This window comes from Streptomyces altiplanensis (assembly GCF_053591575.1).
On sequence record NZ_JBSFUB010000009.1, the window covers coordinates 1 to 57,052 of the forward strand.

Annotated in this window: 50 protein-coding genes and 2 tRNA genes; 22 read left to right on the forward strand and 30 right to left on the reverse strand. The window is 68.6% G+C overall.

Features of this window, described 5'->3' with window-relative positions; translation table 11 throughout:
- Positions 1 to 101 precede the first annotated feature (101 nt).
- A tRNA-Ala gene (locus tag ACWD0Y_RS06285) sits at positions 102 to 174 on the reverse strand.
- A 161-nt stretch (positions 175 to 335) separates the two neighbouring features.
- Between ACWD0Y_RS06285 and ACWD0Y_RS06290 the strand changes: the two genes are divergently transcribed.
- Both ACWD0Y_RS06290 and ACWD0Y_RS06295 read left to right on the forward strand, forming a co-directional pair.
- Positions 336 to 884, forward strand: coding sequence for a helix-turn-helix domain-containing protein (locus ACWD0Y_RS06290; protein WP_093800034.1), 549 nt, complete (start codon positions 336 to 338; stop codon positions 882 to 884).
- Positions 885 to 915: 31 nt separating this feature from the next.
- Entirely contained in the window at positions 916 to 2,289 is a 1,374-nt protein-coding gene (locus tag ACWD0Y_RS06295) for a serine/threonine-protein kinase (protein ID WP_450259282.1), read from the forward strand.
- A gap of 20 nt (positions 2,290 to 2,309) precedes the next feature.
- On the opposite strand, the gene ACWD0Y_RS06300 is transcribed toward ACWD0Y_RS06295, so the two are convergent.
- The 11 genes from ACWD0Y_RS06300 to dnaA all read right to left on the reverse strand — a co-directional run bounded on the left by ACWD0Y_RS06300 (position 2,310) and on the right by dnaA (position 16,575).
- Positions 2,310 to 3,689 (reverse strand): hypothetical protein, encoded by a 1,380-nt coding sequence (locus ACWD0Y_RS06300; protein WP_450259283.1) that lies wholly within the window; start codon positions 3,687 to 3,689, stop codon positions 2,310 to 2,312.
- Positions 3,690 to 3,946: 257 nt separating this feature from the next.
- A complete protein-coding gene (locus ACWD0Y_RS06305; protein ID WP_003958712.1) occupies positions 3,947 to 4,081 on the reverse strand; it encodes a DLW-39 family protein in 135 nt (44 codons plus the stop codon).
- Positions 4,082 to 4,312: 231 nt separating this feature from the next.
- A tRNA-Ile gene (locus tag ACWD0Y_RS06310) sits at positions 4,313 to 4,386 on the reverse strand.
- 61 nt (positions 4,387 to 4,447) lie between these two features.
- Positions 4,448 to 5,053: a DUF3566 domain-containing protein gene (locus ACWD0Y_RS06315; protein ID WP_450259284.1), complete on the reverse strand. Its 606-nt coding sequence runs from the start codon at positions 5,051 to 5,053 to the stop codon at positions 4,448 to 4,450.
- 93 nt (positions 5,054 to 5,146) lie between these two features.
- Positions 5,147 to 7,816 carry a DNA gyrase subunit A gene (gene gyrA, locus ACWD0Y_RS06320; RefSeq protein WP_450259285.1) on the reverse strand — a complete coding sequence of 890 codons (2,670 nt, stop codon included), beginning with the start codon at positions 7,814 to 7,816 and terminating at the stop codon, positions 5,147 to 5,149.
- Between the two features lie 49 nt (positions 7,817 to 7,865).
- Positions 7,866 to 9,947: a DNA topoisomerase (ATP-hydrolyzing) subunit B gene (gene gyrB, locus ACWD0Y_RS06325; protein ID WP_450259286.1), complete on the reverse strand. Its 2,082-nt coding sequence runs from the start codon at positions 9,945 to 9,947 to the stop codon at positions 7,866 to 7,868.
- Between the two features lie 270 nt (positions 9,948 to 10,217).
- Positions 10,218 to 10,763 (reverse strand): DUF721 domain-containing protein, encoded by a 546-nt coding sequence (locus tag ACWD0Y_RS06330; RefSeq protein WP_450259287.1) that lies wholly within the window; start codon positions 10,761 to 10,763, stop codon positions 10,218 to 10,220.
- The gene (recF, locus tag ACWD0Y_RS06335) at positions 10,760 to 11,890 is read right to left on the reverse strand and encodes a DNA replication/repair protein RecF (RefSeq protein ID WP_450259288.1); all 1,131 of its coding nucleotides are present in this window, start codon (positions 11,888 to 11,890) and stop codon (positions 10,760 to 10,762) included. The genes ACWD0Y_RS06330 and recF overlap by 4 nt, the downstream gene beginning before the upstream one ends.
- Positions 11,891 to 11,920: 30 nt before the next feature.
- On the reverse strand, positions 11,921 to 12,799 hold the full coding sequence (gnd, locus tag ACWD0Y_RS06340; RefSeq protein WP_450259289.1) for a phosphogluconate dehydrogenase (NAD(+)-dependent, decarboxylating): 879 nt from the start codon (positions 12,797 to 12,799) through the stop codon (positions 11,921 to 11,923).
- A 67-nt stretch (positions 12,800 to 12,866) separates the two neighbouring features.
- The gene (gene dnaN / locus ACWD0Y_RS06345; RefSeq protein WP_093800044.1) at positions 12,867 to 13,997 is read right to left on the reverse strand and encodes a DNA polymerase III subunit beta; all 1,131 of its coding nucleotides are present in this window, start codon (positions 13,995 to 13,997) and stop codon (positions 12,867 to 12,869) included.
- 829 nt (positions 13,998 to 14,826) lie between these two features.
- Positions 14,827 to 16,575 carry a chromosomal replication initiator protein DnaA gene (dnaA, locus tag ACWD0Y_RS06350; RefSeq protein ID WP_450259290.1) on the reverse strand — a complete coding sequence of 583 codons (1,749 nt, stop codon included), beginning with the start codon at positions 16,573 to 16,575 and terminating at the stop codon, positions 14,827 to 14,829.
- A 356-nt stretch (positions 16,576 to 16,931) separates the two neighbouring features.
- On the opposite strand from dnaA, the gene rpmH reads away from it, so the two are divergent.
- The 9 genes from rpmH (at position 16,932) to ACWD0Y_RS06395 (ending at position 23,737) form a co-directional block, all read left to right on the forward strand.
- Positions 16,932 to 17,069: a 50S ribosomal protein L34 gene (gene rpmH / locus ACWD0Y_RS06355; protein WP_078606731.1), complete on the forward strand. Its 138-nt coding sequence runs from the start codon at positions 16,932 to 16,934 to the stop codon at positions 17,067 to 17,069.
- A gap of 18 nt (positions 17,070 to 17,087) precedes the next feature.
- Complete coding sequence (rnpA, locus tag ACWD0Y_RS06360; protein WP_093800046.1) at positions 17,088 to 17,462, forward strand: ribonuclease P protein component; 375 nt, start codon at positions 17,088 to 17,090, stop codon at positions 17,460 to 17,462.
- A complete protein-coding gene (gene yidD, locus ACWD0Y_RS06365) occupies positions 17,459 to 17,800 on the forward strand; it encodes a membrane protein insertion efficiency factor YidD (protein WP_344495928.1) in 342 nt (113 codons plus the stop codon). The genes rnpA and yidD overlap by 4 nt, the downstream gene beginning before the upstream one ends.
- Before the next feature lie 3 nt (positions 17,801 to 17,803).
- On the forward strand, positions 17,804 to 19,048 hold the full coding sequence (gene yidC / locus ACWD0Y_RS06370; RefSeq protein ID WP_450259291.1) for a membrane protein insertase YidC: 1,245 nt from the start codon (positions 17,804 to 17,806) through the stop codon (positions 19,046 to 19,048).
- Positions 19,049 to 19,063: 15 nt separating this feature from the next.
- Positions 19,064 to 19,576 (forward strand): Jag family protein, encoded by a 513-nt coding sequence (locus tag ACWD0Y_RS06375; protein WP_093800049.1) that lies wholly within the window; start codon positions 19,064 to 19,066, stop codon positions 19,574 to 19,576.
- Positions 19,577 to 19,681: 105 nt separating this feature from the next.
- Positions 19,682 to 20,398, forward strand: coding sequence for a 16S rRNA (guanine(527)-N(7))-methyltransferase RsmG (rsmG, locus tag ACWD0Y_RS06380; protein WP_450259292.1), 717 nt, complete (start codon positions 19,682 to 19,684; stop codon positions 20,396 to 20,398).
- Positions 20,399 to 20,651: 253 nt separating this feature from the next.
- On the forward strand, positions 20,652 to 21,728 hold the full coding sequence (locus tag ACWD0Y_RS06385) for a ParA family protein (protein ID WP_093803429.1): 1,077 nt from the start codon (positions 20,652 to 20,654) through the stop codon (positions 21,726 to 21,728).
- Positions 21,725 to 22,822 (forward strand): ParB/RepB/Spo0J family partition protein, encoded by a 1,098-nt coding sequence (locus tag ACWD0Y_RS06390; RefSeq protein ID WP_450259293.1) that lies wholly within the window; start codon positions 21,725 to 21,727, stop codon positions 22,820 to 22,822. The genes ACWD0Y_RS06385 and ACWD0Y_RS06390 overlap by 4 nt, the downstream gene beginning before the upstream one ends.
- Before the next feature lie 297 nt (positions 22,823 to 23,119).
- Positions 23,120 to 23,737: a GNAT family N-acetyltransferase gene (locus ACWD0Y_RS06395; protein WP_450259294.1), complete on the forward strand. Its 618-nt coding sequence runs from the start codon at positions 23,120 to 23,122 to the stop codon at positions 23,735 to 23,737.
- Between the two features lie 74 nt (positions 23,738 to 23,811).
- Here the strand turns inward: ACWD0Y_RS06395 and trxA are convergent, their stop codons facing one another.
- The 7 genes from trxA to ACWD0Y_RS06430 all read right to left on the reverse strand — a co-directional run bounded on the left by trxA (position 23,812) and on the right by ACWD0Y_RS06430 (position 33,441).
- Entirely contained in the window at positions 23,812 to 24,159 is a 348-nt protein-coding gene (gene trxA, locus ACWD0Y_RS06400; RefSeq protein WP_450259295.1) for a thioredoxin, read from the reverse strand.
- Positions 24,160 to 24,205: 46 nt separating this feature from the next.
- Entirely contained in the window at positions 24,206 to 25,180 is a 975-nt protein-coding gene (gene trxB, locus ACWD0Y_RS06405) for a thioredoxin-disulfide reductase (RefSeq protein WP_093800053.1), read from the reverse strand.
- A gap of 124 nt (positions 25,181 to 25,304) precedes the next feature.
- Positions 25,305 to 26,195, reverse strand: coding sequence for an anti-sigma factor family protein (locus tag ACWD0Y_RS06410; protein WP_450259296.1), 891 nt, complete (start codon positions 26,193 to 26,195; stop codon positions 25,305 to 25,307).
- A complete protein-coding gene (gene sigM, locus ACWD0Y_RS06415) occupies positions 26,192 to 26,896 on the reverse strand; it encodes an RNA polymerase sigma factor SigM (RefSeq protein WP_450259297.1) in 705 nt (234 codons plus the stop codon). The genes ACWD0Y_RS06410 and sigM overlap by 4 nt, the downstream gene beginning before the upstream one ends.
- 28 nt (positions 26,897 to 26,924) lie before the next feature.
- Positions 26,925 to 28,643, reverse strand: coding sequence for a serine/threonine protein kinase (locus ACWD0Y_RS06420; protein ID WP_450259298.1), 1,719 nt, complete (start codon positions 28,641 to 28,643; stop codon positions 26,925 to 26,927).
- Between the two features lie 120 nt (positions 28,644 to 28,763).
- Complete coding sequence (gene murJ / locus ACWD0Y_RS06425; protein ID WP_450259299.1) at positions 28,764 to 30,980, reverse strand: murein biosynthesis integral membrane protein MurJ; 2,217 nt, start codon at positions 30,978 to 30,980, stop codon at positions 28,764 to 28,766.
- A gap of 157 nt (positions 30,981 to 31,137) precedes the next feature.
- Positions 31,138 to 33,441 carry a DUF6049 family protein gene (locus ACWD0Y_RS06430; protein ID WP_450259300.1) on the reverse strand — a complete coding sequence of 768 codons (2,304 nt, stop codon included), beginning with the start codon at positions 33,439 to 33,441 and terminating at the stop codon, positions 31,138 to 31,140.
- A gap of 182 nt (positions 33,442 to 33,623) precedes the next feature.
- Here ACWD0Y_RS06430 and ACWD0Y_RS06435 point away from each other — a divergent pair, with 182 nt between their 5' ends.
- Entirely contained in the window at positions 33,624 to 35,066 is a 1,443-nt protein-coding gene (locus ACWD0Y_RS06435; RefSeq protein ID WP_450259301.1) for a CCA tRNA nucleotidyltransferase, read from the forward strand.
- Positions 35,067 to 35,159: 93 nt separating this feature from the next.
- On the opposite strand, the gene ACWD0Y_RS06440 is transcribed toward ACWD0Y_RS06435, so the two are convergent.
- The 3 genes from ACWD0Y_RS06440 to ACWD0Y_RS06450 all read right to left on the reverse strand — a co-directional run bounded on the left by ACWD0Y_RS06440 (position 35,160) and on the right by ACWD0Y_RS06450 (position 38,366).
- A complete protein-coding gene (locus ACWD0Y_RS06440; RefSeq protein ID WP_450259302.1) occupies positions 35,160 to 36,437 on the reverse strand; it encodes an MFS transporter in 1,278 nt (425 codons plus the stop codon).
- Between the two features lie 109 nt (positions 36,438 to 36,546).
- On the reverse strand, positions 36,547 to 37,629 hold the full coding sequence (locus ACWD0Y_RS06445) for an inositol-3-phosphate synthase (protein WP_450259303.1): 1,083 nt from the start codon (positions 37,627 to 37,629) through the stop codon (positions 36,547 to 36,549).
- A 50-nt stretch (positions 37,630 to 37,679) separates the two neighbouring features.
- Entirely contained in the window at positions 37,680 to 38,366 is a 687-nt protein-coding gene (locus ACWD0Y_RS06450) for a helix-turn-helix transcriptional regulator (protein ID WP_450259304.1), read from the reverse strand.
- A gap of 366 nt (positions 38,367 to 38,732) precedes the next feature.
- Here ACWD0Y_RS06450 and ACWD0Y_RS06455 point away from each other — a divergent pair, with 366 nt between their 5' ends.
- Together ACWD0Y_RS06455 and ACWD0Y_RS06460 are read left to right on the forward strand one after the other, a co-directional pair.
- A complete protein-coding gene (locus tag ACWD0Y_RS06455; protein WP_450259305.1) occupies positions 38,733 to 41,462 on the forward strand; it encodes a transglycosylase domain-containing protein in 2,730 nt (909 codons plus the stop codon).
- A gap of 87 nt (positions 41,463 to 41,549) precedes the next feature.
- A complete protein-coding gene (locus ACWD0Y_RS06460) occupies positions 41,550 to 43,037 on the forward strand; it encodes a glycosyltransferase family 87 protein (protein WP_450259306.1) in 1,488 nt (495 codons plus the stop codon).
- 12 nt (positions 43,038 to 43,049) lie between these two features.
- On the opposite strand, the gene ACWD0Y_RS06465 is transcribed toward ACWD0Y_RS06460, so the two are convergent.
- The 3 genes from ACWD0Y_RS06465 to ACWD0Y_RS06475 form a co-directional block, all read right to left on the reverse strand.
- A complete protein-coding gene (locus tag ACWD0Y_RS06465) occupies positions 43,050 to 44,081 on the reverse strand; it encodes an alanine racemase (protein WP_450259307.1) in 1,032 nt (343 codons plus the stop codon).
- Between the two features lie 70 nt (positions 44,082 to 44,151).
- Entirely contained in the window at positions 44,152 to 45,270 is a 1,119-nt protein-coding gene (locus tag ACWD0Y_RS06470; protein WP_450259308.1) for a lipid II:glycine glycyltransferase FemX, read from the reverse strand.
- Between the two features lie 111 nt (positions 45,271 to 45,381).
- The gene (locus tag ACWD0Y_RS06475) at positions 45,382 to 45,696 is read right to left on the reverse strand and encodes a hypothetical protein (RefSeq protein WP_450259309.1); all 315 of its coding nucleotides are present in this window, start codon (positions 45,694 to 45,696) and stop codon (positions 45,382 to 45,384) included.
- Between the two features lie 268 nt (positions 45,697 to 45,964).
- On the opposite strand from ACWD0Y_RS06475, the gene rpsF reads away from it, so the two are divergent.
- From rpsF to rplI, 4 genes are all read left to right on the forward strand, one after another.
- Complete coding sequence (gene rpsF, locus ACWD0Y_RS06480; RefSeq protein ID WP_006604399.1) at positions 45,965 to 46,255, forward strand: 30S ribosomal protein S6; 291 nt, start codon at positions 45,965 to 45,967, stop codon at positions 46,253 to 46,255.
- Positions 46,256 to 46,330: 75 nt separating this feature from the next.
- Positions 46,331 to 46,912 (forward strand): single-stranded DNA-binding protein, encoded by a 582-nt coding sequence (locus tag ACWD0Y_RS06485; RefSeq protein ID WP_450259310.1) that lies wholly within the window; start codon positions 46,331 to 46,333, stop codon positions 46,910 to 46,912.
- Positions 46,913 to 46,955: 43 nt separating this feature from the next.
- Entirely contained in the window at positions 46,956 to 47,192 is a 237-nt protein-coding gene (gene rpsR / locus ACWD0Y_RS06490) for a 30S ribosomal protein S18 (RefSeq protein ID WP_003949403.1), read from the forward strand.
- A gap of 18 nt (positions 47,193 to 47,210) precedes the next feature.
- Positions 47,211 to 47,657, forward strand: coding sequence for a 50S ribosomal protein L9 (gene rplI, locus ACWD0Y_RS06495; protein ID WP_093800068.1), 447 nt, complete (start codon positions 47,211 to 47,213; stop codon positions 47,655 to 47,657).
- An 80-nt stretch (positions 47,658 to 47,737) separates the two neighbouring features.
- Here rplI and ACWD0Y_RS06500 read toward each other — a convergent pair whose 3' ends face one another.
- Positions 47,738 to 49,075 (reverse strand): MATE family efflux transporter, encoded by a 1,338-nt coding sequence (locus ACWD0Y_RS06500; RefSeq protein ID WP_450259311.1) that lies wholly within the window; start codon positions 49,073 to 49,075, stop codon positions 47,738 to 47,740.
- A 476-nt stretch (positions 49,076 to 49,551) separates the two neighbouring features.
- Between ACWD0Y_RS06500 and dnaB the strand changes: the two genes are divergently transcribed.
- Positions 49,552 to 51,009: a replicative DNA helicase gene (dnaB, locus tag ACWD0Y_RS06505; protein ID WP_176710278.1), complete on the forward strand. Its 1,458-nt coding sequence runs from the start codon at positions 49,552 to 49,554 to the stop codon at positions 51,007 to 51,009.
- Between the two features lie 235 nt (positions 51,010 to 51,244).
- A complete protein-coding gene (locus tag ACWD0Y_RS06510; RefSeq protein WP_450259312.1) occupies positions 51,245 to 52,621 on the forward strand; it encodes a serine hydrolase domain-containing protein in 1,377 nt (458 codons plus the stop codon).
- A gap of 134 nt (positions 52,622 to 52,755) precedes the next feature.
- Here ACWD0Y_RS06510 and ACWD0Y_RS06515 read toward each other — a convergent pair whose 3' ends face one another.
- Together ACWD0Y_RS06515 and ACWD0Y_RS06520 are read right to left on the reverse strand one after the other, a co-directional pair.
- Positions 52,756 to 53,208 carry an N-acetyltransferase family protein gene (locus ACWD0Y_RS06515; protein ID WP_450259313.1) on the reverse strand — a complete coding sequence of 151 codons (453 nt, stop codon included), beginning with the start codon at positions 53,206 to 53,208 and terminating at the stop codon, positions 52,756 to 52,758.
- Positions 53,209 to 53,218: 10 nt separating this feature from the next.
- A complete protein-coding gene (locus ACWD0Y_RS06520; protein WP_450259314.1) occupies positions 53,219 to 53,686 on the reverse strand; it encodes a MarR family winged helix-turn-helix transcriptional regulator in 468 nt (155 codons plus the stop codon).
- 144 nt (positions 53,687 to 53,830) lie between these two features.
- Between ACWD0Y_RS06520 and ACWD0Y_RS06525 the strand changes: the two genes are divergently transcribed.
- The gene (locus ACWD0Y_RS06525; protein ID WP_450259315.1) at positions 53,831 to 55,054 is read left to right on the forward strand and encodes an MFS transporter; all 1,224 of its coding nucleotides are present in this window, start codon (positions 53,831 to 53,833) and stop codon (positions 55,052 to 55,054) included.
- 83 nt (positions 55,055 to 55,137) lie between these two features.
- Positions 55,138 to 55,578 (forward strand): GlcG/HbpS family heme-binding protein, encoded by a 441-nt coding sequence (locus ACWD0Y_RS06530; RefSeq protein WP_450259316.1) that lies wholly within the window; start codon positions 55,138 to 55,140, stop codon positions 55,576 to 55,578.
- A 60-nt stretch (positions 55,579 to 55,638) separates the two neighbouring features.
- On the opposite strand, the gene ACWD0Y_RS06535 is transcribed toward ACWD0Y_RS06530, so the two are convergent.
- Both ACWD0Y_RS06535 and ACWD0Y_RS06540 read right to left on the reverse strand, forming a co-directional pair.
- Positions 55,639 to 56,493 (reverse strand): GNAT family N-acetyltransferase, encoded by an 855-nt coding sequence (locus ACWD0Y_RS06535; protein ID WP_450259317.1) that lies wholly within the window; start codon positions 56,491 to 56,493, stop codon positions 55,639 to 55,641.
- A gap of 4 nt (positions 56,494 to 56,497) precedes the next feature.
- Entirely contained in the window at positions 56,498 to 57,028 is a 531-nt protein-coding gene (locus tag ACWD0Y_RS06540; protein WP_450259318.1) for a DUF2269 domain-containing protein, read from the reverse strand.
- Positions 57,029 to 57,052: the final 24 nt, after the last annotated feature.

The window sequence follows — 57,052 nt, forward strand, 5'->3', positions numbered from 1 at the left end:
GACTCGCTGACACGGGCTGGCGTAGTACGCGTCCGTACCGAAGGCGACGGTCTTCGTCCAGCCGACGGCGTTGTCGAGGACGCTGAAGACGGGCTGCGACGTGGAGCCTAGGAGATTCGAACTCCTGACATCTGCCTTGCAAAGGCAGCGCTCTACCAACTGAGCTAAGGCCCCGGGACGGGTGGACGTGACCGGCTGAACCGCACCGTGACCACCGCCGCAGAACAGAGTACCGGGTCTCCCCCCGGATCCTGCAAAAAGATATGGGACTCCCGGTCCGCGACCACGCTCCGTAAGATGCTCGGCGAGGTTCGCAGCAGCGAAGGGGAGACGCAATGGACACAGCGCAGCAAGAGGCGACGGCCAGAGCCAGAGAGCTTCAACGCAGTTGGTACGGGGAGCCGTTGGGGGCGCTCTTCCGTCGGCTGATCGACGATCTGGGCCTGAACCAGGCCAGGCTCGCCGCGGTGCTCGGGCTGTCCGCGCCCATGCTGTCCCAGCTGATGAGCGGCCAGCGCGCCAAGATCGGGAATCCGGCCGTGGTGCAGCGTGTCCAGGCTCTGCAGGACCTGGCCGGCCAGGTCGCCGACGGCAGCGTCAGCGCCGCCGAGGCCACCGGCCGGATGGAAGAGATCAAGAAGTCCCAGGGCGGCTCCGTGCTCAACAACACCAGCCAGACCACCGCGAGTTCCGGAGCGCCGACCGTGCGCCGCGTGGTGCGCGAGATCCAGTCGCTGCTGCGCTCGGTGGCGGCGGCCGGCGACATCATAGATGCGGCGGACACCCTCGCCCCGACCCACCCGGAACTGGCAGAGTTCCTCCGGGTGTACGGCGCCGGACGCACCGCTGACGCGGTCGCCCACTACGAGGCGCACCAGAGCTGATCCGAGCGGACCGGGGAGCGGGCACAGCGCAATGGGTGAGGTCTTCGCCGGTCGGTACGAGCTGATCGACCCGATCGGACGCGGTGGAGCAGGAGCCGTCTGGCGGTCGTGGGACCACAGACGCCGCCGGTACGTGGCGGCCAAGGTTCTTCAGCAGAGCGACGCGCACGCCTTGCTGCGCTTCGTGCGCGAGCAGGCACTGCGGATCGACCACCCCCATGTCCTCGCCCCGGCCAGCTGGGCCGCGGACGACGACAAGGTGCTGTTCACCATGGACCTGGTGAGCGGCGGCTCGCTGGCCCATCTGATCGGGGACTACGGCCCGCTGCCGCCCCGCTTCGTCTGCACCCTCCTCGATCAGCTCCTCTCCGGTCTCGCCGCGGTGCACGCGGAAGGCGTCGTGCACCGCGACATCAAGCCGGCCAACATCCTGCTGGAGGCCACCGGCACCGGGCGGCCGCACCTGCGGCTGTCCGACTTCGGCATCTCGATGCGCAAGGGCGAGCCCCGCCTCACCGATACCAACTACGTGGTGGGGACGCCCGGCTACTTCGCGCCCGAGCAGATGACGGGCGCGGAGCCGGACTTCCCGGCCGACCTGTTCGCGGTCGGCCTGGTCGCCCTCTACCTGGTGCAGGGCCGGAAACCCGACTCCCGGGCCCTGGTGGAGCACTTCGCCACGTACGGCACACCGGGCGCCCCGCAGGGCGTCCCGGAGCCGCTGTGGCAGGTCGTCGCCGGGATGCTGCAGCCCGATCCGCAGGCCAGGTTCCGTACGGCGACGGGCGCGCGCAAGGCGCTGACCGCCGCCGTCGAGATGCTCCCCGAACCGGCCCCCGACGAGGAGCCGGTGGAAGTCTTCGACCAGATCGGCCCGCTCCCGCCCGGCTTCGGCCCCCAAGGGCCTTCTGCGCCCGCTCCCGGCTCCCAGGACTCCGTACAGGACGGCCACCAGGGCCACCAGCAGGCGCAGCCCGTACAGCGGCCGTCCTCCATGTCGGAGACGGGCAGCTTCCACCTGGCGCCTCCGCCGCGGCGGCAGCCCGCACCGCCGTCCCCGGCGGCGCAGCCGCCGGCTCCCCCCGCGCCGGCACCCGTGCCGGCGTCCCCGTCCGCCCCCGCGTCCGCGCATGCGGCCTCCCCCCTCCCCGGCGCGGCGCAGGTCCCCTCTCAGGTCCCCGTGGGCGCGGCGCAGCACGACCAGGCCCTTACTCGTCCCTACACCGCTCGCGGCCCGGAGGTTCCCGCTCCGGCTCCACCTGCCCCGTCGGCCCCGCACGGCACCCACGCCTTTGTCCAGGCCCCGCACAGGCGGCCGGGACCGCCCCCGAAGGTGACGGTCCCGGTGCTGCTGCTGGCACTGGTCTGTTTCGCGGTGGGCATCTGGGCCCTGACGCAGAGCTGACCGGCTCAGGGCCGGGCGGCCTACCAGGGGGCAGGCGGTCCGTACCCCGCAGGCGTCTGGCTGTCCTGGCCCGGCCCGCCGCCCGGCCCCGCACCAAGGCCCCCACCGGGCCCCGCAGGCTGCGGCCCTGCCGCCGCGCGCCGCCTGGCGACGAGCGTCCACACCCCGAGCCCGAGCACCAGCACGGTGCCCGTACCGATCCCGGACACCCCGACGAGCCGCATCGTGGCGCTCCTCTTCGCCGCGGGGGTGCTCTGTCCGCTCTCCGCCGCGCTCAGGTCCTCGTCGGTGACCTGGAAGTCACCGGCAGGCCCCTCGTAGGCGGGGGCGCCCTTCCCCTTGCCGCCCTCGACGTTCAGCCGCAGGGAGAGCCCGAGGGCTTGTGGCCCGAACTCCTTCCCGACCTCCGGACTCAGACTGACCCTCAGGTAGTACCAGCCCGCGAACCGCATCCCGTTGACGGAATCCGACGAGTCGAAGCGGTTCTCGTACGCCACGGGCGGCAGCGGATCCAGTACGGACGACTTCTGCCTGCCGTCGTACGACACGTCGGTCGCACTGTCGACGAGCCCCCGCGCCGGGTTGTACAGCGCCATGGTGAGCGCGTTGGACACATACCCCTCGCCGGCCGCGCTGCCGAGGTCCGCACTGGCGAAGAGCTGCTGTCCCCAGTCGACCGGCACCCTGTAGAACAGCGTCTCGCCGGGCTTGATCCTGTCCTGCCATTCGCCCTGTTCGAGCCCGGGCGCGCTGAAGAAACTCGTCCCGCCCCTGCGCTCCCGGGGCCCGCCGCCGGGCGGCGCCGGCGAGCCGCTGGGCCAGTTCTCGGGCGCCGCCGTCGCTCCGCCCGCCTTCACCCGGGGCTCCGTCAGGTGGCGGATCTCCAGCTCCCACGGCTCACTCGACGAGGTGTCCGCGCCGGTCCGCTCGACGAGCGCGTAGTACGTGTCGGCCTCCTGACAGGAGGCGTCCTCCTCGAGGGTCCGGTGGGCGTACGTCCCGATCGGCCGCGCGAACTCCGCGGAGCCGAACCGCGCGGTGTCGGAGCTGCACGAGTTGCCGTCGCGGTCCTGCAGCGTCACCTTGAGCTCGTCGGCGTACGCGACCTTCGTCCCCGGCACCGGCACGGCCGTCGCCGACACATAGGCGTTGGACTTCGCGTCGAGCTCCAGCCGGTAGAAGAGCTTGCCGCCCGGCCCGATCGAGTCCCGGTACGTCCCGCCCGGCTTCAGCCGCTCGGCCTCGGTGCTGATCGCCGCGCCCTCGACCGGCTTCGCCGACGGTTCGTAGGCGTACGGGCCGGGCCCCTCCGCGGCCCCGGCCTGCGCCGGCAGTGTCACCACCGCGCACAGCGCCGCCACCGCGCCGAGCCCCGCCCTGCCCATGCTGCGCCGCCTCATCACGCGCCACCCCTCGTCGTCCGCAATGCCCGACCATCCTGCCCCGCCGGCCCCGGTGCTGTCTGCGTGAGCCACCGGCCGCACCGCGCACACCCCCGGGCCGCTTGCTTTCGCACACGGGGGATTCGCTCAGGCGAACTCAGGAGAAAGCGCGTCACGGCTCCGCGGCGCCCCGCCGTGACCCGTTCGGCCGTCCCCCGGACAGCACGAAGCCCCGGCCGCTCAGCGACCGGGGCCCGTGCTGGGACTACTGGGTCTCACACACCCGAACCTGCGGGCACGGAGTCAGTCGCCTCCGTCCACAGATCCTGCTCGGCGCGATCCGCCTGGATCTGGCGGTACACGAGGAGCCCGCCGATGGCGGCCAGTGCGACCAGGAGAAGCTTCTTCACCGCGCGACCTCGTCTTTCCTTGACGTAGGGGACTTCTGGCGCCCGACTATACACACCGACCGATATCGATCGGTGACCTAGTTCCCACCCAACTGAGGCGTGGCACACAGCAGTCAGTCCGCCCCCGCATCACCCCGACGCGTACACATCACCACGGCACGGGAGGGCGGAACGCAGAAGGCCCGGCAGATCTTTCGATCTGCCGGGCCTTCGACCTTTTCAGGTCCGCGGTGGGGCTAACAGGATTTGAACCTGTGGCCTCATCCTTATCAGGGATGCGCTCTAACCAACTGAGCTATAGCCCCGCGCTGCCCCTGAAGATTAGCGCACCTCGGGGGCAGTACCAAAATCGGCTCCGCCGGCCGTCTACTCGTCCTCGGCCAGCGTCAGCTCGACGCCGCCCACGAAGCCCGCCGACAGGTTGTAGATGAACGCACCCAGCGTCGCGAGCGCCGTGGCGAGCACCACGTCGATCATCGCGATGACCGACGTGAAGATCAGCACGCGCGGCAGCGAAAGGAAGGACTGCAGGTCGAAGCCGTTGCTCTCGTTGGAGCCCGTCGCCTCGCTGATCGTCCCGCCCACCGTGGAGAAGACGCCCATCGCGTCCATGACCATCCACAGCACCGCGGCGGCCACCACCGTGCAGATGCCCAGCGCGATGGAGAGCAGGAAGCTCACCTTCATCACCGACCACGGGTCGGCCCTGGCCACCCGCAGCCTCGCCTTGCGCGTACGCGGCGTCGTACGCGCCCCGGTCCGCGGCAGGCGCACCGCGGCGGCGCCCGGCTGCTGTCCGCCCTGCGTACCGCCGCCGCCCTGCGCGGCGCCGCCCTGGGGCGACGGGTACGCCTGCGGCGGGTGATACGGCTGCGCCGTCTGACCCTTCCCCTGCGGCTCGCGCTCACCGGGCAACGGCCCGCTCGCGTACCCGTCATAACCCTGAGGCTGAGGCCCTCGTGTATCGGTCACAGTCCCCCCCTGGGAGTCCGTGGCAGAGCCACGGGCACCGGGTGCTCCAGATTCGGAAGCGGCCGCTCCGGCGCCCGTGGCTCCACTCACGCTTTACTCCTCGTGCTGCCCGGCCGAAGGCGCTGCGCCCTCGGCGGATGAGGGCACTGTGCCCTCGACGGATTCGGCAACCTCGACCGCGACACCTTCGGACCCGTCGACATCGGCCGCATCGACATCGGCCCCTTCGGAGCCCTCGACCTCTTCAGCCTCACGACCGGCCTCGGCGTTGCGCGCGATACCGACGACGGCATCGCGCTTGCCCAGGTTGATCAGTTGGACGCCCATGGTGTCACGGCCCGTCTCCCTGACTTCGTTGACTCGCGTACGAATCACACCACCGCCGAGCGTGATGGCGAGGATCTCGTCCGTCTCCTCGACCACCAGCGCGCCGACCAGCGAGCCCCGGTCCTCCACGATCTTGGCGGCCTTGATACCCAGGCCGCCACGGCCCTGAACGCGGTACTCGTCGACGGGAGTCCGCTTCGCGTACCCACCATCGGTGGCAGTGAAGACGAACGTACCGGCCCGCACGACATTCATCGAGAGCAGTTCGTCCCCTTCGCGGAAACTCATGCCCTTCACACCGGAAGTCGCACGCCCCATCGGCCGCAGCGCCTCGTCGGTCGCCGTGAACCGGATCGACTGCGCCTTCTTGCTGACCAGCAGGAGATCGTCCTCGGCCGACACCAGCTCCGCGCCGATCAGCTCGTCGTCGGCGCCGTCCGCGGTCTCCCGCAGATTGATCGCGATGACACCGCCCGAACGCGGCGAGTCGTAGTCCTTCAGCGGCGTCTTCTTCACCAGGCCGCCCTTGGTGGCCAGGATCAGGTACGGCGCCGCGTCGTAGTCACGGATCGCGAGGATCTCCGCGATCTGCTCGTCCGGCTGGAAAGCGAGCAGGTTCGCGACATGCTGCCCGCGCGCGTCCCGGCCGGCGTCGGGAAGCTCGTACGCCTTCGCCCGGTAGACCCGGCCCTTGTTCGTGAAGAACAGCAGCCAGTGGTGCGTCGTCGACACGAAGAAGTGGTCGACGATGTCGTCTTCCTTCAGCTTCGTCCCGCGCACGCCCTTGCCGCCGCGCTTCTGCGACCGGTAGTCGTCCGTCTTCGTGCGCTTCACATAGCCGCCACGCGTGATCGTGACGACGATGTCCTCCTCGGCGATCAGGTCCTCGATGGACATGTCACCGTCGAAGGGCACCAGCTTGGACCGCCGGTCGTCACCGAACTTGTCGACGATCGCGGCCAGTTCCTCGCTGATGATCTGCCGCTGACGCTCCGGCGAGGCGAGGATCGCGTTGTACTCGTTGATCTTCGCCTGGAGCTCGTCGTGCTCCGCGACGATCTTCTGGCGCTCCAGAGCCGCCAGCCGGCGCAGCTGCATCTCCAGGATCGCGTTCGCCTGGATGTCGTCGATCGACAGCAGGCCCCTCAGGCCCTCGCGCGCCACTTCCACGGTCTGGCTGCGCCGGATCAGCGCGATGACCTCGTCGATCGCGTCCAGCGCCTTGAGCAGGCCGCGCAGGATGTGCGCCCGCTCCTCCGCCTTGCGCAGGCGGAACCGCGTACGCCGGACGACGACCTCGATCTGGTGCGTCACCCAGTGCCGGATGAAGGCGTCCAGCGACAGCGTGCGCGGCACACCGTCCACCAGCGCCAGCATGTTCGCGCCGAAGTTCGTCTGCAGGTCGGTGTGCTTGTAGAGGTTGTTCAGGACGACCTTCGCGACCGCGTCCCGCTTCAGCACGATGACCAGGCGCTGTCCCGTACGCGAAGACGTCTCGTCACGGACGTCCGCGATGCCGCCGATCTTGCCGTCCTTCACCAGGTCGGCGATCTTCTGCGCGAGATTGTCCGGGTTGGTCTGGTACGGGAGCTCCGTGACCACCAGGCACTGGCGGTTCTGGATCTCCTCGACCGCCACCACCGCGCGCATCGTGATCGAGCCGCGGCCCGTCCGGTACGCGTCCTCGATGCCCTTGCGGCCCACCACCAGCGCACCGGTCGGGAAGTCGGGGCCCTTGATGCGCTCCATCAGCGCGTCGAGCAGCTCCTCGTGCCCCGCGTCCGGGTTCTCCAGGAACCACTGCGCACCGGCCGCCACCTCCCGCAGGTTGTGCGGCGGGATGTTGGTGGCCATACCGACCGCGATACCCGCCGAACCGTTGATCAGCAGGTTCGGGAAGCGCGCCGGCAGGACCGTCGGCTCCTGGTTGCGGCCGTCGTAGTTGTCCTGGAAGTCGACGGTCTCCTCGTCGATGTCCCGGACCATCTCCATGGCCAGCGGCATCATCTTGCACTCGGTGTACCGCATCGCCGCGGCCGGGTCGTTGCCCGGAGAGCCGAAGTTGCCGTTGGAGTCCACCAGCGGCATCCGCATCGACCAGTGCTGCGCCAGGCGCACCAGGGCGTCGTAGATCGAGGAGTCGCCGTGCGGGTGGTACGTACCCATGACGTCGCCGACGACACGGGCGCACTTGTAGAAGCCCTTCTCGGGCCGGTAGCCGCCGTCGTACATCGCGTACAGCACACGGCGGTGCACGGGCTTGAGACCGTCCCGCACGTCGGGCAGCGCACGCGACACGATGACGGACATCGCGTAGTCGAGATACGAGCGCTGCATCTCCGTCTCGAGCCCCACGGGCTCGACACGCATGCCCACGCCCTCGACGGGGGGCACCTCTTCGGGCGTCACGGGGGCAGGGGTGTTCTCATCGGCCATTACTGGTCAAAGTCCTTTCGAGCTGCGGCTGGTGGCGTACACGGCCGACTCAGATGTCGAGGAAGCGGACGTCCTTGGCGTTGCGCTGGATGAACGAGCGCCGCGCCTCGACGTCCTCACCCATCAGCACCGAGAACAGGTCGTCGGCCTGCGCCGCGTCGTCCAGGGTCACCTGGCCGAGAACCCGGTGGTCCACGTCCATCGTGGTGATGCGCAGCTCCTCGGCGTTCATCTCGCCGAGACCCTTGAAGCGCTGGATCGAGTCGTCCCGCACCCGCTTGCCGTTCTGCTTGCCGAGCTCGACGAGCGCGTCGCGCTCACGGTCCGAGTACGCGTACTCGAAGTCGTCCCGGCCCCACTTGATCTTGAACAGCGGCGGACGCGACAGGTACACGTGCCCCGCCTCGACCAGCGGTCGCATGAAGCGGAACAGGAACGTCAGCAGCAGCGTGTTGATGTGCTGACCGTCGACGTCGGCGTCCGCCATCAGAATGATCTTGTGATAGCGGAGCTTCTCGATGTCGAAGTCCTCGTGCACACCGGTACCGAACGCCGAGATCAGCGCCTGCACCTCGGTGTTCTGCAGGATCTTGTCGATCCGCGCCTTCTCGACGTTCAGGATCTTGCCGCGGATCGGCAGGATGGCCTGGTACATCGGGTTGCGCCCGGACTTCGCCGAACCACCGGCCGAGTCACCCTCGACGATGAAGATCTCGCACTTCGTCGGGTCGTTCGACTGGCAGTCACTGAGCTTGCCCGGCAGCGACGCCGACTCCAGCAGGCCCTTGCGACGCGTCAGGTCGCGCGCCTTGCGGGCCGCGACACGCGCCGTGGCCGCCTGGATCGCCTTGCGGATGATGTCCGCGGCCTCGTTCGGGTTGCGGTCGAACCAGTCGTTGAGGTGCTCGTGCACGACCTTCTGCACGAAGGTCTTCGCCTCCGTGTTGCCCAGCTTGGTCTTCGTCTGGCCCTCGAACTGCGGCTCGCCCAGCTTCACCGAGATGATCGCCGTCAGACCCTCGCGGATGTCCTCACCGGCGAGGTTGTCGTCCTTCTCGCGCAGGAACTTCTTCTCGCGCGCGTAACGGTTCACCAGACCCGTCATCGCCGCGCGGAAGCCCTCCTCGTGCGTACCGCCCTCGTGCGTGTGGATCGTGTTCGCGAAGGAGTACACACCCTCCGTGTACTGCGAATTCCACTGCATCGCGATCTCGACCGAGAGCATCCGCTCCTTGTCCTCGGCCTCGACGTCGATGACGGTCGGGTGGATCAGCTCACCCTTGCGCGAGTTCAGGTACTTCACGAAGTCGACGATGCCGCCCTCGTAGTGGTACTCCACCGTCCGCGCCGGCTGCTCCTCCGCCGCCTCGGTGTCGGGGTCGTCGGCACCGACCGTGGCCTTCGCGGACTCGCGCTCGTCGGTGAGCGTGATCGTCAGGCCCTTGTTGAGGAAGGCCATCTCCTGGAAGCGGCGCGAGAGCGTCTCAAAGGAGTAGTCGGTCGTCTCGAAGATGTCCGGGTCGGCCCAGAACGTGACCGAGGTGCCGGTCTCTTCGGTCTCCTCGTGTTGCGCGAGGGGCGCGGTGGGGACGCCCATCTTGTAGTCCTGCGTCCAGCGGTGGCCGTCGGTCCTGACCTCCACCGAGACCCTGGTGGAGAGGGCGTTGACGACGGAGACGCCGACGCCGTGCAGACCGCCGGAGACCGCATAGCCGCCGCCGCCGAACTTGCCGCCCGCGTGGAGGACCGTCAGCACGACCTCGACGGCCGGCTTGCCCTCGGACGGGACGATGCCGACGGGGATGCCGCGGCCGTTGTCGACGACGCGGACGCCGCCGTCGGCCAGGATCGTCACGTGGATGGTGTCCGCGTGGCCGGCCAGGGCTTCGTCGACCGAGTTGTCGACGACCTCCTGCACCATGTGGTGCAGACCGCGCTCACCGGTCGAGCCGATGTACATGCCGGGGCGCTTGCGGACTGCGTCCAGACCCTCGAGCACGGTGATCGCGCTGGCGTCGTACGACGAGGAGCCCTGCGGTGCGGCCTCGCCGTTCCCACCGGCATCAGTGGACGGAATGTTCTCGTTGGGGTCGCCGGAATCGGCCACGAAGCGCCCTTTCTGGCACAGCACGAGCCGAAACCCCGACAAACGGGACCGGCCGCGTCGTTCTGTATAAGTCGACGTGTCCCGCAAGCGAGCGGGATTCCGTACCAGTCTACCGGTAGCACTGACACTCATGGGGGTTTGCCGGTACCTGAGTACCCATGTGCCGTCCTGAACCGGCGCCGTCCGACTCCCCATATCCGGGAAGGGGCTCCAAGAGGCTCACACGGGCACCCAGCGCTTCCGGCTGTCAAGGACCCATCACCGTGAGGGACACCTCACGCGCGCACCGGCTACTCAGCCGTAGGTGTCCCCTGGGCCCGTACTCCCCGGCGCCCTCAGCGCACCGAAACGACGCGGCGGACCGCCCGGTCCCCAGATCTTGATCGTCCGCACCGTGTCCCGGCCCAGATCCTTGTTCAGCCGCGTCAGCAACTCCCGCTGCATGAGCCGCAATTGCGTCGCCCACGCCGTCGAATCGCACTGCACCGTGAGGACCCGCTCGTCCTCGTCATAACGCTGCGGCACACAGTGATTCGCCAGATCCCCGCCCACGATCTCCGGCCACCGGCCCATCACCCCGCCGACCGCCATCGGCATCTCCCAGCCGCGCTCCGTCTTCAGCCGGTCCAGCGCCGCACCCAGCGCCAACGGATCACGGCCGTCCGCCCCCGCCCCCGACCGCAGCCCACCGCCACGCCTGGCCTGCGTCCTCTGCTGCGCCGCCGCGCCCCGGGCCCGCGCCTGCTCCTTCGCCGCCCGCAACGCCACCCGCGCCAGGTCCACCCCGGACGGCTCGGGCACCTTCGGCTGCCGCGGAAACTCCCCGCTCGCACCCGTCATACCCGCGCCACCTCGCCACCGGCCACCACACACCGCGCGCCCGCCAGCACCCCCGGCACATCGTCGTCCACCGCAGCCGTCACCAGCACCTGCTCCCCCGGCGCCACCAGCTCCGCCAGCCGCTCCCGGCGCCGCGCGTCCAGCTCCGCGAAAACATCGTCGAGCACCAGCACCGGCTCATTGCCCTCGGACCGCAGCAAGTCGTACGAAGCGAGCCGCAACGACAGCGCGTACGACCAGGACTCGCCATGACTGGCATAGCCCTTCGCCGGCAGCTGCCCCAGCTTCAGCACCAGATCGTCCCGGTGCGGGCCCACCAGCGTCACACCCCGCTCGATCTCCTGCTTCCGCGCACCCGCCAGCGCCTCGATCAGCTGCCCGTACAGCTCCTCGCGCGTCCGCGCCGGCCCGACGCCCTCGCCGACCGAACTCCGGTACTCCAACGACACCGGCCCCCCGCCCGGCGCCAGCTGCTCGTACGCCTTGTCCGCCATCGGCTGCAGCGTCGCGATCAGATCCAGCCGCTGCGCCAGCAGCTCCGCACCGACCTGCCCCAGATGCTGGTCCCACACGTCCAGCGTCGACATGTCCATCGAACGCCCGCCGTGCCTGCGCGCCATCGCCGCCGACTTCAAGAGCGTGTTCCGCTGCTTCAGCACCCGCTCGTAGTCCGACCGCACCCCCGCCATCCGCGGCGAGCGCGCCGTGATCAGCTCGTCGAGGAACCGCCGCCGCTCACCCGGGTCACCCTTCACCAGGGCCAGATCCTCCGGCGCGAACAGCACCGTCCGTACGATCCCCAGCACATCACGCGGCCTGACCTGCGAAGACCTGTTGATACGCGCACGATTCGCCCGGCCCGGATTCAGCTCGAGCTCCACCAGCTGCTGCCGCTCGCCCTGCGTCACAGCGGCCCGTATGACAGCCCGCTCCGCACCCATCCGCACCAGCGGCGCATCCGAGGACACCCGGTGGCTGCCGAGCGTCGCGAGATAACCGACCGCCTCGACCAGGTTCGTCTTGCCCTGACCGTTCGACCCCACAAAAGCAGTGACGCCCGGGTCGAGAGGAACTTCGACCCGGGCGTACGAGCGGAAGTCGGCCAGCGACAGATGCGTGACATGCATGGTGTACGCCGACCTTCTTCCAGCTCTGAACTACTTCTTCGCCTCGACCGCGTGACCACCGAACTGGTTGCGCAGGGCAGCGATCATCTTCATCTGCGGGGAGTCGTCCTGACGCGACGCGAACCGCGCGAACAGCGACGCGGTGATCGCCGGCAGCGGCACGGCGTTGTCGATCGCGGCCTCGACCGTCCAACGGCCCTCGCCCGAGTCGGCGGCGAACCCGCGGAGCTTCTCCAGGTGCTCGTCGTCGTCCAGCGCGTTGACCGCCAGGTCCAGCAGCCAGGAACGGATGACCGTGCCCTCCTGCCAGGACCGGAAGACCTCGCGCACGTCCGTGACGGAGTCGACCTTCTCCAGCAGCTCCCAGCCCTCGGCGTACGCCTGCATCATGGCGTACTCGATGCCGTTGTGAACCATCTTCGCGAAGTGGCCGGCGCCGACCTTGCCCGCGTGCACCGAACCGAAGTCGCCCTCGGGCTTCAGCGCGTCGAAGACCGGCTGGACCTTCGCCACGTTCTCGGCGTCGCCGCCGTACATCAGCGCGTAGCCGTTCTCCAGGCCCCAGACACCGCCGGAGACGCCGCAGTCGACGAACCCGATGCCCTTGCGGCCCAGCTCCTCCGCGTGCTTCTCGTCGTCCGTCCAGCGCGAGTTCCCGCCGTCCACGACGACGTCGCCCGGCTCGAGCAGCTCGGCCAGCTCGTCCACGGTGGACTGGGTCGCGGCACCGGCCGGAACCATCACCCACACGACCCGCGGGCCCTTGAGCTTGGCCACAAGCTCCTCAAGGCTGTGGACATCGGCGACGTCCGGGTTGCGGTCGTAACCGATGACCGTGTGGCCTGCGCGGCGGATGCGCTCCCGCATGTTGCCGCCCATTTTGCCGAGGCCGACGAGACCGAGCTCCATCAGAGATTCCTTAAGCGTCGTGGCGATTCTTACCCGGGAACGAGCCTACGCCCGGCCCGCGAAGACCTCAGCCCGAGAGCCGCACCGGCATGATCAGGTACTTGTACGCCTCGTCCGCCTCGGCATCCACCGCGGGCCTGCCACTGAGCAGCGCCGGCTTGGTGGAGGTCGTGAAGGAGAGCTGGGCGACCGGTGAGTCGATCGCGCTCAGGCCGTCCAGCAGGAAGGTCGGGTTGAAGGCGATCGAGATGTCGTCGCCGTCGAGGTTCGCGTCGACCCTCTCCACAGCCTGTGCGTCGTCGCTCGATCCCGCTTCGAGGATCAGTACGCCCTGCTCGAAGCTGAGCCGCACCGGGGTGTTGCGCTCGGCGACCAGCGCCACACGCTTGACGGCCTCGACGAACGGGGCGGTCTCGATGACGGCGATCGAGTTGAACTCGGTCGGGAAGAGCGTCCGGTACTTCGGCAGGTCGCCTTCGAGCAGCCGCGTCGTCGTCCGACGGCCCGCCCCCTCGAAACCGATCAGGCCCTCACCGGCACCCGAGCTGGAGAGCGCGATGGTCACCGTGTCACCACTGGTCAGCGACTTGGCGGTGTCCAGCAGAGTCTTGGCGGGCACCAGGGCGACGGCGGAGGCCTCGGGGTCCTCCGGCTTCCACAGGAACTCGCGGACCGCGAAGCGGTAGCGGTCGGTGGAGGCCAGCGTGACGGTGTCGCCCTCGATCTCGATGCGCACGCCGGTGAGGACGGGCAGCGTGTCGTCGCGGCCGGCGGCGATGGCCACCTGGGCGGCGGCGGAGGCGAAGACCTCACCGGGAACGGTGCCGGTCGCGGTCGGCATCTGCGGCAGTGCCGGGTACTCCTCCACAGGCAGTGTGTGGAGTGTGAACCGCGAGGAGCCGCAGACCACGGTCGCCCGTACACCGTCTGTGGAAATCTCCACCGGCCTGTTCGGCAGGGCGCGGCAGATGTCGGCGAGGAGCCGGCCGGAGACGAGAACGGTGCCGTCCTCCTCCACGTCCGCCTCGACCGAGACCCGCGCCGAGACCTCGTAGTCGAAGCCGGAGAGGCTCAGCGCGCCCTCCTCCGCCTTCAGAAGAAGGCCCGCGAGAACGGGCACCGGCGGACGGGCCGGGAGGCTGCGCGCCGTCCAGGCCACCGCCTCCGCGAGTACATCGCGCTCAACCCGGATCTTCACCGGAACCGCCTCCTGCTTGTTGCTGGCTCGCCCTGCTGGCCGTCGTCGTCTGGGGTCGTCTGGCTGTGTTGCCGGGGACCAGTCTGACGCACCGCACCGGCAGTCGGTGCGGCTCGGGGTCAAGTCGTGGCGAGAGGCGTCGCCGGCTCCGGACCCGAGTTGTACACAGGCCCTTCTTCCAAGCGATTTCCGAGCTATCTCTAAGTGGGAGTAGTAGTAGGGCCTGTGGAAACGGTGGATAACCCTGTTTCCACAGGTCAAGCCCACTTTTTTGTCCACCGGCCCTGTGGGCGGGCCCCGTGGAAAACCAAGGGCTTCTGTGGACACGCGAAAGTTCTGCACACCCCATGCACAGGCAGGGGTCACTTCTCCCCAGTGCTGTCCCCAGCTTTACCCACGTTCCCCACAGCCCAACCCAGCCTCTTGGTGTGACCGCTTTCACTCGAGGCGGTGAGCGGGCGCGTTTCGTTGCCGAACAGTGGACAGGGGTGTGGATTAGCTGTGCACAACGTGGTCCTGCCTGTGGGTTACCGGTGGACAACCAAGAGTGGACCCTGTGGACAGTCTCACTGTCCACAGGCTGTGGATGAAGGTTGGACACAAATCCACAACCACCTGACCTGGGGTGATGAGCCTCCAGGATCCGCACCTGTGGACCCGATCTGGACAACCCGATAGTCCCCAGGGTGTGGACAAGGCATCCCGCCCTCTTCTGTGGAGAAGAGAGCCGTGTGGCCGGGCATTCGAACACCGCGGAGTCGCGGAGCCGCGAAGGGCGCCCCGGGAGTACGTCCCTGGGCGCCCTCCGGGCGGTGTTTCCGGTGCCGGATCAGCCGTTCTTGATGCGGTTCGTGAGCTCGGTGACCTGGTTGTAGATGGAGCGCCGCTCCGCCATCAGCGCGCGGATCTTGCGGTCGGCGTGCATGACGGTCGTATGGTCGCGGCCGCCGAACTGTGCGCCGATCTTGGGCAGGGAGAGATCCGTCAGCTCACGGCACAGGTACATCGCGATCTGCCGGGCCGTCACCAGCACGCGACTGCGGGACGATCCGCAGAGATCCTCCACCGTCAGCCCGAAGTAGTCCGCGGTGGACGCCATGATGGCGCCCGCCGTGATCTCGGGAGACGCGTCCTCACCACCGGGGATCAGGTCCTTGAGCACGATCTCGGTGAGGCCGAGGTCCACGGGCTGCCGGTTGAGTGACGCGAAGGCCGTCACACGGATCAGCGCGCCCTCCAGCTCACGGATGTTGCGCGAGATGCGGGACGCGATGAACTCCAGCACCTCGGGCGGCGCGTTGAGCTGCTCCTGCACCGCCTTCTTGCGAAGGATCGCGATGCGCGTCTCCAGCTCGGGCGGCTGTACGTCGGTGGTCAGGCCCCATTCGAAGCGGTTGCGCAGCCGGTCCTCCAGGGTCACCAGCTGCTTGGGCGGCCGGTCCGAGGACAGCACGATCTGCTTGTTGGCGTTGTGGAGCGTGTTGAAGGTGTGGAAGAACTCCTCCTGCGTCGACTCCTTGCTCGCGAGGAACTGGATGTCGTCGACGAGCAGGATGTCCACGTCGCGGTAGCGCTTGCGGAAGGCGTCGCCCTTGCCGTCGCGGATGGAGTTGATGAACTCGTTGGTGAACTCCTCGGAGCTCACGTAGCGCACGCGCGTGCCGGGGTAGAGGCTTCGCGCGTAGTGCCCGATCGCGTGCAGCAGGTGCGTCTTGCCGAGCCCTGACTCCCCGTAGATGAAGAGCGGGTTGTACGCCTTCGCCGGCGCCTCGGCGACGGCCACGGCGGCCGCGTGCGCGAAGCGGTTGGACGAGCCGATGACGAAGGTGTCGAAGAGGTACTTCGGGTTGAGACGGGCGTGCGGTTCGCCGGGGCCCGGTGTCGAGGGCTGTGCGGCCAGCGGCCCGGGGGCGCCGCCGGCGGACATCATCGAGGAGCCGGGGCCGCCGCCGCGGTGCGGGGCGGGCTGGTCCTGGTGGTCGCGGCGCTCGGGACGCTCGGGACGCTCGTGACGCGGGGACTGGTCGTAGTGCGGCTGCTCGTACTGCTGGTGCTCGGGCGGCTGCTGCCGGTAGTCGTGCTGCGGGGGGCGCGAGGCGTACGGGTCGCGTTCCTGGAACCCGCCGAGCCGGGGCTGCTGCCAGCCGTGGTCGTCCTGCGGGCGGGGCCAGGAGCCCTGCTCGTGGCGGGGCTGCCGGTAGTCGGGGTAGGCGGGCCTGGCGGTCGGCAGGTCGTCGCCCTGGGGCCGGTGTCCGTAACTGTCGTACGACTCGTGCTGGGGCTGCTGCTGCGGGGCGGGCTCTCCCGCGGAGTCGTCGACGGTGATCGCGATCCGGATCGGACGGCCGCACTCGCGGCTCAGGGTCTCGCTGATGAGGGGGGCGAGCCGGCCTTCGAGGACGCGCTTGCCCCATTCATTGGGGACGGCGAGCAGCGCGGTGTCGGCGACCAGCGCGAGCGGCTGGCAGCGTTCGATCCACTGCTTGTCCTTGGGTTCGATGCCCTGCTGGCCCTCTTTGAGAAGGTGCTCCAGCACTCGCGGCCACACTGCGGCAAGATCGGCAGGTACGTCAGCCACAGGGCACGCTCTCTCACAGGTCCCACGAATGTGTGGTTCTAGGGACGGGATGGAAGGACAGGCAGGAAAGGAATCCAAGTTCAGTCACGGTAGTCGTGGCGCCTCACACGGTTCAAGTTGTTGTCCACAGGCTGTGCACAGTCGCCCGGCAACAAGGTGTCGGTTTGACCGGATGGCGTAGCCGCGCGTACCGTGACCAGGTCGAGTTGTCGATGGCTGCTGCCGCCTGCCTCCGATGGGCAAAGATCACGGTCTGTGATCGTGAAGCGGTGCACACGGGCGTTGCGAGCTTCCTCGTGGGCGCACGGTGACAGCCAGGCGATGCCCCGCCACCACACCACTTCTGGAGCCCCCGAGTGAGCAAGCGCACCTTCCAGCCGAACAACCGTCGTCGCGCCAAGACCCACGGTTTCCGTCTCCGCATGCGGACGCGTGCCGGTCGCGCCATCCTGGCGACTCGCCGTGGCAAGGGCCGCACGCGCCTTTCCGCCTGATCACCTACAGGTCATGACGTGCTGCCTACCGAGAATCGGCTGAGGCGGCGCGAGGACTTCGCGACCGCGGTACGCCGAGGACGCCGGGCCGGACGCCCGCTCCTCGTCGTCCACCTACGCAGTAGCGGTGCAACGGACCCGCACGCGCCTGGGGAGAGCGTTCCCCAGCCGCGTGCGGGTTTCGTCGTCAGCAAAGCCGTTGGCAATGCTGTGGTGCGCAACGTGGTGAAGCGGAGGCTTCGCCACCTTGTCCGGGACCGTCTGCCGGAGCTGCCCCCCGGTAGCCTGGTTGTCGTACGGGCATTGCCCGGAGCAGGCGATGCCGACCATGCACAGCTGGCCCGAGACCTGGATGCCGCGCTTCAGCGGCTGCTGGGAGGGGGCGCGCGATGAAGTACCCGCTGCTGGCTCTGATCAAGCTGTACCAGTGGACGATCAGTCCGTTGCTCGGGCCTGTCTGCCGGTACTACCCGTCGTGCTCCCACTACGGGTTTACGGCCATCGACCGGCACGGTGCGGTCAAGGGCACGGCCCTGACCGCCTGGCGCATTCTGCGGTGCAACCCGTGGTCGCCGGGCGGTGTGGACCATGTCCCGCCGCGCAGACGTCCGCGTTGGCACGAAGCGCTGCGCAATGCGTGGAGCGGCAACCGCGGCAGCAAGGGCGGGCAGCACTCCGCCGCTGAGATCAACCCGGCCGCAGAGACCTCGCCCAATGCTCAAGGAGCCTGATTAGTGGACACGATTGCCAGTCTCTTCAGCTTTATCACCACCCCGGTTTCCTGGATCATCGTCCAGTTCCACACGATGTACGGCGCGCTCTTCGGGCCTGACACGGGCTGGGCCTGGGGTCTGTCCATCGTGTCCCTGGTGGTGCTGATCCGGATCTGTCTGATCCCGCTGTTCGTCAAGCAGATCAAGTCGACGCGTGGCATGCAGGCGCTCCAGCCTGAGATGAAGAAGATCCAGGAGCGCTACAAGAACGACAAGCAGCGTCAGTCCGAAGAGATGATGAAGCTGTACAAGGAGACGGGTACCAACCCGTTGTCCTCGTGCCTTCCCATCCTGGCGCAGTCGCCGTTCTTCTTCGCGCTGTACCACGTGCTGAGCAAGATCTCCTCGGGTGACGAGATCGGTGTTCTCAACCAGAACCTGGTGGACAGTGCCCGTGAGGCCCACATCTTCGGCGCCCCGATCGCGGCGAAGTTCATGGACAGCACGGAGAAGGTCGCTGCCCTGCAGGCTTCGCTGACCGATGTCCGCATCGTCACCGCGGTCATGATCGTCCTGATGTCGGCGTCGCAGTTCTACACGCAGCGCCAGCTGATGACGAAGAACGTCGACCTGACGGTCAAGACGCCGTTCATGCAGCAGCAGAAGATGCTGATGTACATCTTCCCGGTCATGTTCGCCGTCATGGGCATCAACTTCCCGGTCGGTGTCCTCGTCTACTGGCTGACCACCAACGTGTGGACCATGGGCCAGCAGATGTACGTGATCCACGGCAACCCGACCCCGGGCAGCAAGGCGCAGGCTCAGCTGCTGGAGCGGATGCAGAAGTCGATCGTCAAGCACGGCAAGGTGCGCAGCCGGCGCGAGCGCAACGTGATCAAGCAGATCGCCGCCAAGGGCCGTGAGCGCAATGAGGCCGAGCGCAAGTTCGTCAAGGGTCTCGGTATGGCGCGCCTGGCCGTGCAGCCTGACGGCACCGTGGTGAAGGGCGAACCCGAGGTCGTCGAGACCGAGGGCGGCGCTACGGCCGACTCCGGCCCGAAGCGGCAGCAGCCCAAGCGGCTGACCAAGGCGCAGCGTCAGTCCGGCGCCGAGCCTGTGGCGGCGAAGACCTCGCTGCAGAAGGAAGAGCCGCAGCAGGCCGACAAGCCCAAGACGGCCGGCAAGCCTGCTTCCGGTTCCGCACGCCAAGCCAAGTCCGGGCAGCGCAAGGGCCAGCAGCGGCCCAAGCACCCGTCCAAGAAGTAATAAGGAGTCCATCCCGTGACGGAAGGCACCACCTCCGTGGCCGCTGAGGGTGTCGACACCCTGACCCGCCTCGAGCAGGAAGGGGAGATCGCGGCCGACTACCTTGAGGGTCTGCTCGACATCACCGACCTCGACGGTGACATCGACATGGATGTCGAGGCCGATCGGGCTTCGGTCTCGATCATCAGTGACACGGGTAGCCGTGATCTTCAGAAGCTCGTGGGTCGCGACGGTGAGGTGCTGGAGGCGCTTCAGGAGCTGACGCGTCTCGCCGTGCACCGTGAGACCGGGGACCGCAGCCGGCTGATGCTGGACATCGCGGGCTTCCGGGCCAAGAAGCGCGAAGAGCTCGCAGAGCTCGGCGCCAAGGCCGCGAATGATGTGAAGAGCACGGGCGAGCCGGTGAAACTCGACCCGATGACGCCCTTCGAGCGCAAGGTCGTGCACGACGCGATCGCGGCGGCGGGACTGCGCAGCGAGTCCGAGGGCGAGGAGCCGCAGCGCTTCGTCGTCGTGCTCCCGGCCTGACCGGTCCATCGCCTGTCGGCCCCGTCTGTTCGCAGGCGGGGCCGATCTTTGTCAGCCTGATAGTCAGCCACCAGTGCGGTAGTGCGGTACGGAAGGACGGTCCCCGTGACGGAGGAAGCAGAGCTTCCCCAGGCGCCTGAAGAGGCACGGGCGGTATTCGGCGAGTGCTTTCCAAAGGCCGTCCGGTACGCGGAACTGCTCGCGGATGCCGGAGTCGAGCGAGGTCTGATCGGTCCGCGTGAGGTACCGCGGTTGTGGGAGCGGCACTTGCTGAACTGCGCGGTGCTCTCCGAGGTCGTTCCCGAAGGGGTCACGGTCTGCGACGTGGGGTCGGGGGCCGGGCTCCCGGGTATCCCGCTGGCGCTGGTACGCCCGGACCTGAAGATCACTCTGTTGGAGCCTCTTCTGCGGCGTACGAACTTCCTTCAGGAAGTGGTCGAGCTGCTGGGCCTGGAGCACGTGACGGTGGTGCGCGGCCGTGCGGAGGAAGTCCTCGGGAAGCTGCCGCCCGTTCATGTGGTGACGGCGCGGGCCGTGGCACCGCTGGACCGGCTGGCCGGCTGGGGGGTTCCCCTGTTGCGTCCGTACGGGGAGATGCTGGCGCTCAAGGGTGACACCGCCGAGGAAGAGCTCAAGAGCACCCGTTCCGCGCTGAGCAAACTCGGTGTGGTGGAGACGGAGGTGCTGCACGTCGGTGAGGGTGTGGTGGACCCGTTGTCCACGGTGGTGCGCGTGGAGGTCGGGGAGAGCCCCGGCGGAGTGCGGTTCGCGGCCAAGCGGGCCAAGGCGGCGCGGACGGGGCGTGCGCGTCGGCGCCGGTGATCCGCGCTGTCTGTCAATGATGCTGCGCACGATCTGCCATATGTACGTATTTCGGAGTGTCGTGAGGGCGTAGCCGTGGAGCCGGTGCATCGTGTTTCACGTGAAACACCGCTCTCTGCTGCATGGAATCATCAGTCGCACCCGTGCGACTGCCGCGCCGCGCGACCGCAGGCCCGCCAGGGTTACGGAGTTGTTCACAGAGGTGGATTCCTCCACAGAAGAACGGGCCTCGCTGGTTCATGACCCCGAAAGCATGGCAGGCTCTGTGCATTGCGAGCCTGAAGTCGAGGAGAGTGAATCCTTGCGGTCCGACGCCAACATCGCGGGACCGATGACCGACCCGGTCCCCGGTCCCCGAACCGAATCGGCGGGGGAGGACGTTTCACGTGAAACGCCGCCCCCGATGGACGACACCCCCATTGGTCGTGCTGCTCAACTGGCGGTAGAGGCTTTTGGCCGCGCCGGTGAGGGGATGCCCCGACCTGAGCAGACCCGCATCATGGTGGTGGCCAACCAGAAGGGCGGCGTCGGGAAGACCACGTCGACGGTCAACCTTGCTGCTTCGCTCGCGCTGCACGGCGCGCGTGTCCTGGTGATCGACCTCGACCCGCAGGGCAACGCTTCCACAGCGCTGGGGATCGATCATCACGCCGAAGTACCTTCGATCTATGACGTCCTGGTGGACAGCAGGCCGCTCTCCGAAGTGGTTCAGCCGGTCCCGGACGTCGAAGGCCTCTTCTGCGCCCCGGCCACCATCGATCTCGCCGGTGCGGAGATCGAGCTGGTGTCGCTGGTGGCGCGGGAGAGCCGCTTGCAGCGGGCCATCCAGGCGTACGAGCAGCCGTTGGATTACATTCTCATCGACTGCCCGCCTTCGCTGGGCCTGCTGACGGTCAATGCCATGGTCGCCGGTGCGGAGGTGCTGATCCCCATCCAGTGCGAGTACTACGCGCTCGAAGGGCTGGGGCAGCTTCTTCGGAACGTCGATCTGGTGCGGGGGCACCTCAACCCGGACCTGCATGTGTCGACGATTCTGCTGACCATGTACGACGGAAGGACGCGGCTCGCCTCTCAGGTGGCTGACGAAGTGCGTACTCACTTCGGCAAGGAGGTGCTCAGGACGAGCATCCCGCGGTCCGTGCGTATCTCCGAAGCGCCGAGTTACGGGCAGACCGTGCTCACCTACGACCCGGGATCCAGTGGGTCACTGTCGTACCTCGAAGCGGCCCGCGAGATCGCACTGCGGGGCGTCGGGGTGCACTACGACCCGCAGCATGCCCACTCGGGCAGCCAGAACAGTCAGCAGAGCATGTCGGAGGGGATCCAGTGAGTGACCGCCGTAGAGGATTGGGGCGTGGGCTCGCCGCGCTGATCCCGCCCGCTTCGCAGGAGAAGCCGAGCGTGTCCGTAGGGCTGGCTTCGACGTCTCCCGGGGCAGTGCCGGTTCTGACTGCGGAGCGGGGAGTGGCTGCCGCGAAGGTGGCTTCGCTTCCTGCGGCTTCTGTTTCACGTGAAACAGAAGCTCCCGTGCGGGAGCAGGAGCCGACGGAGCTCGATGAGGTCGCCGGAGTTCACTTCGCTGAGCTGCCGCTGGACCTCATCAAGCCGAACTCGAAGCAGCCCCGTAAGGAGTTCGACGAGGAAGCCCTCGCGGAACTGGTCACCTCCATCAAGGAGGTGGGTCTCCTCCAGCCTGTCGTCGTACGGCAGCTGGGGCATGAGCGCTATGAGCTCATCATGGGCGAGCGTCGTTGGCGGGCCTGCAAGCAAGCAGGGCTGGAGAGGATCCCCGCGATCGTCCGGGCCACGGAGGACGAGAAGCTGCTCCTCGACGCGCTGCTGGAGAACTTGCACAGGGCTCAGCTCAACCCGCTGGAAGAGGCGGCGGCATACGACCAGCTGCTCAAGGACTTCAGCTGCACGCATGACCAGCTGGCCGACCGGATCGGGCGCTCGCGTCCGCAGGTCTCCAACACGCTGCGTCTGCTGAAGCTGTCGCCTTCGGTGCAGAGCAAGGTCGCGGCGGGTGTGCTGTCCGCCGGCCATGCGAGGGCCCTGCTCGGCGTGGAGGACCCGGAGGAGCAGGACCGCCTGGCGCACCGCATCGTGGCCGAGGGGCTGTCGGTGCGTTCGGTCGAGGAAATCGTCACTCTGATGGGCTCACGTCCAGAGGGCTCTCCCAAGGCGAAGAGTCCGCGGGCGGGTGCCAGGGTGTCGCCTGCCCTGACCGGTCTCGCTTCCCGGCTCTCGGACCGGTTCGAGACCCGGGTGAAGGTCGACCTGGGGCAGAAGAAGGGGAAGATCGTCGTCGAGTTTGCGTCGATGGATGATCTGGAGCGGATTCTCGGGACGCTTGCCCCCGGTGAGGGGCGGGTCCTGCAGAAGGGCCTCACCGAAGAGAACGCGGAGGGCGGCGAGAGCTGAACTCTCGGCCGGGCCAATGCAGGGCGGGTCGTGTTCCGGAACACGACCCGCCCTTTGCTTTCCCACGGTGTCCGTCCGATCGCATGGTGGATACGATGCGTTCTGGTATGGCACATCCACCTTGGTTCACTTGAGAGGGAGGTTGGGGGTCATGCGATCGGTGAGCCGCAGCCGGCTGGTGACAGCAGGGCTGAGTGTCGGGGCAGTCGGTGGGTTCGTCGGCAGTCTGCTCCGGGAACGGGGCGCGCTGGCAGCCGCCCGCGATGCGGCAGGCGAAGGAAGCGAGGAACATCCTTCATGGGGCGTCGGCTCGTACCGCTCACGCTGGACAATCTTCCGGACCTTCCCAAGCGATGCCGGTCCTGTGTCTTCTGGGAGCTTGATCCGGTCAGTGGAGAAGCAGCCGTAAAAGCAGGCACTCCCGAGCTGGAGAAGGAAGCCTGGATCTCAGCCGTTCTGCTGGAGTGGGGGTCCTGCGGGCGGGTGGTCTACGTCGACGAGGTCCCGGTGGGCTTCGTTCTGTACGCGCCGCCGGCGTATGTACCGCGGTCGACAGCGTTCCCCACCAGCCCGGTGTCCCCGGACGCCGTACAGCTGATGACGGCCTGGACCATGCCCAGCTATCAGGGGCAGGGACTGGGGCGGGTGATGGTGCAGACCGTTGCCAAGGACTTGCTGCGACGGGGATTCAAGGCCATCGAGGCGTTCGGCAACGCCCGCTGGACGGAGCCCGCGTGTCTGTTGCCCGCAGAGCATCTGCTGTCGGTCGGCTTCAAGACCGTACGTCCGCATCCGTTGCATCCCCGGTTGCGACTGGAGTTGCGTACGACGCTGTCCTGGAAGGAAGACGTCGAGCTTGCTCTCGACAGGTTGCTGGGGGCGGTCCAGAAGGAGCCGGTGCTGCGTCCGCTGTGAGAGCGGGAAAACGTGTGGGGCCCATCCCTGACAGGGATGGGCCCCACACGTTTCACGTGAAACAGGAGAGGCGGTCAGGCCTTGGTGACCTCGTCGCCGATGAAGTCACCGAGGTCGCGAACGATCGCGGCCTTCGGCTTGGCGCCGACGATGGTCTTGGCGACCTCGCCGTTCTGGTAGACGTTCAGCGTCGGGATGGACATCACGCCGTACTTGGCAGCGGTGGCCGGGTTCTCGTCGATGTTGAGCTTGACGACCTCGATCTGGTCGCCGTGCTCGGCCGCGATGGCCTCGAGCGACGGAGCGATCTGACGGCACGGACCGCACCATGCGGCCCAGAAGTCGACCAGTACGGGCTTGTCGCTCTTGAGGACGTCCTGTTCGAAGGATGCGTCAGTCACGTTCTTCAAGGTGCCGGCCACGGCAGCCTCCTTAACTTCGGGTGGGGTGTGGGGTGGGGAGGGAAGGTCAGACGGTGGCGGTCTTCTCGGGCTCGGCCACCTTCTCGGTGTCGGCGAGAGAGGCCAGGAAGCGCTCGGCGTCGAGTGCGGCCGAGCAACCGGTGCCCGCAGCCGTGATGGCCTGCCGGTAGGTGTGGTCGACGACGTCACCGGCGGCGAAGACGCCGGTGAGGTTCGTGCGCGTCGACGGCGCGTCGACCTTCACGTAACCCTCGTCGTCCAGCTCCAGCTGGCCCTTGAACAGCTCGGTGCGCGGGTCGTGGCCCACGGCGATGAACAGTCCGGTGACGGGCAGCGGCGTGGTCTCACCGGTCTTGGTGTCCCGCAGCGTCACACCCGCGAGCTTCTGGTCACCCTGGAGGTCGGAGACGGCGCTGTCCCAGGCGAACTTGATCTTCGGGTCGGCGAAGGCGCGGTCCTGCATGGCCTTGGAGGCGCGCAGGGTGTCCCGACGGTGGACGATGGTGACGGACTTCGCGAAGCGGGAGAGGAAGGTTGCCTCCTCCATCGCGGTGTCGCCACCGCCGACCACGGCGATGTCCTGGTCCTTGAAGAAGAACCCGTCGCACGTGGCGCACCAGGAGACACCGCGCCCGGAGAGCGCGTCCTCCTTGGGCAGGCCGAGCTTGCGGTGCTGGGAGCCCGTCGAGACGATGACCGCCTTGGCGCGGTGGACCGTGCCAGCGGTGTCGGTGACGGTCTTGATGTCGCCGGTGAGGTCGACGGACACGATGTCGTCCGGGATCAGTTCGGCGCCGAAGCGCTCGGCCTGGGCGCGCATGTTGTCCATCAGGTCGGGACCCATGATGCCGTCGCGGAACCCGGGGAAGTTCTCCACGTCGGTGGTGTTCATCAGAGCACCGCCTGCGGTCACCGCACCTTCGAACACCAGCGGCTTCAACGACGCACGCGCTGTGTACAGCGCGGCGGTGTAGCCGGCGGGCCCGGAGCCGATGATGATCACGTTTCGGACGTCGCTCACGGGTTTTTTCCTCGTCTCTGCGGACTGCCTGCTGCCTACTGGGGCCTGTCTAGGACTCTCACCCCACCCAACGGATCCTACGGGGCATGCATTCCCGAGGTGTCCGGCCCATTCCACCGTGATGTCAGCGGCGGGAATAGGCGTGCGTCAGCAGAATCTCACCCTTGGCAGGGGGAGCCGCCTCGACACAAGAGGCATCGACGACATAGACCTGCACCCGGGTGGTGTCGGTGGCGTGCGGCAGTACGACGAGGAAGGCGCTCTTGCCGTCGTACGTGCCCTTCTCCGCAGCGAGCGGCACGGTGTTGCGGCCGGTGCCGTCCTGGACGCACTGGGGCACGATCGTCTCGATCGCCCGCTTGGGGGAGTTGGACTCGATATCCATGGACGGGCCGTTCTCGGCCGTCTCGCGCTGAGACATCGGCTGCTTGGTGATCAGGTCCCGCACCCGGTCCTCGAGAGGGGTCCCGGAGAACGTGTCCTCCGACCTCTTCGTGGCGGAGACGCCGCTGCCGGCGGAGGTGTCCTTGTCATTCGATGACTGGAACGGCTGCAGCAGGAGTACGCCCATGCCGAGGGCGGCCGTGCCGAACACCGTGCCGATGACGGCATTGCGCCGACGGCGCTTGGTCCGACGGTCACGGCCGGGGCCGGTCGTCGCACGGGGGTGGCCGACGGGGCGGTCCGTGACGGTGGTTTCGACGATTCGCGGTGCGGGCGCTGTTTCACGTGAAACATGCGCGCTCTGTTCGGAGGCAGTGGAGTCCAGGAGCGCTTCGGCGGCCAGAGCGGCGTCGATGCGGCCTGCGACATCGACAGGCATGTGCAGCGGGCCGGGCAGGGTGCCGAGCAGCCTGCGGATCTCGTCCAGGGAGGCCTGTACGTCGGCGCACAGCGCGCACGCGTCCAGATGGCGGCGTACCTCTTCCGTGCGGGAAGGCGACAGGAGGCCCTCGGCGAGATCGGAGATCTCCGAGACGTCCGGGTGCTGAGTCGTGCCGGCCGTCGATGTCATGCGCGCCCACCTCCGCCCTTCACAGCAGCAGGATCACTCGGCCCTGCGTCCTTTGGCCCCGATGCCGGTGGGACGGATGCCCCGGGCGTCCGGTTCCTTCCCCCACCGAGGCGATTGCTATCCCCACCACCGGTGCGCAGATGGGTGAGAAGCGGCAGCAGCCGGGCGCGGCCGCGCGCACAGCGGCTCTTCACCGTCCCTGTCGGTACACCGAGGACGTCGGCGGCTTCCGCCACCGGGTAGCCCTGCATGTCCACGAGCACCAGGGCGGCCCGCTGCTCGGGAGGCAGGGTGGCCAGGGCCGTGATGAGTTCTCGGTGGAGGTCCTGGCGCTCCGCGGGGGCCTCGGCGGACTCGTGGGGCTCCAGGAGCTGGTCGAGGCGGTCGGCGTCCTGGACCGGTGCGGTCTTGCGGGAGGCCGCTTTGCGGGCCCGGTCGAGGCAGGCGTTGACGGTGATGCGGTGCAGCCAGGTGGTGACGGCGGACTGGCCGCGGAAAGTGTGGGCGGCGCGGTAGGCGGACACCAGGGCGTCCTGGACCGCGTCGGCGGCCTCCTCGCGGTCGCCCAGCGTGCGCAGGGCCACGGCCCACAACCGGTCGCGGTGGCGTCGTACGAGCTCACCGAAGGCGTCCGGGTCGCCTTTGACGTGGGCGGCCAGGAGGTCCTGGTCGCTTGTGGCGCTGAGCGTGACGTCGTCCAACGGTGAGCCCCCTCCCCTGCTGTACAGGTCAGCCGCTGATCCTGATCTCCGAGATTCCGCCACGGAAGGCGCTGGGTGATCCGTCGGTCGGCAGTGCCGTGATGTGGATCAGGATGTACCGGGTGCGGACCGGCTTGTCGAGCGTGGCTTCCAGCTTGTCTGTCACCGGCTCGAGTTCGGTCATCCGCTGTGGGAAATCGGAGACGGCGGACGGGGCCGAGGCGTCTTCGCCGGCGGCGAGCACTTCGACGGTCTGCCCGCTGCGGTACATGTCGATGTCGAGGCCGGACACGTCCTTGACGCTGCCGAGATCGACGACGATCCCGCTGCCGTCCTTGCGCTGCGGGAGATTGCCGAAGTTGGCGAAGCCCCGGTACTGCCCGGTGATCCAGGCGGTACTGGTTTCGCCGTCGGTGGCGTTCGGTACGTCTTCCGGCTCTATGCCGGAACCGTTCGGGGCGAACACCGTGGCGCCGGAGATCTGGAGCGGCTTCGGGTCCGGCTTCTTCCGGGGGGCCTCGTCGTCGTTCGGCTGCGAGGTCTTCGTGTCGCCGGAGTCCTTGTTGCGCTCCAGGAGTGTGTCGGCGAGCTGCCAGCTGCCGAGGCCGAGCGCGGTGATGAGCAGCGCGGCGACGCCCCACTTGAGGGCTTTCCCGGTGCGGCTCTGGAGCGGGCGGGGCGGGGCGGCGGCGATGTTCTGGGTGACGGGTGTGCCCGAGAGCGGGCCCGGCCTGCCGTAGGTGCCCTGCTGGTAGGTGGTGCGCTGGTACTCGGGCGGCGCAGTGAAGGCGGGCTCCGGCGGGCGGATGCGGGGCATCGCGGCGACGGCCTTGGCCAGCTCGTCGGGGGTGGTGCAGGGCGGTTCCTGGCGTGAGGCGGTGGCGCCGTCGTTGACCAGGGCCCGCATGGCGAGCTCCGAGAGGCCCCGGTGGATGCCGGCCCGTACCTGGTCGGGGGCGATCAGTCCGACGCCCTTGGGCAGCCCGGAGAGGCCGTAGGCGTCCCTCTCGTACGGCCAGCGCTGTGTCAGGGCGGCGTACAGCAGCGCGCCGATCGCCTCGGTGTCGGTGCGCTGCGGGCGGTCGGAGGTGATGCCGCGGAGGGCGGCGTTCACCGCGAGACCGCGGATGCGGTACTGGCCCGATGAGGTCCGCAGGATGGCGCTCGGGGTGAGCCTGAGGTGGGCGAGGCCCTCGCGGTGGGCGGCGGCCATGGCCTGGGAGATCTGGCTGACGAGCTGGTACGCCTCGTGGGCCTCCAGGGGGCCCGCTGCGAGGAGCGCCGTCAGTTCGGTGGCGTCGGGCAGCCACTCGTGGACGACGTAGACGAGGTCGTTCTCCTCCACGGCGTCCAGGACCTGCACGAACCGGGGGTCGCCGAGCAGTGCCGAGGAGCGGGCCGCGGCGAGCACGGATCTGGCCCGCGGGTGGTCCGCGGGCAGCAGGTGCACGCCCACGGCGCGGCGAAGCTTCTCGTCGACCGCGCGCCAGCTGCTGAAGCCGTCCAGGCGGGTCACGCATTCTTCGAGCCGGTAACGCCTGGCGAGCTTGTGCCCGCTGTGCAGCTCGGGTGTGGCGATGGGGGGTTCGGCGCCTTGGCGCTCGCCGTCCGCGTCGCCCTTGTTCTCGTCCGCTGGCTCCTGGGCTTTTGCCACCCCGTCGGCCGTGGCCTCGTCCGCCTTGGCGGCCAGCGGTTCATCACCGCTGGTGTCAGCCACGTCGACGGCAGCCGTGCTACGTTCCGCCACCGTCGTTCCTGCCTCCCCATCCGTTGCGCGCTGTTGAACAGCCATGCCAATTGTGCCCACAGTCCGGCGCTATGCACGACACGCGGCGGCCGGTGATGGTTGTGCGGGGCCGCCGGGCCGTCAGCGACCGAGACGTCCGCGCACCATGCCGACCATGGCGTTGAGTTCCACGATCCGCATCCTCTTCGCGGCGAGGAAGAAGACGCCGAGGAGCACGATGCCGCCCACGACCAGCGCGGCGAGCGACCCGAGGGCGTCGCTGCCCAGGACCCGCATGATGCCGAAGGCCGCTGCTCCGCCGAGGATCGCCGCCGGTACGGAGGCACCGGAGAGCCTGGCGTACGTACGCAGGACGTGTGTGCCGTCCAGGTCGCCCCCCAGCCGGTTGCGCAGGCGCCGCCAGGCCACACCGACACCGATGGCGTAGGCCAGCCCGTAGGAGGCGGCCATGCCGACCACGGCCCACTGGGCGGGCAGGACGAAGTAGCAGACGGCGGAGGCCGCGGCGTTGACCGCGGCGACGATGACGGTGTTGTAGAAGGGGGTCCGGGTGTCCTCGTACGCGTAGAAACCGCGCAGGACGACGTACTGCACGGAGTACGGGATGAGACCGAGCCCGAAGGCCATCAGAGTGAAGCCCATGGCCTGGGCGCCCTCGTGGCCGGTGGAGGCGAACAGCAGGGTGCACATGGGAACGCCCAGCGCCAGGAACGAGAAGGCGACCGGGACGATCGCGACGGCCGAGTTGCGCAGTCCCTGGGAGATGTCGTCGCGGACGGCGCCCGGGTCGTTGTCGTGCGCGGCGCGGGAGATGCGGGGCAGCAGGGCGGCCATGACGGAGACCGTGATGATGGCCTGCGGCATGCCCCAGATCAGCTGGGCGTTGGAGTAGGCGAGGATGCCCGCGCCGTCCTTGCCGGAAGCCTTGCCCGCCGCGGTCGCGAGCTGGGTGACGACGAGGACGCCGGCCTGGTTGGCGAGGACGAACAGGACGGTCCACTTGGCGAGCTTGACGGTCTTGCCGAGCCCGTGGCCCTTCCAGTCGAAGCGGGGACGGAAGCGGAAGCCGGTCTCACGCAGGTACGGGAGCATGGCCAGGGCCTGGACGGCGAGGCCGAGCAGGGTGCCGATACCCAGCAGCCTGATGCCCTCGTCCGGGATCGTCTGCACGCCCATCCGGGTCTCGGCGGAGGTGCCGTAGACCCAGATGAACAGGCCGAAGGTGACGATCATGACGATGTTGTTGAGGACGGGCGTCCACATCATCGCGCCGAACTTGCCACGAGCGTTGAGGATCTGCCCCATCACGACGTGCACGCCCATGAAGAAGATCGTGGGCAGGCAGTAGCGGGCGAAGGTGACGGCGACGCTGTTCGCCGCCTCGTCGTCGGCGATCGGCAGGGACATCAGGCGGACCAGCAGCGGCGCCGCGAAGACCGCGACGGCCACGATCACGCCGAGCGCCACCATGACGAGGGTCAGGAGGCGGTTGGCGAACGCCTCGCCGCCGTCCTCGTCGTTCTTCATCGCGCGCACCAGCTGCGGCACGAAGACCGAGTTCAGGCCGCCACCGACGGTGAGGATGTAGATCATCGTCGGCAGGGTGTACGCCACGGTGAAGGTGTCACCGAGGAAGGAAGCGCCCAGAGCCGCGGTGATCACCAGGGAACGCACGAAGCCGGTGAGGCGGGAGACCAGCGTGCCCGCGGCCATCAGCGCGCTCGACTTCAGCACGCTCGCCGCGCGGCCGGCGGGCTTCTTCGGCGGGGCGGGGGCCGGGGCCGGTTCGGGGGCGACCACGGGGGCGGGCTGCCCCGGTGCCTGCTGGTCGCGGTAGAGGTGGGCGAACGCGTCCTGCTCGGCGGGTTCCTCACCCGCCTTGGTGACCAGTTCGTCCACGCCCACGAACTCGGTGGTCGCGGCGTCGTCCCCGTACGGCAGGCGGCGCGAGAAGCCTTCCGGCTCGGGCGGCGGGGTCTGCGCCCACACGTGCGGGTCCGGCGCGTACTGCGGCACGGACGGCTGCTGGTACAGCGGCTGCGGCTCCTGGTAGGTGCCGGGCGGCGGCGGGGGGTGCGAGGCGCGGTCGTAGAGCGCCTCCGTCACCGGGTCCTGCGCGGTGAGGTCCTGGGAGCGGTACGGGTCGTAGCTGTAGGCGTCCTGGACGTACGGGTCCGGGGCGGCATAGGGCTCCTGGCCGGACTCGGGATGCCGGGCGGACTCGGGATGCTGCGGCGACGGCACATGGCCTGCTGCCGAGGGCTCCGGGGGCGCACCCCGGAAGGGCGTGGTGCCACCCGCGCCCTGTCCACGGTCACCGTCGTACGGCGCGTTCACTGGTGCTCCCCTCGAGCTTCCTGTTCCGGCGAGCTGTGCCCCGCTGGCCGACCATGCTGATCCTGTGGGCCGGCCGGAGATCCGGGGACTCTCTCCCGGGAAGACGCTGCATTGCAACCCCACCTCATCGTCCCCGGCCGCCCGGTCACGGTGTTGCTCAACGGTCCACTTTCTCACCCGTGCCCGACGGGTTGCTGCTTTCGGGACCGGTGTCCGGTGTCGGGTCACTCGGCTGCTCGGAGTCGTCGCCCTCGCCGTCGCCCCCGTCGGCGGCCTCACGGGCCGCCGCGCGCTTGCGCTGGGTGTACATCCTGATGCCGGCGAGAACCAGCAGCAGCACACCTCCGGCGATGACAAGCATCACGGTCGGGGTGAACTCGTTGACGTCGACCGTGAACACCATGCTGCGGCCGTACGGCGTGCCGTCCTCGGTGTAGAGCTGGGCGATCACCGGGACCGGGCCGTTGGCGTTGGCGGTGGCGGTGAACTTCACCGACTGGCTGTGGCCGCCCGCGACCTTCACCGGCTGCTCGGCGACGGTCTGCCCGCCGTCCATGTTGAGCCGGGTGGGCTTGGTCGACGTGAGCCGCAGCACCAGGTGCTCGACTCCCTGCACCAGCTTGTTCTGAACGGTCACCGGCACCGTCGCGCTGCGCCCCGACAGGGTCGCGTCGGACTTCTGGATGAGCTGCACTTCGTCGGTGAGGCTCGCCAGGTAGCTCTGCACCCCGGTGCGGTACGTCTGGGCCTTCGGCCCGTTCCCGCGCCAGGACGTCGACATCGCGCGGTTGATCGCGTTGCCGAAGGGGGTGACCACCCGGTCGGGAGCGGTGAGGATCACCTTGAAGTTGTCCAGCTTGGCCTGCGTGGCCTTGATGTCCTGGAACGCCTTGGCCGCGAGCTCCTGCTTGCTCAGCGACCGGGGATACGAGGAAGGGCCGGGTACGTCGGTCGTGGCACGGGCGTCGGGCTTGGCCTTCGACGCAGCCTCCAGGTCCAGCGGCTGAGACCAGCGCTGGGCGTCGAGGCTGTGCAGGGCGCGCGCCATCGACTGCGCCTGGCTCGCGGACGGCAGCCGCTGCGGGGCGACCACGACGCTGCGTTGCTTCTCCTCGTCCTGGAGCGTCACCGCCAGGGTCTGGGCGAGGAACTTCTGTATGGCGAGGGTGGAGTCGCCGGCCTTCGACATGTCGCCCTCGAAGGCGGTGGAGAGCCGGGCGTCGGCGACCACCGCGGTGGTGCCGCCGCCGATCGGCCGAGCCGCGGTGGGCGTGTACGGCAGGCCGCTCGTCTCCTGGAGGCTGTCGCTGCGGGCGATCACGTTGTGTGCGCCGGCCGAAGTGGCGACATCGACGACCGACGGGTCGACGGCGCCGTTCACCGGCCAGGAGAAGTCGGTGGAAGGCTCCGTGTGGAGGATCGACTTCACGGTGGTGGCGGCGACATCGGTCGCGCGCCGCAGATGGCTGAGAGAGCCGGGCACGTCCTTGCCGCGGTGCGCCAGCGAGGCCAGGTCGGGGTCGGCGAACGGCAGGGCGACGACCTTTTTGCCCTCCACCGCCTTCTGGAGATCGCTCAGCCACCGGTTGGCGACGGCCTGGTTCTTGCCGGCGACGGTTGTTTCACCGTCGTCGGACTTGACGTCGTAGCTCTCGGTCATCGCGTTGACCGTGGCGAGCAGGTCCGGGTCGATGACCCAGGTCACCGGCAGTTCCTTGCCGAGCGAGACGAGCTGCTCCAGCCGCCCGCCCGGGGCGAGCTCCGCACCGAGGTCGTCGTTCTCGAAGACCGGGGTCTGCTGCTCGTCCGAACCTGTCTCGGCGGTGAGATGCGTCGAGGAGATCAGCGGCCAGAGATAGGTGAGCTGGGTCTTCTTCTCCGTGGCTTCGGGCTGCCAGGGGAGGAAGGTCCGCTGGACGCCCAGGGTCTGCTCGTACGGCCGGCTCGGGGTCTGTCCCGACAGGGACACCCCGAGCCGGTAGACGCCCTGATCATCGAGGTCCAGTTTGTCGACCGGCACGGTGATGCTGAAGCTCTCGCTGATGCCGACGGGGAGGGTCGCGAACTTCTTGGTGAATTTCCCGCCGAGCTCCGCGCGGTCGCGGACGTTCGCATCCCGGCTGTGCCGGTCCGCGGTATCGATCGCCGTTCTGCCGGACAGGCGCGGTCCCACGCTCAGTCCGACATGCGCGTCGGTGACGGCTTCCTTGCCCCTGTTGGTGACCGTGCCGGAAACGGTGATCTCCTCGCCCTCCACCGGGGCGCCGGGGGTCAGCGCGTCGAGGGACACATCGACCGTGTGCGAGCCGGTGGCCTTCTCGGCGGCCTGCGCGGGCGCGGCGGCCGGGAGGTACAGAAGGCCCGCCACCAGCGGGGCGCCGGCGAGCAGTCCTGCCGTGCGCCGCAGCCACCGGCGGGCAGGTGAGGGAATCATCCCCTGAAAGTCTGCCGCCTTGGCCACGCTCTCGCCCGTCCCTCGTCATCGTCTGCTGCCGGTGTTGGTTGTCGGTTCCTGCGTCCACGCATGGTAACGAGGTGTGCTGTGGCAAAGTGCTGCCGAGTGCTCCACGCGATCGGAAGGCTCCTCGGGGCGGCGGTAAACAGGGACGCTCCGGCCGGCCGGGGCACGTACCCTTTTCTGTTGTGCCGAACGCCAACGAAGACAATCCCAGTGCCCTGAATCAGGTGCAGCGCCGCGCGGTCAGCGAACTGCTGCGGGTCTCTCCTGTCGCCGACGATCTCGCGCGCCGTTTCCAGGAGGCGGGCTTCACCCTCGCGCTCGTCGGCGGATCGGTCAGGGACGCGTTGCTCGGCCGCCTCGGCAACGACCTGGACTTCACGACCGATGCCCGCCCCGAGGCCGTACTGAAGATCGTCCGCCCGTGGGCGGACTCGGTGTGGGAGGTCGGGATCGCCTTCGGCACGGTGGGGTGCCAGAAGGCGGGCTACCAGATCGAAGTCACGACGTACCGCTCCGAGGCGTACGACAGGACCTCCCGCAAGCCGGAGGTGTCCTACGGCGACTCCATCGAGCAGGATCTCGTACGCCGCGACTTCACCGTGAACGCGATGGCCGTCGCGCTTCCGGAGAAGGAGTTCATCGACCCGCACGGCGGCCTCGACGACCTCGCGGCCCGCGTGCTGCGCACTCCCGGGACCCCCGAGGAGTCGTTCTCCGACGACCCGCTGCGCATGATGCGCGCCGCGCGGTTCGCCGCCCAGCTCGACTTCGAGGTGGCCCCCGAGGTCGTCGCTGCGATGAAGGCGATGTCCGAGCGCATTGAGATCGTCTCGGCGGAGCGGGTGCGGGACGAGCTCAACAAGCTGATCCTCTCCACGAACCCGCGCAAGGGCCTGAGGCTGCTCGTCGACAGCGGTCTCGCCGGGCACGTGCTGCCCGAGCTGCCGGCACTGCGCCTGGAGAGTGATGAGCATCACAGGCACAAGGACGTCTACGAGCACTCGCTGACCGTTCTGGAGCAGGCCATGGACCTGGAGCAGGACGGGCCCGACCTGGTGCTGCGGCTCGCTGCTCTGCTGCACGACATCGGGAAGCCGCGGACGCGGCGCTTCGAGCAGGACGGCCGGGTCTCCTTCCATCACCACGAGGTGGTGGGCGCGAAGATGACCAAGAAGCGCATGACCGCCCTGAAGTACTCCAACGACATGATCAAGGACGTCTCGACGCTGGTGGAGCTCCACCTGCGCTTCCACGGGTACGGCACCGGCGAGTGGACCGACTCCGCGGTGCGCCGGTACGTACGGGATGCGGGCCCGCAGCTGGAGCGGCTGCACAAGCTGACCCGCTCGGACTGCACCACGCGCAACAAGCGCAAGGCGAGCGCGCTGTCGCGGGCGTACGACGGGCTCGAGGAGCGCATCGCTCAGCTTCAGGAGCAGGAGGAGCTGGACTCCATCAGGCCGGATCTGGACGGCAACCAGATCATGGAGGTTCTTGGTGCCGGCCCTGGCCCGGAGATCGGCAAGGCGTACAAGTTCCTGCTGGAGCTGCGGCTGGAGAACGGACCGATGGGCCACGACGCGGCGGTCGCGGCGCTCAAGGAGTGGTGGGCGACGCAGAGCTGAGGTCATGTTTCACGTGAAACATGACGGCGGGTGAATGCGGCGAGGGGCGGTGTTTCACGTGAAACACCGCCCCTCGCGTGTCCGCTGCTCCCGCTACAGGGCGCCCTCGGCCCGGTTCCAGCGGAACATGGCCGCGGCAACCGCCGCATAGAGGAGGGCGACCGCGACCACCAGGGCGGCCGAGCGGCCGTCAGCAGGCAGCACCATCGCGGCTGTGGCCGCGGCGCCCACGAACGCGACGTTGAACAGCACGTCATAGACCGAGAAGATCCGTCCGCGAAAGGCGTCGTCGACCGACGACTGCACCACCGTGTCCGTGGCGATCTTCACGCCCTGTGTCGTGAGGCCGAGCACGAAGGCGGCGGTCATCATCGGGACGGGCGCGAAGGGCAGGGCGAGGGCCGGCTCCAGCACGGCGGCCGTCCCCGCGCACATGACCGTCCACCCGTACGGCCCGAACCGCCCCGCCCCCCACGGTGTCAGTACCGCGGCCGTGAAGAACCCCGCCCCCGAGATCCCGACGGCGATGCCGAGCAGCGCCAGTCCCTCGGACCCGTCCCCCGGCCCGTCGGCCCAGGCGTACCGGCACAGCATCAGCACCATGATCGTCAGTGCGCCGTAGCAGAAGCGCATCAGCGTCATCGCGGCCAGCGCGCGTGCCGCGGCCCGGCGCTCCGACAGGTGCCGCAGGCCGTCGGCGAGACCCCGCGCGGTGGAAGCCAGTGCGGCGCCCAGTCGCGGCTGCACCTGCTCGGGGTCGGGGCCGAGCAGCTCGCGGCTCATGCGCAACGACGACAGGGCGGCACAGAGATAGAGGGCCGCTCCCAGGAGCACCACCGCCGCATCGGAGTCCGGCCCCACCAGCCGTACGGCGAACGCGAGACCGCCGCCCGCGGTGGCGGCGAGCGTCCCGGCGGTCGGAGAGAGCGAGTTGGCCACGACGAGCCGGTCGGTGTCGACGACGCGCGGCAGTGCGGCCGAGAGCCCGGACAGGACGAAGCGGTTGACGGCGGTGACGGAGAGGGCCGAGGCGTAGAAGAGCCAGTCGGGCACGGACGCGAGGATCAGCAGCGCCGTGCCGCAGGCGAGCACGGCCCGCAGCAGGTTCCCGTACAGGAAGACCTGGCGGCGCTGCCAGCGGTCGAGCAGTACGCCCGCGAAGGGGCCGACCATCGAGTAGGGGAGCAGCAGGACGGCCATCGCCGAGGCGATCGCGCCGGGCGAGGCCTGTTTCTCCGGGGAGAAGACGACGTACGCGGCGAGCGCGACCTGGTACACGCCGTCCGCGCACTGGGAGAGCAGCCGGACCGCCAGCAGGCGGCGGAAGTCGGCCAGGCGCAGGAGTACGCGCAGATCACGTACGACGGACATGCGAGCAAGCGTCACACACGTCGAGGGTCCCCGGGCGGAATTGCCCGGGGACCCTCGACGATCGGCCTGCGGCGGAGCTTCGGACGCGGCAGGCGCGCCAGGCGGAGCTCTAGCGCTCGACCTCGCCCTTGATGAAGCTCTCGACGGCGCGGTGGGCCTCGTCGTCGAAGTACTGAACCGGCGGGGACTTCATGAAGTACGAGGACGCGGAGAGGATCGGGCCGCCGATGCCGCGGTCCTTGGCGATCTTCGCGGCACGCACGGCGTCGATGATGACACCCGCGGAGTTCGGGGAGTCCCAGACCTCGAGCTTGTACTCCAGGTTCAGCGGAACGTCACCGAAGGCGCGGCCCTCGAGGCGTACGTACGCCCACTTGCGGTCGTCCAGCCAGGCCACGTAGTCCGACGGGCCGATGTGGACGTTGTCCGCACCGAGGTCGCGGTCGGGGATCTGCGAGGTGACGGCCTGCGTCTTCGAGATCTTCTTGGACTCCAGGCGCTCGCGCTCGAGCATGTTCTTGAAGTCCATGTTGCCGCCGACGTTCAGCTGCATCGTGCGGTCCAGGACGACGCCCCGGTCCTCGAACAGCTTCGCCATGACGCGGTGCGTGATGGTGGCGCCGACCTGCGACTTGATGTCGTCGCCGACGATCGGGACGCCCGCCTCGGTGAACTTGTCCGCCCACTCCTTGGTGCCGGCGATGAAGACCGGGAGAGCGTTGACGAAGGCGACCTTGGCGTCGATGGCGCACTGCGCGTAGAACTTCGCAGCGGCCTCGGAACCGACGGGCAGGTAGCAGACGAGGACGTCGGCCTGCGTGTCCTTGAGGACCTGGACGACGTCGACCGGCGCCTCGGCGGACTCTTCGATGGTCTGGCGGTAGTACTTGCCCAGGCCGTCGAGGGTGTGACCGCGCTGCACGGTGACGCCGGAGTTCGGAACGTCACAGATCTTGATGGTGTTGTTCTCGCTGGCGCCGATGGCGTCCGCGAGGTCGAGGCCGACCTTCTTCGCGTCGACGTCGAAGGCGGCGACGAACTCGATGTCCTTCACGTGGTAGTCGCCGAACTGCACGTGCATGAGACCCGGCACCTTGCCCGCCGGGTCGGCGTCCTTGTAGTACTCGACGCCCTGCACCAGCGAGGCGGCGCAGTTGCCCACGCCGACGATGGCTACGCGAACCGAACCCATTGGCGGTTGCTCCCTGTGTTCTCGACGAAGCCCTGCGGATGTGCAGGGCTTCACTTTGCGGTGTCGTCGGACGGATCCGGCCCGGTGTCGTCCCGGTGCGGGAGCAGGCCGTCCGTCTTCTCTTCAGATGTGATGTCGTGACGAGCCGGGCTTTCGGGGTCGGATCGTCGCTGATCCCTCCCCGCCCGCTCGCTCTCGATGAGCTCGTTCAGCCAGCGCACTTCGCGCTCCACGGACTCCATGCCGTGACGTTGCAGCTCAAGCGTGTAGTCGTCGAGCCGCTCACGGGTGCGGGCCAGGGAGGCGCGCATCTTCTCGAGACGCTCCTCCAGCCGGCTCCTGCGGCCCTCGAGGACCCGCATCCGCACTTCGCGCTCCGTCTGCCCGAAGAAGGCGAAACGAGCGGCGAAGTGCTCGTCCTCCCAGGAGTCCGGGCCCGTGTGGGAGAGCAACTCCTCGAAGTGCTCCTTACCTTCGGCCGTCAACCGGTAGACGATCTTGGCCCGGCGTCCCGCGAGGGAAGCGGCGAGCGCGTCCTCCGGAGCACTGCCGGCCTCTTCGATCAACCAGCCGTTCGCCACGAGCGTCTTGAGGCAGGGGTAGAGCGTTCCGTAGCTGAAAGCGCGGAAGATCCCCAGCGAGGTGTTGAGGCGCTTGCGCAGCTCGTAACCGTGCATCGGGGACTCGCGCAGCAGACCGAGCACGGCGAATTCGAGGATGCCTGAGCGCCTGCTCATCCTTCGCCTCCTCAGTCGCCGTCGGTCTTTATGCCGAGCTGATGTATCGACTCGATACATCCAGACGATAGAGCGGGAGCTTCGATGCGACAAGGGGAGCCATGGTGAACGGCGTCACATCACCATTTCGATGCGCGTAACTTGCCTGTTTTGAGGCGAACCTCGGCGCTGGGCGGGTTTTGACGGTGCGTAGTCTGTGCGGCATGCAGACCACCGGGAACCAAGTGACGCCAGGGAGCGTCCTCGTCCTGGATGTACATGAGGCCGTACGGATGAGCCCCACCCCGGGCTGTTCCGTACTTCGGGGGGACCGGAACTCACCTGCCGCTTCCAGGCGCTCTCGCCTGCCCGAGGAGTAGTCGTTCGATGAGCGAGCACCGTCGCAAACCGTCGCAGCCGCAGGACGGCGGACGCGCCGCGGCCCGGCGAGCCGCCCAGCAGCCATCAGGCCGCCGCGCGGCACCCACGCGGGACACCCACGCCAGTACCACCGAGTCGCCCTCCGGTCCGTACGGAGACGAGCGGCCGCCGGGGGGCAGGGCCGAAGCCCGCCGTGCCGCCCAGCGCGGCGCGGCCGGCGGCTCACGCCGGCGCGGCGCCGAGGCCGGCGGCCGTGGCGGCGCCGGGCAGGGGCGCGGAGGACCGCCGGCCAAGAAGCGGTTCATCGACTACCCGCGCTCGGACAGGTACGGGTGGCGGCGGTTCGTACCGTCCTGGAAGCTGATCGGCGGCACCTGCCTCGGCTTCTTCGCGATCCTGGTCGCGGGGATGGGTGTGGCCTTCGCCTGGGTCGATACGCCCGACCCGCAGAAGATGGCCCAGGCGCAGAACAACGTCTTCTACTGGTCCGACAAGTCGCAGCTCGCCGCGACCGGCGGTGAGCGCAACCGCCAGAACGTCCCCATCGGGCAGATCTCGAAGTCCATGCAGGACGCGGTGATCGCGGCGGAGAACGCCTCCTTCTACGACGACTGGGGCGTCGACCCCATGGGCATCGGCCGGGCCGTGTTCAACATGGCCACGGGCGGGGAGACCCAGGGCGGCTCGACCATCACCCAGCAGTACGTGAAGAACAACTACCTGGACCAGGAACAGACGCTTAAGCGCAAGTTCACCGAGCTGATCATCTCGCTCAAGGTCGGTGTGCAGGAGGACAAGAGGAAGACCCTCGCCGGCTATCTGAACACCGCGTACTACGGCCGTAGCGCCTACGGAATCCAGGCCGCGTCCCAGGCGTACTTCGGCACGGACAGCAAGGACCTGAAGCCGGACCAGAGCGCGTTCCTCGCCCAGGTCCTCAAGGGCCCGAACCTCTACAACCCCGACGGCGGCATCGGCACCAACGCCACCCCCGAGGCCAACACCGAGCGTGCCAAGGAGCGCTGGGAGTGGATCCTCGACCGTCAGGTGGAGGTGGGCCTGATGACGAAGGAGGAGCGGGCGAAGTACACGACGTTCCCCGAGCTCGAGGACTCCGCGGAGGCCACCGGCCTCACCGGCCAGAAGGGCTACCTGGTCGAGACCGCCAAGAAGTACGTGATGAAGCAGGCCGGTCTCGGGGTCGAGGACCTGGAACGCGGCGGCTATCGCATCTACACGACCTTCGACAAGAAGAAGGTCAAGGCGATGGAGAAGGCGGTCGACAAGACCCGCAAGGAGTTCCTGGACATCAAGGAGCGTCCGGAGAAGGACAAGTTCGTCCAGTTCGGCTCTGCCTCGGTGGACGTGAAGACCGGCGCGATCGTCGCCCTCTACGGCGGTGAGGGCTGGGACAAGAAGCACTTCACCAACAACGCCGACACCTCCGGCGTCCCCGTCGGTTCGACGTGGAAGCCGTATGTTCTCGCCGCGGCGATGGAGTACGGCACCCAGAACACCGCCGAAGGCGAAGGACTCTCGCCGGACAGCAAGTACAACGGCAACGACCTCACCGTCATCAAGAACCGCGACGGCGATCCCCTGATGAACAACAAGGGGCAGCCGTTCAGGCAGAAGAACGAGAGCCCCACGCCGTACGGCTACGTCACGCTCACCGAGGCGATGGAGAAGTCCATCAACACGCCCTTCGCCCAGCTCGGCCTCGACGTCGGCCTGGACAGGGTGCGCAAGATCGCGAAGGACACCGGCATCCTCGAAGACTCGATGGATCCGAACAACAACGCCTCGTTCTCCCTGGGTACGTCCACCCCGAGCGCCATTCGCATGGCCGACTCGTACGCGACGTTCGCCGCCTCGGGCAAGCACCACGAGCCCTACTCCGTCGTGAGCGTCGTCCGCAACGGCCAGGAACTGGCCGGCTTCGAGGCGCCCAAGAGCCAGCAGAACCTGGACAGTGACGTCGCGGACAACGTCACCGAGGTCCTCGAGAACGTCGTCCAGAACGGCACCGGAACCAAGGCCAAGGAGCTGGGCCGCCCGGCCGCGGGCAAGACCGGCACCACCGACAAGAACAAGTCGGCCTGGTTCGTCGGCTACACCCCGCAGCTGTCGACCGCGGTCACCCTCTTCCGCACGGACCCCGAGTCCCGCAAGCTGCTCTCCATGAACGGCACCGGCGGTGTGCCGTCCATCCACGGCGGTGACATCCCCACCGAGGTGTGGACGAACTACATGAAGGAAGCGCTCGAGGGCGAAGACGTGAAGGACTTCCCCGAGGCCGGCCCGATCGGTGAGAAGGCCGACTCGGTCGGTGCGCCGAGTCCGACGCCGACTCCCACGCCGTCCCAGACGCCTTCCGAGACACCGTCCCAGACGCCCTCCGCGACCCCCTCCGAAACGGAAACGGTCAAGCCGTCCGAGTCCGTCACTCCCTCCAGTGACGAGACCTGCTCACCGTTCGACTGGGCCTGCGACGACGGTGACAGCAAGGGCGGCGAGAACAACGGCGGCAACACCAACGGTGGCACGGACGCAGGCGGTACCGACACGGGCGGTACGGACGTGGGCGGTACCGACACGGGCGGTACGGACGCAGGCGGCACCGACACGGGCGGAACCACCGACGGCTCGACCACCGGCGGCAGTACCGACGGCAACAACGGGAACGGCAACGGCAACAACAGCAACGGTGGCCTGTTCGGAGGAGGCGACGGCTGACGCCACGCGCCACCCCCACCACCCCTGACGAGGGCCGTCGCACCCGGTGCGGCGGCCCTCGCCGCATGCACAGCCCCGTACGGCAGGATGACCCCCATGACGAGCGTGCACGAGGACCGGCCCGTAGTACGGCCCACGCAGCAGGACGAAGTCGCCGCGGCGGGCAGCGAGCTGATCGGCGGGCCCGCCGGCCGGTGGGCCGGGCTCGGCGCCGGCCGCCTCACGCCGGTCCGCGTCGTCGCCCTGGTCGCGATCGGCATGTTCGCGCTCGGCATGGTGCAGAAGATCCCCTGCTACGAGTGGGCATGGTTTCGCGGCACCAGCTCGCAGTACACGCACGCCTGCTACTCCGACATCCCCCACCTGTATCTGGGGCGGGGCTTCGCCGACGGCCTCGTACCGTACTTCGACCGCTTGCCCGGCGACATGCAGTTCCTCGAGTACCCCGTCCTGACGGGACTCTTCATGCAGGTCGCGGCCTGGCTGACCATGCCCTTCGACGGCTCCGTGCAGGAACGCGAACAGGCCTACTGGATGGTCAACGCGGGCATGCTGATGATCTGCGCCGCGGTCATCGCCGTCTGCGTCGCCCGTACGCACCGACGGCGCCCCTGGGACGCGCTGCTCGTCGCTCTCGCTCCGGCCCTCGCCCTCACCGCCACCATCAACTGGGACCTGCTCGCCGTCGCCCTCACCGCCGCCGCGATGCTCATGTGGTCCCGGGGACGTTCGCTGGCCTTCGGCATCCTCATCGGGCTCGCCACCGCCGCGAAGCTCTATCCCGTACTCCTCCTCGGACCGCTCCTCGTACTGTGCTGGAGGGCGGGCAGGTACCGCGAGTACGGGGCCGCGCTGCTCGGCGCGGCAGGGGCCTGGCTCCTGGTGAACCTGCCCGTCATGCTCTTCGCCCCCGAAGGGTGGAAGAAGTTCTACACCTTCAGCCAGGAACGGTCCGTCGACTTCGGGTCCTTCTGGCTGATCATCACGCAGCGCACCGGAAAGCCGCTCGACGTCGAAGCCGTCAACACGTACGCGACACTGCTGATGATCCTGCTGTGCGCGGGCATCGCGGCCCTGACCCTGACGGCACCCCGCCGGCCGCGCTTCGCCCAGCTGGCCTTCCTGGTCGTCGCCGCGTTCATCCTCACCAACAAGGTCTACTCGCCGCAGTACGTCCTGTGGCTCATCCCCCTCGCCGCCCTGGCCCGGCCGCGCTGGCGCGACTTCCTGATCTGGCAGTCCGGCGAGGTCATGTACTACCTCGGGATCTGGATGTACCTCGCGTACACCACCAGTGGCGACAAGCAGCGCGGGCTGCCCCCCGAGGGCTACCAGCTCGCCATCGCGCTGCACCTGCTGGCCACGCTCTACCTGTGCGCCGTCGTCGTACGCGACATCCTCATGCCGGGCCGGGACCCCGTGCGGCGCGACGGAACGGACGACCCCTCGGGCGGTGTCCTCGACGGCGCCCAGGACACGTTCGTCCTGGGCCGGGCGGCGCACCCGCCGCGGCGTGCCGCGCAGCACTCCGAGGGGCCCCGGGCGGAATGGGGCACCACCGCGTCCGGCGGCTGACGCCGCGGGCCGTCAGCGGTCGACGAGACGGTCGAACTGCGTGGTCGTGTGCCGCAGGTGGGCCACCAGCTCGTCGCCGACCTTCGGCTCCTGGGCGTCCGCGGGGACGAACAGGATCGACACCTGCATGTGCGGCGGCTCGGCGAACCAGCGCTGCTTGCCCGCCCACACGAACGGCGCGAGATTGCGGTTCACCGTGGCGAGCCCGGCCCGCGCCACACCCTTCGCACGCGGCATCACCCCGTGCAGCGCCTTCGGCGCCTCCAGCCCGACCCCGTGCGACGTACCACCGGCCACCACCACCAGCCAGCCGTCCGAGGCCACCTTCTGCTGGCGGTAACCGAACCGGTCGCCCTTGGACACCCGGGTCACATCCAGCACCGCTCCCCGGTACTGCGTCGCCTCGTGGTCGCCCAGCCACAGCCGGGTACCGATGCGCGCGCGGAAACGGGTCTGCGGGAACTGCTGCTGCAGCCGCGCCAGCTCCTCGGCCTTCAAGTGGCTGACGAACATCGTGTGCAGCGGAAGCCGGGCCGCCCGCAGCCGGTCCATCCAGCCGATGACCTCCTCGACCGCGTCCGAACCGTCCATGCGGTCCAGCGGGAGGTGCAGGGCGAAGCCCTCCAGGCGTACGTCCTCGATGGCCGCGTGGAGCTGCCCGAGCTCCTCCTCCTTCACCCCGTGACGCTTCATCGAGCTCATGCACTCGATGACGACACGGGCGCCGACCAGGGCGTGCACCCCGTCGACGGACGACACCGAGCGGATCACCCGGTCCGGCAGCGGAACGGGTTCCTCGCCACGCCGGAACGGTGTCAGGACGAGCAGGTCACCACCGAACCAGTCCTTGATGCGGGCCGCTTCGTAGGTGGTGCCGACGGCGAGGATGTCCGAGCCGAAGCGGGTCACCTCGTCCGCGAGCCGCTCATGGCCGAAGCCGTAACCGTTGCCCTTGCAGACCGGCACGATTCCCGGGAACTGGTCGAGCACGGACTTCTGGTGCGCCCGCCAGCGCGCGGTGTCGACATAGAGGGTGAGCGCCATGGCCGGTCCGGAACCTTTCTCGGGGCTGCGGTGTATCAGAGGTATGAAGGGGTGCGGAGACGAGCGGGGGTCAGCGGCGCGACATGTAGATGTCGAGCGCCTTGTGCAGGAGCTTGTTGAGCGGGAAGTCCCACTCACCGAGGTACTCGGCGGCCTGCCCGCCCGTACCCACCTTGAACTGGATCAGGCCGAACAGGTGATCCGTCTCGTCCAGCGAGTCACTGATGCCCCGCAGGTCGTAGACCGTCGCGCCCATGGCGTACGCGTCGCGCAGCATCCGCCACTGCATCGCGTTCGAGGGCCGGACCTCACGCTTGTGGTTCGCCGACGCACCGTAGGAGTACCAGACGTGACCACCGACGATGAGCATCGTCGCGGCCGCCACGTTCTCGCCCTCGTGGCGCGCGAAGTACAGCCGCATCCGGTTGGGGTCCTCGGAGTTGAGGGCCGTCCACATGCGCTCGAAGTACGAGAGGGGACGCGGCCGGAAGCGGTCGCGCTCCGCGGTGATCTCGTACAGCCGCTGCCACTCGGCCAGGTCTTCGTAGCCGCCCTGGACGACCTCGACACCGGCCTTCTCGGCCTTCTTGATGTTGCGCCGCCACAGCTGGTTGAAGCCCTTGTGGACGTCTTCCAGCGAGCGGTTCGCCAGCGGCACCTGGAAGACGTAACGGGGCTGCACGTCACCGAAGCCGGCGCCCCCGTCCTCGCCCTGCTGCCAGCCCATCTTCCGCAGCCGGTCCGCGACTTCGAAGGCGCGCGGCTCGATGTGCGTCGCCTCGATGTCGCGCAGGCGCTTCACGTCCGGGTCCTGAATGCCCGACTTGATCGCCGTCGCGTCCCAGCGGCGGATCACGACGGGCGGCCCCATCTTCACGGAGAACGCGCCCTGCTGCTTCAGGTGCGTCAGCATCGGCCGCATCCAGTCGTCCAGGTTCGGCGCGAACCAGTTGATGACCGGGCCCTCGGGCAGGTACGCGAGGTAACGCTTGATCTTCGGCAGCTGGCGGTAGAGCACCAGGCCCGCGCCCACCAGCTGGTCGCTTCCGTCGAACCAGCCCAGGCTCTCCGCGCGCCACTCCGCCTTGACATCGGCCCATGCCGGGACCTGCATGTGGCTCGCCGCGGGCAGGCTCTGGATGTACGCCAGATGCTGCTCTCGGCTGATGGTCCTCAGGGTCAGGCTCATGCGGGGCGCTCCTCGGCAGGTCTGTCCCCATGGGATCAGGGGCTCCGGCTCTCGCGCCGAAGCCTACTGCGCCATGGGAGCGCCCCGACTGGCCCTCCGGCCGAGCCGGTCCTATCCCAGCACTCCGCCGAACAGTCCGCCGTGCGCCATACCGAGGTAGAAGCCGATCGCGGACGCTCCCAGACCGAGGATCATCAGGGTCCGCTCGCGTGTCGTGGCCGAGATGAACTGGCCGTACGCACCCGTGAGGATCCCCACCAGCCCCGCCCACGAACTGAGCAGGTGCAGGCCGTGGAACATCGCCGAGACGAAGGCGACCAGGCCCAGCACCAGTGTCACCGCGAGCAGCGTGTCCTGGAGCGGATGGGGCTTGCCGTCCGTCTCGAAGAGGGAGGACGAGGAGCGTCGTCGCATTGCATGTGCCATAAGGCACCTCCTGCTCGAAGGCGGCGAACCGTGATGCCGCACACACCCGATGTGTACAGATTGTGGCCCTTCCCGGCCGGATTTCAACCGGAAGGCGGTGAGCAGGTAGTCTGTACGGTCTGCACCGGTGTCTGCCCACCCCAGAAAGCAAGCCTCTTCCCTCGAGGAAGCCAGCTTGTCAGTGGCGGCCGATACCGTTGCGTACGCATCACGACCCTCCTGCCACGGAACGACCGTGGCCGCTGAGTCCAAAGGAGGTGGGTTCCACATGCGTCACTACGAAGTGATGGTCATCCTCGACCCCGATCTCGAGGAGCGCGCTGTCTCCCCGCTGATCGAGAACTTCCTCTCCGTCGTCCGTGAGGGCAACGGAAAGGTCGAGAAGGTCGACACCTGGGGCCGTCGTCGTCTGTCCTACGAGATCAAGAAGAAGCCCGAGGGCATCTACTCGGTCATCGACCTCCAGGCCGAGCCTGCGGTCGTCAAGGAGCTCGACCGACAGATGAACCTGAACGAGTCGGTCCTCCGGACCAAGGTCCTCCGTCCCGAAACCCACTGAGCTCAGTAGCTCAGCGGTAATCGGGTCCGAGTAGCAACAAGCAGCCAGCAGCAATCCCCGCCGAGAGGTTCACCCATGGCAGGCGAGACCGTCATCACGGTCGTCGGCAATCTCGTCGACGACCCCGAGCTGCGCTTCACCCCGTCCGGTGCGGCGGTCGCGAAGTTCCGTGTCGCGTCCACTCCCCGCATCTTCGACAAGCAGACCAATGAGTGGAAGGACGGCGAAGGCCTGTTCCTCACCTGCTCGGTCTGGCGTCAGGCGGCGGAGAACGTCGCGGAGTCGCTTACGCGAGGCATGCGCGTCGTCGTTCAGGGCCGGCTCAAGCAGCGGTCCTACGAAGACCGCGAAGGCGTCAAGCGCACGGTCTACGAGCTGGACGTCGAGGAAGTCGGCCCCAGCCTCAAGAACGCCACGGCCAAGGTCACCAAGACCACCGGCCGAGGCGGACAGGGCGGGTACGGCGGCGGCCAGCAGCAGGGCGGCGGCAACTGGGGCGGAGCCCCCGGCGGCCAGCAGGGCGGCGGCGCTCCCGCCGACGACCCCTGGGCCAGCAGTGCACCGGCCGGCGGCGGTCAGCAGCAGGGTGGCGGCAACTGGGGCGGAAGCTCCGGCGGTTCCGCCGGCGGCGGCTACTCGGACGAGCCCCCCTTCTAGGGCGGGCCCGTACCCCACTTCTTGATCACACAGGAGAAACACCATGGCGAAGCCGCCTGTGCGCAAGCCTAAGAAGAAGGTCTGCGCGTTCTGCAAGGACAAGGTCACGTACGTGGACTACAAGGACACGAACATGCTGCGGAAGTTCATTTCCGACCGCGGCAAGATCCGTGCCCGCCGCGTGACCGGCAACTGCACGCAGCACCAGCGTGACGTCGCCACGGCAGTCAAGAACAGCCGTGAGATGGCGCTGCTGCCCTACACGTCCACCGCGCGATAAGGGAAGGGTGACCGAAAAATGAAGATCATCCTCACCCACGAGGTCACTGGCCTCGGCACTGCCGGCGACGTCGTTGACGTCAAGGACGGCTACGCTCGCAACTACCTGGTCCCGCGTGGTTTCGCGATCCGCTGGACCAAGGGTGGCGAGAAGGACGTGGCGCAGATCCGCCGCGCCCGCAAGATCCACGAGATCGCGACCATCGAGCAGGCCAACGAGATCAAGGCCAAGCTCGAAGGCGTGAAGGTGCGCATGGCCGTTCGCTCCGGCGACGCCGGCCGCCTCTTCGGTTCCGTCACCCCGGCCGACGTCGCTTCGGCGATCAAGGCCGCCGGTGGCCCCGAGGTCGACAAGCGCCGCGTTGAGCTGGGCTCCCCGATCAAGACCCTTGGTTCGCACCAGGTCTCCGTGCGTCTGCACGCCGAGGTCGCCGCGAAGCTGGACGTCGAGGTCGTCGCCGCCTAAGCGCTGCGCATCGCAGAGCAGTCAGAAGGGCCGCACCCCACGGGGTGCGGCCCTTCGCCGTTTCACGTGAAACGCAGCTCTCAGCGCGTGGCGCCCGTGACGACCCACCGACCCGAGCGGGTGCGCAGCAGGAGCGTCACCATCCGGACCGCCATCATCAGCGTCATCGCCCACCACAGAGCGGTCAGCCCACCGCCGATCACCGGTACGAGAAGAGCGACCGGTGTGAAGACCGCCAGCGTCACCAGCATGGCCCACGCCAGATAAGGACCGTCGCCCGCGCCCATCAGCACACCGTCCAGCACGAAGACGATGCCCGAGACCGGCTGGGACACGGCCACCACCAGCAATGCGGGCAGAAGCACGTCCTGTACCACCGGATCGCTGGTGAACAGAGGGATGAACAACGGCCGTGACACCACGACCAGCACCCCGAGCACCACCCCGGAGACGATGCCCCACTGCACCATCCGCCGGCAGGCCTCCTGCGCACCCTTGGCGTCATTGGCGCCCAGGTAACGCCCGATGATCGCCTGGCCCGCGATGGCGATCGCATCGAGGGCGAAGGCCAGCAGACTCCACAGGGACAGGAGGATCTGGTGGGCCGCGACATCCGCGTCACCGAGCCGGGCGGCCACCGCAGTGGCGATCATCAGGACGGCGCGCAGCGAGAGCGTACGGACCAGCAAGGGTGCGCCGGCCTGTGCGCAGGCCCTTATGCCTGCGGCGTCGGGGCGCAGGGACGCGCCATGGGCCCTGGCGCCCCGCACCACCACCGCGAGATAGGCGGCAGCCATTCCGCACTGGGCGATCACGGTGCCCCACGCGGAACCGGCGATGCCGAGTCCGGCACCGTACACCAGGCCCACATTGAGGGCCGCGTTGGCGGTGAAGCCACCGATGGCGACGTAGAGCGGGGTCCTGGTGTCCTGGAGACCGCGCAGGACGCCTGTGGCCGCAAGTACGACCAGCATGGCGGGGATGCCGAGACTGGAGATCCGCAGATAGGTGATGGCGTACGGGGCCGCCGTGTCAGAGGCGCCGAAGACATCGACGAGCCAGGGGGCGGCAGGCAGGACGACCGCGACCACTGCGGCACCGAGGAGCAGTGCGAGCCAGATGCCGTCCATGCCCTGACGGATGGCGGACGCGAGGTCACCCGCACCGACACGACGGGAGACCGCGGCGGTGGTGGCGTAGGCGAGGAAGACGAAGACACTCACGGCGGTCATCAGGAGCGGGGCGGCGATGCCGAGGCCGGCGAGCTGCGGGGTGCCGAGGTGGCCGATGACGGCGCTGTCGACCATCACGAAGAGCGGCTCGGCGACCAGGGCGCCGAAGGCAGGGAGGGCGAGTGCGATGATCTCGCGGTCGTGTCGGCGTCGGCTGGTCCTGGCTGCCGTGGAGGCCTGAGTCATGGAGTCAATCTAATCTTCCACAGGTAAGTGATGCAATGGCCCTGTGATCCTTACGGACGGACGCTTTCCGGCTCCGGGTGTGTGCCGTTTGTTCTGATCTTGAACCGGGCGGCGAAGTTTTTCTTCCCCACAGCCGGTGGATGGAGAAAAGGCAGGTCAGGGTGGTGTGGACAGGGCTGCTATGAGTTTGTCCACAGTGCTGTCCCCCGGTCCGTGCACAGGTTCTGGGGAGTTCTCCACAGCAACTGGTCTTTCTTCCACAGGGCCTGTGGATAACCAGATTGGCTGAGGCTGCCCGCGGGCCTACCGTGGTGCGGCGCCCGCCTTCTGTTCCGGCCCTGGAAGCGCGTCGAACTCGATGCGCCGGAACCGGAGTCGGGCATCTCATTTGTCAGAGCCGTGCCGTAAGAAAGAGTGGCACAGCGAGGTCCGCGAAGCGGACGGGAGGAGGTGGCCCGGTGAGCATTTCCGAGCCATTGGACGACCCCTGGACCGACAGCGGTCCCGGTGACCGTCTGCCTTCCCGTCGGCGCCGTGGCGAAGGCCGGGGCCGCGACGAGCAGCACGACCGCGGCGGCGAGAGCGGTGGCTGGGAGGGCGGCTCCCCCGCTTTCGAGCGGGTGCCCCCGCAGGACCTCGATGCCGAGCAGTCCGTTCTCGGCGGCATGCTGCTATCGAAGGACGCCATCGCCGACGTGGTGGAGATCCTCAAGGGCAACGACTTCTACCGCCCGGCCCACGAGACCGTCTACACGGCGATTCTCGACCTCTACGCCAAGGGCGAGCCGGCCGACCCCATCACGGTGGGCGCCGAGCTGACCAGGCGCGGCGAGATCACGAAGGTCGGCGGCGCCTCGTACCTGCACACCCTGGTGCAGACGGTGCCGACCGCGGCCAACGCGGAGTACTACGCCGAGATCGTCCACGAGCGGGCGGTGCTGCGCCGGCTGGTCGAGGCGGGCACGAAGATCACGCAGATGGGATACGCGGCCGACGGCGATGTCGACGACATCGTCAACGCCGCCCAGGCCGAGATCTACGCCGTCACCGAGCAGCGCACGAGCGAGGACTACCTGCCGCTCGGCGACATCATGGAGGGCGCGCTCGACGAGATCGAGGCGATCGGTTCCCGCACCGGCGAGATGACCGGTGTGCCGACCGGTTTCACGGACTTCGACTCGCTGACCAACGGCCTGCACCCGGGCCAGATGATCGTCATCGCGGCCCGTCCCGCCATGGGCAAGTCGACGCTGGCGCTGGACTTCGCGCGGGCCTGCTCGATCAAGAACAACCTGCCCAGCGTGATCTTCTCCCTCGAAATGGGGCGCAACGAGATCGCGATGCGCCTGCTGTCGGCCGAGGCCCGGGTGGCACTCCACCACATGCGTTCGGGCACGCTGACGGACGAGGACTGGACGCGGCTTGCGCGGCGTATGCCGGATGTCTCCCAGGCGCCGCTCTACATCGACGATTCGCCGAACCTGTCGATGATGGAGATCCGGGCGAAGTGCCGTCGGCTGAAGCAGCGCAATGACCTGAAACTGGTGATCATCGACTATCTGCAGCTGATGCAGTCCGGTGGTTCGAAGCGGGCGGAGAGCCGTCAGCAGGAGGTCTCGGACATGTCCCGAAACCTCAAGCTGCTGGCGAAGGAGCTGGAGCTCCCGGTGATCGCGCTGTCGCAGCTGAACCGTGGTCCCGAGCAACGGACCGACAAGAAGCCGATGGTCTCCGACCTGCGTGAATCAGGTTCCATCGAGCAGGACGCCGACATGGTCATCCTGCTGCACCGTGAGGACGCGTACGAGAAGGAGTCGCCGCGCGCCGGTGAGGCGGACCTGATGGTCGCCAAGCACCGTAACGGTCCGACGGCGACGATCACGGTGGCGTTCCAGGGCCACTACTCGCGCTTCGTGGACATGGCGCAGACGTGACGCCCCGGCCGGCCCACATGCAGGGCAGTGACTCGAACGCCTCGCTGCCGCCCTGCCCTGTTCCCTCTTCACCCTTCACCGAAGCCGACCGGTGCCGGCGTCGGCGGTGTCACGGCGTCCGCCGGGCCGGGCATGTGTCCACAGGCCCGGCCTGCGGCAGCGAAACGGTGAACGCGCAACCGGGCCTCCTGGAAAGGGGTCGACGGGGGCGAGACCGCGCCGGTAGGTCTTGACCATGACCTCACCGCTCGAAGAGCTGCTTCCCGGTACGCAACGTGCCCTTCTGCACCGCATCGCCGCCGCACAGGCCGAAGGCAGGGCGCCCTCGTTCGTCGCCGCGGTGGCCCGTGACGGGCAGACCGTCTGGACGGGCTCTCGTACCTCGGTCGACGGACACGGGCCGGATGCCGGTACGCAGTACCGGATCGGTTCGATCACCAAGACGTTCACCGCTGTGCTGGTGATGAGGCTGCGTGACGAAGGCCTGCTCGACCTCGGTGACCCCCTGGAGAAGCACCTCCCGGGGACGGGGGTGGGTGAGGTGACCGTCGCCCAACTGCTCAGTCACACCGCGGGGTTGGCGGCGGAGACTCCGGGGCCGTGGTGGGAACGGACCCCGGGTTCCCTGCGCCCCGGGCTCGGTGATGTGCTGGGCGAGCAGCCGCGCATGCACCCCGTCGGGCGTGTTCACCATTACTCCAACCCGGGCTACACGCTGCTCGGCCGGCTCGTCGAGGCCGTACGCGGGGATTCCTGGGCCGACGTCCTGCGGCGCGAGGTTCTTGAGCCGCTGGGCATGCGCCGTACGAGTGCGCAGCCCGAGGCCCCGCATGCCGGTGGCTGGGCCGTGCATCCGTGGGCGGACGTGATGCTGCCCGAACCGGCCGTGGATCTCGGGGTGATGGCTCCGGCCGGTCAGCTCTGGTCGACGACCGCCGATCTCTGCCGCTTCGCCGTGTTCCTCGCGGCGGGCGACGAGAAGGTGCTGAGTGCCGGGTCCGTACGGGAGATGCGCACGCCCGCCGCTCCGGCGGGCCCCGGAGAGGCGACCGGCGGTTACGGGCTGGGGATGCAGATCGTCCACAGCGGTGGACGGACGCTGGTGGGGCACACGGGTTCGCTGCCGGGCTTCGTCGCGGGTCTGTGGATGAGCGTGGAGGACGGGGTGGCCGCGGTCGCGCTCGTCAACGCCACGTCAGGGGTGTCCGCGCCGGCGGTGGCGGCCGACCTGATCCGTATCGTCGTCGAGGCCGAGCCGCGCATCCCGGAACCTTGGCGGCCGCTGGCCGAAGTCGACCAGGAGCTGCTGACGCTGACAGGCCCATGGTTCTGGGGCACGTCGTCGTACGCCCTCTCTCTTGGCGCCGACCGCGCGCTGGAGCTCCAGCCGCTGCGGGGCAGTGGCCGGGGCTCGCGCTTCGCCGCCCGGCCGGACGGGACCTGGACCGGTCTCGACGGCTACTACCTGGGGGAGACGCTCCGGGTGGTACGGCGGGAGGACGGCTCGGTGAGCCATCTCGACCTGGGATCGTTCGTCTTCACGCGTGAGCCGTACGAGCCGGCGGATGTGGTTCCCGGGGGTGTGGACGAAGGCGGCTGGCAGGCGCTGTGATGTTTCACGTGGAACCGGGCTGTGGGTCCTGGATTCCAGCAGGGTGACTTCATGGGCCCTCTGGCTCGTCTCCTCCTGGGCCCTCGGGTCCGTTCGAGCGGGACGACGAGCCGAGTCGGACAAGGGAACGGTCGTCAGATGCTCATCTTGAATCCGACATGGGAGGCTTCGAAGCCGAGCCGTTCGTAGAAGCGGTGGGCGTCGGTGCGGGTGGCGTCGGAGGTCAGTTGCACCAACTGGCAGTTCTGGCGGCGGGATTCGTCGATCGCCCACTCGATCAACTGTGTCCCGAGGCCGCTGCCGCGCTCGTCGGCATGGATGCGTACGCCTTCGACGACCGAGCGGGTGGAGCCGCGCCGGGACAGTCCGGGTATGACGGTGAGCTGCAGTGTGCCGACGACCCGGCCCTCGCGTACGGCGACGACCACGTGCTGGTTCGGGTCGTCGGCGAGCCGGGCGAGGGCGGCGGTGTACGGGGCGAGGTCGTCGGGGGACTCGCGCCGGGCGCCCAGTGGGTCGTCGGCGAGCATGGCCACGATCGACGGGAGGTCGCCGGGGACTGCGGGGCGTATCTCAAGATCGCTCATGGAGCGCAGATTACGCAGTCGGCACGGGCATCCGCAGTTCTTCGACGGCCTTGACCAGGGGGGCCAGCTCGGGGTTTTTCGCGGCCTCGTCGAGAGCCTCGCGCAGTGCGGCGTCATTGGTGGGCCGGGTCTCGGCGAGCAGGGCCAGGCCGGCTTCGGTGACGTCGGTGTAGATGCCGCGCCGGTCGGTGTCGCAGAGGTAGCGGGTCAGCAGGCCGCGGTCCTCGAGACGGGTGACCAGACGGGTGGTGGCGCTCTGGCTCAGTACGACGGCGTCGGCGACCTGCTTCATCTGCAGGTGTCCGCCGGTGCCGTTGTGCTGGCGGCTGAGGACGTCGAGGAGCGAGTACTCGCGCACGCTCAGGCCGTGGCGGCTCTGGAGGGCCTTTTCGATGTGGGCGTCGATCCTGCCGTGCAGCAGGGAGAGGGCGCACCAGCCCTGGGAGAGCGCGGTCAGGGCGGGGTCTGTCGCTGTCATGGATCTCTCCTTGTCCGGAGCCGCTTGAGCCCGGAAACCAGGATAGACGACGAGCGCAATAGCCCGCGCTTGCATTTAGCCAGCGTCTGCAATTATTGTGGACGCTCGTAAAGTGCATGTGCAATCTATTCGGAAGGTCTGGCCATGCCACTCGCGCTCCTCGCCCTCGCCATCGGGGCGTTCGGGATCGGCACCACAGAGTTCGTGATCATGGGCCTGCTGCCTGAGGTCGCCACCGACTTCGGTGTCTCCATCCCCACCGCCGGCTACCTGGTCAGCGGCTACGCCCTCGGTGTCGTACTGGGCGCTCCGCTGATGTCGGTCCTCGGCACCCGGATCTCCCGCAAGCGCATGCTGATGCTGTTGATGGGACTGTTCATCGCGGGCAACCTGCTCTCGGCGCTCGCTCCCTCGTTCGGTGTGATGCTCACCGGCCGTGTGGTCGCGTCCCTCGCACACGGCGCGTTCTTCGGCATCGGGTCGATCGTCGCGGCCGACCTGGTGGCCCCGGAGAAGAAGGCCGGAGCCATCGCCATGATGTTCACCGGCCTCACCGTCGCCAACGTCGTGGGCGTCCCGCTCGGCACGTTCATCGGCCAGAGCTACGGCTGGCGGCTCACCTTCGCCGCGGTGGCGGCGCTCGGGGTGATCGGCCTCGCGGGCGTCGCCCGGCTGGTACCGGAGACGCCGAAGCCCGAGGGCGTACGGCTGCGCCACGAGCTGGCCGCCTTCCGTAATGTGCAGGTGCTGCTCGCCATGGCGATGACCGTGCTGGGCTTCGGCGGTGTCTTCGCCGCGATCACCTACCTCGCGCCCATGATGACCGGCGTCGCCGGCTACTCGGCCGGGTCCGTCACCTGGCTGCTGGTTCTCTTCGGGCTCGGCATGGTCGGCGGCAACCTGGTCGGCGGCAAGTTCGCGGACCGTGCGCTGATGCCGCTGCTGTACGTGTCCCTGGGCGCTCTCGCCGTGGTCCTGGCCCTCTTCACGGTCACCGCGCACCACCAGATCGCGGCGGCGGTCACGATCGTGCTGATCGGCGCGCTGGGCTTCGCGACCGTTCCGCCGCTCCAGAAGCGCGTACTGGACCAGGCCGCGGGCGCTCCCACTCTCGCCTCCGCCGTCAACATCGGCGCGTTCAACCTCGGCAACGCGCTCGCCGCCTGGCTCGGCGGCCTCGTCATCGCGGCAGGACTCGGTTACACCGCTCCCAACTGGGTCGGCGCGGTGCTCGCCGCCTCGGCCCTCGGCCTCGCGTTCCTGTCCGGCGCCCTGGAGCGCCGCACGGACGCCCGCAGCCGGATCGTCGCGGGATCAGCCTCCGGGCCGGCCGCCGCCGCTACCGCTTCCGCTGACGCCCTTCGCTGAACCAGTCGGCTGAACCAGTCGGCCGAACCAGCCGGCCGAACCAGCCGGCCGAACCATCCCCTGAACAACCAAGGAGTTCCCTCATGAGCACCACGACCACCACGACCGCCACCGCCGTCGTCCCGCTGACCGTCCAGGACGCCGAAGCACTCGTCGATGCGGCCCGACGCGCGGCAGAAGAGGCCGGGGTCACGGTCGCTGTCACCGTTCTCGACGCGGGCGGCCACCTGCTGGCCTTCCGGCGCGACGACCGGGCCGTGCTGATCGCCGGTGAGACCAGCACGCGCAAGGCGTACACCGCGCTCCAGCTGAACGCCCCGACCGCCGGTCTGGTCGACGCGGTCCAGCCCGGCGGGCTCTTCCACACCTTGCCGACCGCGCTGGAGCGCCCGCTCCTGTTCATCGCCGGAGGAGTGCCGGTCCACCGTGACGGCCGCCTGATCGGTGCGGTCGGCGTGGGCGGCGGAGCGCCCGACCAGGACCACGGATTCGCGACCGCCGCCGTCGAGGCCCTCGGCCGGTAGCCGGACCCGGACCCGGACCCGGACCCGGCCCTGGACACGACTCCGGACACGGGCCCGCCGTCAGCCCGCCGCGACTGTCAGGGGGGCGAAGCGGCGGGTCCAGTCGCCGGGTAGGGCGGGGATCTTGTAGGTCATCACGTCGTTGAAGGCGACCGGCTCCAAACCGCAGGCCTTCACCCAGGCCAGCAGTTCCTCGTGGCGTACGTCGATGTCGGTGCGCAGGGGGCGGTCCGTACCGGCGGCCAGGGAGGTGACCAGTGCCTTGGCGGTCTGCGTGTCCCTGGCGATCAGCGGGCCCACGACATGGGTGTGCATGTTGGGCCAGGCGGCGGCGTACCCGATGAGGCCGTTCTTGTCCTCGGCGACCCGGATCTGGTCGGCGAAGGCGGGCAGCCGTGTGAGCACAGGGGTGCGGTCCAGGCCGAAGACCTCGGTGTCCAGGCGCAGGATCGCGGGCAGGTCGTCGGCGGTGGCGGGGCGGGTCGGTACTCCGGCCGGGGGGCCGGACGGACGGAAGTGGCCGCAGACCATTTCGGCCCTGCCGGTCACGGTGAAGCCGAGTTCCTCGTAGAGCGGGCGGCCGTTGGGGGTGGCGTGCAGAGTGAGGGGGGTGTCTCCGGCTTCTGCGACGAGGTGGCGCATCACGCGGCGGCCGACGCCCTGCCGTGAGTGACGTTCGGCGACGAGCACCATGCCGATCGCGGCGAGTCCGGGTCCGTACGAGGTGAGGACGCTCGCGGCGGCGAGGCCTTTTCCTTCCGGTGCGTCGATGCCGTAACCGGCGCCGGAAGCGAGCAGCAGGCCCCATTTGTGTTCCTCGCGTAGCCAGCCCCGGTCTTCCGATAGGTCGGCGCAGGCGGTGAGATCGCCCAGGGTCAGGCGGCGGACAGGCAGATCGGCGAGGGAAGTCGGCATTGGATCAGGCTGGCTGACGCATCGATCGCGCGTCCACCGCTTTACGTGAAGAGGAGAAGGCGGCGCGGAGACGCCGGCCGCGACGGGTGAGCCCCCAGGGCTTGAGGACCGAGATCGCGGTCATGAAGGAGTAGGCCGTGGAGGCGACGGCCGGTGCGGCGACCAGGTTGCTGTCGGGGATGCCCAGGGCGGCGGCCGCACTGATACCGGGACGCAGCACGAAGATCGTGGCGGCGCCGGTGACGAGAGTCAGCCAGAACTTCACCCACACCCAGCGGTGCCTGGCCAGGCCCCACGGCGTACCGAGGGACAGCACCAGCCCGGTGGTCAGGGACAGCAGCGCCACCGGCGTGACCAGCCAGTCGCCGAAGACCTTCATGGAGGTGTAGGCGGCCCGCGTCATGGCAGCGGACCCGGTCGTCCAGGCGGTGGTGCCGAGGGCGAGCAGTCCGACGGTGAGGCCGAGCCAGCCCACGGAGGCGGCGACATGTGTGACGAGGAGCGCCCGGCGGGCGGGGCGTGAGAGTGGTTTCACGTGAAACACGGTGGCGGGTGAGGG

What these genes read in the sequence shown, in the direction of transcription:
- ACWD0Y_RS06395 (WP_450259294.1), top strand. Translation starts at nt 23,120, where the DNA reads ATGGGGCGTCGGCTCGTACCGCTCACGCTGGACAATCTTCCGGACCTT.
- ACWD0Y_RS06530 (WP_450259316.1), top strand. Translation starts at nt 55,138, where the DNA reads ATGAGCACCACGACCACCACGACCGCCACCGCCGTCGTCCCGCTGACC.
- ACWD0Y_RS06510 (WP_450259312.1), top strand. Translation starts at nt 51,245, where the DNA reads ATGACCTCACCGCTCGAAGAGCTGCTTCCCGGTACGCAACGTGCCCTT.
- recF (WP_450259288.1), bottom strand. Translation starts at nt 11,890, where the DNA reads ATGCATGTCACGCATCTGTCGCTGGCCGACTTCCGCTCGTACGCCCGG.
- ACWD0Y_RS06385 (WP_093803429.1), top strand. Translation starts at nt 20,652, where the DNA reads ATGGCAGGCTCTGTGCATTGCGAGCCTGAAGTCGAGGAGAGTGAATCC.
- rpsF (WP_006604399.1), top strand. Translation starts at nt 45,965, where the DNA reads ATGCGTCACTACGAAGTGATGGTCATCCTCGACCCCGATCTCGAGGAG.
- ACWD0Y_RS06410 (WP_450259296.1), bottom strand. Translation starts at nt 26,195, where the DNA reads ATGACATCGACGGCCGGCACGACTCAGCACCCGGACGTCTCGGAGATC.
- ACWD0Y_RS06500 (WP_450259311.1), bottom strand. Translation starts at nt 49,075, where the DNA reads ATGACTCAGGCCTCCACGGCAGCCAGGACCAGCCGACGCCGACACGAC.
- rpsR (WP_003949403.1), top strand. Translation starts at nt 46,956, where the DNA reads ATGGCGAAGCCGCCTGTGCGCAAGCCTAAGAAGAAGGTCTGCGCGTTC.
- ACWD0Y_RS06465 (WP_450259307.1), bottom strand. Translation starts at nt 44,081, where the DNA reads ATGGCGCTCACCCTCTATGTCGACACCGCGCGCTGGCGGGCGCACCAG.
- ACWD0Y_RS06485 (WP_450259310.1), top strand. Translation starts at nt 46,331, where the DNA reads ATGGCAGGCGAGACCGTCATCACGGTCGTCGGCAATCTCGTCGACGAC.
- ACWD0Y_RS06515 (WP_450259313.1), bottom strand. Translation starts at nt 53,208, where the DNA reads ATGAGCGATCTTGAGATACGCCCCGCAGTCCCCGGCGACCTCCCGTCG.
- ACWD0Y_RS06330 (WP_450259287.1), bottom strand. Translation starts at nt 10,763, where the DNA reads ATGACGGGTGCGAGCGGGGAGTTTCCGCGGCAGCCGAAGGTGCCCGAG.
- ACWD0Y_RS06535 (WP_450259317.1), bottom strand. Translation starts at nt 56,493, where the DNA reads ATGCCGACTTCCCTCGCCGATCTGCCTGTCCGCCGCCTGACCCTGGGC.
- ACWD0Y_RS06450 (WP_450259304.1), bottom strand. Translation starts at nt 38,366, where the DNA reads ATGAGCAGGCGCTCAGGCATCCTCGAATTCGCCGTGCTCGGTCTGCTG.
- ACWD0Y_RS06525 (WP_450259315.1), top strand. Translation starts at nt 53,831, where the DNA reads ATGCCACTCGCGCTCCTCGCCCTCGCCATCGGGGCGTTCGGGATCGGC.
- ACWD0Y_RS06520 (WP_450259314.1), bottom strand. Translation starts at nt 53,686, where the DNA reads ATGACAGCGACAGACCCCGCCCTGACCGCGCTCTCCCAGGGCTGGTGC.
- yidD (WP_344495928.1), top strand. Translation starts at nt 17,459, where the DNA reads ATGAAGTACCCGCTGCTGGCTCTGATCAAGCTGTACCAGTGGACGATC.
- ACWD0Y_RS06460 (WP_450259306.1), top strand. Translation starts at nt 41,550, where the DNA reads ATGACCCCCATGACGAGCGTGCACGAGGACCGGCCCGTAGTACGGCCC.
- ACWD0Y_RS06440 (WP_450259302.1), bottom strand. Translation starts at nt 36,437, where the DNA reads ATGTCCGTCGTACGTGATCTGCGCGTACTCCTGCGCCTGGCCGACTTC.
- rplI (WP_093800068.1), top strand. Translation starts at nt 47,211, where the DNA reads ATGAAGATCATCCTCACCCACGAGGTCACTGGCCTCGGCACTGCCGGC.
- ACWD0Y_RS06475 (WP_450259309.1), bottom strand. Translation starts at nt 45,696, where the DNA reads ATGGCACATGCAATGCGACGACGCTCCTCGTCCTCCCTCTTCGAGACG.
- ACWD0Y_RS06290 (WP_093800034.1), top strand. Translation starts at nt 336, where the DNA reads ATGGACACAGCGCAGCAAGAGGCGACGGCCAGAGCCAGAGAGCTTCAA.
- ACWD0Y_RS06455 (WP_450259305.1), top strand. Translation starts at nt 38,733, where the DNA reads ATGAGCGAGCACCGTCGCAAACCGTCGCAGCCGCAGGACGGCGGACGC.
- ACWD0Y_RS06470 (WP_450259308.1), bottom strand. Translation starts at nt 45,270, where the DNA reads ATGAGCCTGACCCTGAGGACCATCAGCCGAGAGCAGCATCTGGCGTAC.
- ACWD0Y_RS06300 (WP_450259283.1), bottom strand. Translation starts at nt 3,689, where the DNA reads ATGAGGCGGCGCAGCATGGGCAGGGCGGGGCTCGGCGCGGTGGCGGCG.
- gyrA (WP_450259285.1), bottom strand. Translation starts at nt 7,816, where the DNA reads ATGGCCGATGAGAACACCCCTGCCCCCGTGACGCCCGAAGAGGTGCCC.
- gnd (WP_450259289.1), bottom strand. Translation starts at nt 12,799, where the DNA reads ATGGAGCTCGGTCTCGTCGGCCTCGGCAAAATGGGCGGCAACATGCGG.
- ACWD0Y_RS06445 (WP_450259303.1), bottom strand. Translation starts at nt 37,629, where the DNA reads ATGGGTTCGGTTCGCGTAGCCATCGTCGGCGTGGGCAACTGCGCCGCC.
- ACWD0Y_RS06295 (WP_450259282.1), top strand. Translation starts at nt 916, where the DNA reads ATGGGTGAGGTCTTCGCCGGTCGGTACGAGCTGATCGACCCGATCGGA.